Origin of the sequence: Polynucleobacter sp. UB-Piko-W3, from assembly GCF_018881635.1 — a bacterium.
GTDB lineage: Bacteria > Pseudomonadota > Gammaproteobacteria > Burkholderiales > Burkholderiaceae > Polynucleobacter.
In genome coordinates, this window is sequence record NZ_JACVPY010000002.1 from 141,821 (window position 1) to 199,491 (window position 57,671).

The window sequence follows — 57,671 nt, forward strand, 5'->3', positions numbered from 1 at the left end:
GAGTTTTATTATAAATAATTTCTTTATCTCAAAGAAAAATTAATTCGATTTATTTTTTACTATCTATCAATATAATGAGCAGATGTCAAATACCGATCTCAAAGTAAACGTCTGGCGAGGCTCCCAAGAGGGTGAGTTCGTTGAGTATTTGGTGCCACGAAACCCAAATCAAACGGTTCTGGATGTGGTTACCTATATTCAGAGAAAGCTTGATCCCACTTTAAGCTATCGCTTTGCCTGTCGTGTCGGAATGTGTGGTTCATGCGCAATGACCGTCAATGGAGTGGCTCGTTGGACTTGCCGTACTCACGTTTCTAAAATTGTGGAGGGGGATTCTTTAGAAATTGCCCCCCTGAATAACTTGCCTGTTATTAAAGATCTCGCTACCGATATGCGTGAATTTTTTAATAAGTGGAAGGGTGCTGTTGGATTCTTTAAAGGTGACAAAACACGTCACGATGATTTTACAAAAGTACAGCCAAATTCTGAGGAGCGTCAATTGGCAGACGCTGGTATCGAATGTATTGGTTGTGGTGTTTGCTATGCCTCATGCGAGGTAGTTCAATCTAGACCAAACTATCTCGGGCCCGCAGCTCTCAATCGTGCTTGGACTCTAACAAATGATGTGAGAGATGTTCAGCAGCTAGAGCGCATGAGAGCTGTAGCGGGTGATGCAGGTTGCCACGCTTGCCATTCACAAGGCTCTTGCACTGAGTTCTGTCCCAAGGCGATTGAGCCAACTGCAAGCATTGCTGGTCTCAAAAAGTTAGTCGCTAGAGCTGCTGCCCGAGGTAGCAAGTGGGGCAAGCTATGAGTAACAATGTTTTGCAGGCTAAGCTTTGGTATGCACAAAGAATTAGCGCCATGGTGCTTGGTATTTGTGTTGCGATTCATTTGGCGATTATTTTTTATGCCATCAGGGGCGGTCTTACTGCCCAAGAAATTTTAGGACGTACCCAAGGCAATGCGCTATTTGCTATTTTTTATGAAATTTTTGTCCTAGCCTGCTTTGTACATGCTCCAATTGGTATGGCCAATATATTGCAAGAGATCTTCCCAAACAGCGGATTAGCTAGACCTATCGCCTGGATTCTTGCTCTACTGATTTTGATTCTTGGTACTACCGCTGTTGTTGGTGTTTTTACAGGTGGTCAGATATGAGTTCCAGACCAAAATTAGATTACCGCGCCAAAACCCACTTATCTTATTTTGCGTATGCATGCCACCGCTTTTCTGGCTTGTTATTGGCATGCTTTATCCCGCTACACTTTCTGATGCTGTCTCAATCTCTAAGAGGTGCAGAAGGTTTTCAGAAATCCCTCACGCTCACGGATTTGTGGGTATTTAAGTTTGGTGAGTGGGCCTTGGTGATTTTGCTGGCCGTTCATTTGGCTGGCGGTATACGTCTTCTCATGATTGAGTTTGGCCCATGGAAGGGCTTGCGTAAAGGCTGGATACAGCTCTCTATTTTGTTCGCGATCGTTTGCGGGCTCCTATTTTTATATTTTGCTAGTTGATTGGGCTGATATGCAATTACAAATGAGTTTAGTGGAAGAGGCTTGTAAAGAGCTTTACATTCGCGCCTTAAAGGTACTGCCTGATGACATTAAGGCAGGTATAGATAAATTGAATAAAGCTGAGACAGATTCACGTGCTCAGGTGGTATTGAAGACCATGATTACGAATATCTCGGTTGCAGAGCGTGAAGATAATCTCCTATGCCAAGATACTGGCCTACCGATTTACAACGTGAAGATTGGTAGTAATGTGCAATTTGATGGCATGGCATTAAAGGCTGCTATTCGCAAAGGGTGCGAGCGCGCTACCAGAGAGTATCCCCTGCGATCTTCAGTAGTACATCCAATTACCCGTAAAAATAATCACACCTCGTGTGGTATTGATATGCCGGCAATTCATATTGATTTCTATGATGCTGCAGAGTCTATTGAAATTGAGATGGTTCCTAAAGGAAGTGGCTCAGAGAACAATTCCTTTTTAAAAATGGCAATTCCTGCTGACGGTATTAATGGCGTTAAAGCTTTTGTAATTGATAGTGTTGTCTCTGCTGGCGGCAAGACTTGCCCACCAACGATCGTTGGTGTTGGAGTTGGTGGAACGTCTGATCAATGCGTGGCTATGGCTAAACGTGCAGCGACTCGTGAGTTGGGTAGTGTATGTAGCGATGAAGAGGGTGCCAAGCTAGAGAAGGAGCTAAGTGCAGCTGTCAATCAGCTTGGAATCGGCCCACAAGGACTTGGTGGCGATGGAACAGCATTTGCGGTCCACGTAGAGCTGGCACATACGCATATCACCTTAAATCCTGTAGCTGTCAATATGCAATGCCATTCGGCTCGCAGAGCGCGTGCAACCTTTACGCCATCTGGCGTTACCTATGGATTCTAGGATAGCGAATATGGCCCATTACAACCTTGCAACACCTGTTACTGAAGAAGATATTCGTAAGCTTCGCATTAACGATACGGTGACTTTGCAAAACACCTTGTTTGGCATCCGCGATGCAACGCAAATTCAGATGTTCGATCATGGTCGTAAGACACATTTTGACTTGAATGGTCATGCAGTAATCCATACGGCGCCTAATGTTCGTAAAGTTGCAGTAAGTAAAGAGTTTCCTGCTGGTTATGAGCCTATTTGCATTGGCACTACCACTTCAGATCGTATGGAGCGTTTCACTCGCCCCTTGATGACACAGAATGGGGTTCGCATGATTGTCGGTAAGGGCGGTATGCGTGAAGATTCTGCACAAGCATTTAAGGATCTAGGTGGAGTATATCTAGCAATTATTGGTGGCACTGCAGCTCTTGAGACCACTTGGATAGAGCAAATTGAAGATGTCGATATGGACGATCTCAATCCAGAGTCACTCTGGCGTTTCAAGATTAAAGACTTCGGCCCATTGCTAGTTGCAATGGATAGCCATGGAGGAAGTATTTATCAGGAAGTGAAGAGTGATGTGGCGCTTAAAAAAGAAGCCGTATTAAAAAGTCTTGGAATTACTTCATGAGCGCTATCCCAACAATTAACACCGATATTCTCATTCTGGGCTCTGGAGGCGCAGGCCTTTTTGCCGCCTTACATGCACATCAAGAAAATCCTAACTTAGATATCACGATCGCAGTGAAAGGCTTATTAGGTAAGTCTGGCTGCACACGCATGGTCCAAGGTGGTTACAACGTAGCTTTGGCTGAGGGTGATTCTGTCGAGCGCCATTTTATGGACACGATTGAGGGTGGCAAATGGCTCTGCGATCAAGATTTAGCCTGGACGCTAGTCAACACTGCAGTTGAGCGGATTCATGAGCTAGAAAATGAGCTAGGATGCTTTTTTGATCGTAATCCTGATGGTACGGTTCATCAAAAAGCATTTGCTGGCCAAACATTTGATCGGACTGTTCATAAGGGTGACTTAACAGGCATCGAGATTATCAATCGTCTAGCGGAGCAAGTATGGGCCAGAGGTATTAATCGTCTTGAAGAGCATCGCGCTATTGAATTGATCCATAGCAAAGATGGAAAATCACTTGCAGGTGTCTTAATGCTCAATATGCAGACTGGCCAATTTGTATTGGTGCGTGCCAAAGCTGTCTTGCTAGCCACTGGTGGTGGCCCGACAATGTATAAATACCATACCCCTTCGGGAGATAAGAGTTGTGATGGCTTAGCAATGGCTCTGCGTGCTGGCCTCGTTTTGCGTGATATGGAGATGGTGCAATTTCATCCCACAGGACTATTAGCTGGCCCAGGCACTCGTATGACTGGCACAGTTATTGAAGAAGGCTTGCGTGGAGCTGGTGGTTATTTACTCAATGGCAATCAAGAGCGCTTTATGGGTAACTATGATCCGCGCAACGAACGTGCCACAAGGGATATTGTTTCTAGATCAATTAATTCTGAAATCCGTGCTGGGCGCGCAACTCCTAATGGCGGTGTTTATATTCAAATGAGTCATTTAGGTCCTGAGAACGTACGCAAACTATTTAAGGGTATGGTCGAGCGTTGTGCTGATAGTGGATTTGATTTAACTAGGGATTTAGTCGAGGTTGTGCCAACTGCCCACTACATGATGGGCGGCCTGGTCTTTAAGAAGGATTGCAGCACTGATCTCCCAGGACTGTTTGCTGCTGGTGAGGATACTGGTGGCGTACATGGCGCTAATCGCTTAGGCGGCAATGGTGTTGCCAACTCAACTGTATTTGGCGGCATCGCAGGAGAGTCAATGGCTCGTTGGGTTGCTTCACAACAACTAAGTGAGTGCAATATGGATGAGGTAGCAGCAAGCATTCATGAGCATGAAGCACCACTGAAAAAGATGCCTGGTGACATTGAGGCTATACGAGATGAACTCGCAGAGTGCATGTGGGATGATGTCGGTATTTCAAGAACTAAAGAAAGTTTATTTCGCGCACGTCAAACTTTGAAGCAGCTAGCTTCACAATTAAATCAAATGGGCGTTGGCGATATTCAGCGGGAATACAGTAATACTTGGCAAGATTGGATGAACTTACAAAACCTCATTTTGGTTAGTCAGTCCGTAACAGAGGCGGCTATTGCCAGAGAGAATTCTAGAGGGGCGCACTACCGTGAAGATTTCCCGGAGCCTGGATCGCTCGAAGACTCTTATTACACAGCTGTTCACCTTAATGACCAAGAGCTGAAGATTGAAAATCGCCCAGTGCAATTTACGATGATCAAGCCAGGACAAACAATCTTGGTTGAGGCTTAATTATTTTTGATCTCATTGACCCGATCCATTTTGGATTAGCGACCTTAATTATTTTTGGCGCCTATTTTATTTTTGGCATATCAGGATTTGGATCATCAATCATTGCCGTCCCACTGCTGGTGCAGATGTATCCATTGAAATCAGTAGTTCCAATGATGGTGATTATTGATATATGTGGCTCTTTATATGTCGGCAGAAAATCTTCTCAAGATGCTAATCTCAAAGAGCTTAAATGGCTCTTTCCATTCAGTCTAATCGGGATGATTTTAGGAATTGTGTTGTTGGTGAAGGCGCCAAGTGAGCCACTATTAATTGCATTAGGATGTTTCGCCTTAATTAATGGTCTCCGAGTCTTATGGCAAAGAAATTCAGAAATGGGTGATCCTATTAGTAAGTGGTGGGCCGCACCATTTGGCTTTCTTGGGGGTGCTTTTACTGCATTGTTTGCAACTGGTGGCCCAATTTATGTTTCCTATCTTAGCTTTCGCATTAAAGATCCAAGAGCCTTACGTGCAACGATGGTATTAACGATTTTTATGTTGACGTTTTTACGTCTGGCTTTCATGTTGGTAACTGGCCTCATTTTGAGTTGGTCAGTTATAGGCTTGGCGGTTTGTTTAATGCCTGCTACTTTCCTTGGTATTTGGTTAGGCACTCACGTGCATACTAAGTTAAGCGGCCCCGCTATCAGGATAACTTTTGCGGCGATTTTGATTTTTTCTGGAACGATGCTACTAATACGTCAAGTACTAGATTAGCTTTCCCAAGTTACGATCGCTTGATGTTTGGTGCTGCAAGCCCATCTATCAAAACATTGATACATGAAGGCAGTTTGCTAGTGATCGCTCGTTTAGCGGCCGGTAGAACTTCATTTGAGTCGTTAACAAATTCTCCATACCCGCCAAATGCAGCGCATACTTTTTCATAATGAGATGGCAGTAGCTCGCAGCCAATAGTTCTGTCTTGGCCATACTCGCGCACTTGAATTTGATACTCAGCATTCCAGCGAGCATCATTACCAACTACCACTAAAAATGGGAGCTTATAACGGACGGCAGTATCAATTTCAGCGCTATGAAAGCCGAATGTACCATCACCCATCACTGCAATAATTGGCGAATTTGGTTTGGCAACTCTCGCTGCGATTGCGAAGGGTAAGCCAGATCCAATAGATCCAGCTACGCCATTGATTACTCTGTTAGGTGCTTGCAGACAGGCTTGGGCCCACTGACCAATTTCACCGCCATCGCTAATGAGAACAGAATCAGGATGGCTGTCTAGAATTTCTTGTAGGGGAGCGAGGGCTTGAACGGGGTGAATAGTTCCCATTTTTGGCGGGAGCTCTTTCCAGACCTTAGGGCGAAATGCGACTGCATCCCAAACTATATTTTGCCAATCACTTGTTGCCACCTCTTGATCTTTATTTAGACTAATAATGGACTCCATGGCAACGGGAATATCTGCTTGAATAGTTTGCAATAGGCGATCTCCAACCGCTCTTTTGGCGCGTTCAATTTCATCCATATCGGGATCAATTTGTAGAAACTGACAGTCCTTTTGGATTCCAGGACTTTGGGCAAACTTTAGAGTGAAATCGATCTTTTTTCCAAGTAGTAGTATGCAATCAGCTTGATTTAATATTTCGGCGAAAGCGCCTAAGCTCGGATCGCCAATGCCCCGAGGGCTTTCCATTCCAATAACGGGAATACCAGTCGCTTTTTCAAGCGTCTTTAATTTAGCTTTACCTTCTTTTGATTGCATCAATGGGCCTGTCAATATGAGAGGCTTGCTTGATTTTTTCAATTGCTTGATGAGCTTTTCTAGGTCGGCGGCATTAATTGAAGATGACTCTGCTTTAAAGGATGAAGCAGTTGGCATCACTGCATTGATGGGGAGCGCAGATTCAAGTACATCAGTTGGTAGGCTGAGATGCACAGGACCAGGTCTTCCAGACTTGGCGATACGAATTGCTTTTGCAATATCCAATGCCACCTCTTCTGTCTTTTGACAGACCCACGAAGCTTTTGTTAAGGGGGCCGCAATAGCCGCCTGATCCATTTCTTGAAAGGCGCCTTTTCCGATCTGGCCAATCGGTGCATGGCCTGAAATAAGGACCACGGGCGATTCAGCCATCGCGGCCGTATAAAGTGCTGAAATCGCGTTAGCATGACCAGGACCGCCCGTTACCATTGCAATTCCAACCTCTCCTGTTAATCTAGCCCAGGAGTCTGCCATGTGCACTGCCGCAGCTTCATGTCGCGTGTGGATGAGGTCTATTTTTGAATCAAAAATAGCGTCATATACAGGCATGATGTGATTGCCAGAAAGAGTAAAAATTTTATTGATACCTGCAAATTCAAATGCCTCTATCAAGGCATGAGCCCCATTTTTATTTTTTGCATTCATTATTTTTTACAAATTCCTGACAAGATGGTGATATAGATACATGAAAAAACGCCACTCATCATAAGTGGCGTTTTTATTTATTGAGCACTAATATTTCTGCCCTTAATCACTTTCTCCCAAACGACTGATTCTGCTTTCACTTGGGCTTCAAATTCTTTCTGGTTGTTTACTACAGCAGTCAGGCCATTTAAATCAAGGCTAGCACGCAATGCTTCCGAATTTACGGCTTTAACAGTAGCATCGTAAATCTTTTCGGTAATCGTCTTTGGGGTATTTGCCGGAGCAACAAGTCCAAACCAACCAGTCGATTCAAATCCAGGAATGCCAGCTTCCGCTACCGTGGGCACATCAGGTAATTGTTTTGAACGTTTTAAGCTAGTGACAGCTAAAGGCTTTATTTGCCCATTTTTGGCAAACCCGGTTGCTGCAGTGAGATTGCCCACCATGAAGTCGATTTGGCCAGCAACTAAGTCATTGATAGCTGCTGATTCACCCTTATATGGCACATGGGTAGCGGGGATATTTGCTGAATAGGTAAAGTTCTCAGCTGCCATATGCACTTGGCTACCAATGCCTGCAGAACCAAAGTTAAGATCCTTAGTCTTGGCATAAGCAATAAATTCACCCAAGGTTTTGACTGGTAACTTAGTACTCACTGATACCAGCATTGGACCACTCGCCACATTAGTAATGTAAACAAAGTCTTTAGCGTAATTGACTGGCAATTTCTTATAAAGATTTGGGTTGACAGTGAGCATGCTTCCAGAGGCGAGCATGATGGTGTAACCATCTGCTGCAGATTGTGCTACAAACTCAGCGGCAATATTGCCACCAGCGCCTGGTTTATTTTCGACAATCACATTTTGTCCAAGATCTTTTGTGAGTTGTTGCGCTAATAGGCGGCCCAAAATATCTGTAGTACCACCTGCAGCAAATGGAATGATGAGCTTAATCGGTTTAGTTGGCCAATTCTGTGCATAGCTTAATGGCGATGCAAGTAAAAGTAATGCTCCTGTGATCAATGCAAATTGTTTACCGATACGTCCAATGAATTTCTTAAGCATTCTTTTGTTCCCCAATGTTAATTTGATTTTTGTATCTTATCCTTAATTTCATTCAAAAATATAACCAGTTTTTATAAAATGGTTATAAGCCTATTTCAAATCGGCATCTGCTTTATCGCTACTTAGGCTTATATTTTTCGAGATTGCAGTGCACCCTACTTTGAATCTTGCAGGATATCAAATTCATCTATATGATATAGATATGTCATCTATTTTGATCTCTGAGTTCATTACAAGTCAAGCCTTAGAAACCCTGCGCTCTAAGCACAAGGTTGTTTACGAGCCAGATCTTTATAAAGACCGCCCAGCTTTGATTGCTGCGTTGCAAAATATTGAGGGACTAATTGTTCGTAATCTCACTCAAGTAAATGAGGATATCCTGGCGGGTGCCCCAAACTTAAAGGTAGTAGGTCGACTGGGTGTTGGGCTTGAAAATATTGAGTTGCCTGCCTGCGCCAAACGAAACATTAAGGTGATTCCAGCAACTGGTGCGAATGCTGAGTCTGTTGCTGAGTATGTTGTTGGTGCTGCAGTTGCATTAACGAGAGGATTTATTCCAGCGACTGTTTCAACGCTGAAAGGTGAGTGGCCTCGCCCTCGTTTTTCTACTTATCATGAATTTTTAGGCAAGACCATTGGCATTGTTGGTTTTGGCAGTATTGGTAGGGTGGTGGCTAAGAAAGCAAATGCATTTGGCTTACACTGCCTTGCATATGATCCAATGCTGCCTGCTGGCTCCGTTGAGCTCGTTGGATTTTCAGTGCCATTACTCTCATTGAATGACCTTCTTGCTAAAAGCGACGTGGTTACCTTGCATCTTCCATTTTTGCCTGAAACAAAGAACCTGTTTAATGCAGCTACCTTAGATCAAATGAAAAATGGTGCCTCCCTCATTAATACTGCGCGGGGCGGCATCGTTGATGAGAAGGCTCTTGCTGAGCGTTTGCGCTCTGGGCGTTTGGGTGGGGCGGCAATGGATGTGTTTGAGAGTGAGCCAGCAAAAGATTTGAGTCACTTTGCAGGTATAGAGAATCTCATTCTGACTCCGCATGTAGCAGGCGTAACTCATGAAAGTAATGAGCGCGTTAGTCAAATGATTGCCGATGAAGTTAATCGGTTTTTTGGAGCATAAATGAATTTATCCTATCAACAGATGCTTGAGCTAGCCTCATCTGGTTTACGAGCAGCTGGTATTGGTGACAAAGCAGCTTATGAGACAGCACAATTTTTAGCACTTGCTGAGCTTGATGGATTGGCTTCCCATGGATTAGCGCGCGTATCGCAATATGCAGGACATGCTAAAAATGGACGCATCGAGTTAGCTCCCAAAATCAAAGTGCGCCCTTTTAAAGTATCGGCTGCATTGGTAGATGCTTGTGATGGGCTTGCATTTCCAGCGCTACGCTTCGCTACAGACCTATCTGTCAACTTAGCTTCCAAGACTGGAGTGGGTCTAGTCGCAGTAACGAATAGTCATCACTTTGGGGTTGCGGGGCACTTTACTGAAGCAGCAGCGCGCGCCGGATATATTTCATTGTTGTTTGGCAATACGCCCGCGGCGATGCCGATGGTTGGCGGTAGTAAAGCAATTTTTGGAACCAATCCTCTAGCTGCAGCATTTCCAATTGCTAACCGAGATCCTTTAGTAATTGATATGTCTCTGTCAGCAGTAGCCCGTGGCAAGTTATTGGTTGCTGCAAAGAAAGGCGAATCTATTCCAGAGGGATGGGCCTTAACAGCTGATGGTAAACCCACCACAGATCCTAATGAGGGGCTCAAAGGATTAATGGTTCCGCTAGGCGGAGATAAAGGCGCTTTGCTTGCCCTGATTGTTGAGTTACTAGTTGTCGGTTTATCAGGAAGTCGCTTCTCTTATGAAGCGGATTCGTTCTTTGATGCCAAAGGAAATCGCCCTCGAATTGGGCAGCTTCTGTTAACGATTGATCCAGGTCTGGCAGGAAGCCAAGTGTTTGCAAATAAGATGCTCGCACTCTTAAAAACCTTAGCATCCGATTCTGGAACCCGTGTTCCGGGACAAAGGCGTTTCAAACAGCGTGCATCAGGCTTTAAAGAGGGCGTCAACGTTTCTGATGTGGTTGTAGAAGAAATACAGACTGGTATTCGCCAGTCATGGGGTGTTTAGTAGTTAAACAAGATTGAAGAGGAGAAGGTAATGATCCATTTTGTCGTGCATGAGCCAGGAGATGGCGTAGGCGTGGTGGTGGTTGAAGGCGTAAAAGCTGGAGATGATTTGATTGGTTGGGTAATGGATGGAGATTTAACGCTCAACATGAAATCTGAGAGCGATATTCCAATTGGCCACAAAATTTCATTGAATGAATTTAAGGCGGGCGATACGGTGATGAAGTATGGCGTAGACATCGGCAAGGTTGTAGCTCCCATCAAAAAAGGGGAGCACCTCCATGTTCAAAACGTAAAAACGAAGCGCTGGTAATCCAGGCTTTTATTCACCCATTCATTTAGAAAGAAAACAAGATGATTAATTTGAAAGACGCGAGCTTCATGGGTTATCGCCGTGAAAATGGCCGCATGGGAATTCGTAATCACGTATTAATTTTGCCTTTAGATGATTTATCAAACGCAGCTTGCGAAGCTGTAGCAAATAACATCAAAGGAACTCAGGCTATCCCTCACTCTTATGGCCGTTTGCAGTTTGGTGCCGACCTAGATCTGCACTTCCGCACTTTGATTGGCACTGGTACTAATCCAAACGTAGCTGCTGTAGTAGTGATTGGTATTGAGCCGCAGTGGACCAAAATTGTGGTTGATGGCATCAAGGCGTCTGGTAAGCCAGCAGAAGGTTTCTGGATCGAGGGTAATGGCGATACCGCTACGATTGCCTCTGCTAGCAAAGCTGCATACCAAATGATGAAGCATGCCTCTAAGCAAAAGCGGGTCAAAGCACCTTTATCTGAGTTATGGGTATCTACAAAGTGCGGTGAGTCTGATACAACTTCTGGTTGCGGCGCAAACCCAACAGTAGGTGATGCCTTTGATAAGCTCTATGGCATTGGCTCCACCTTAGTATTTGGCGAAACTACCGAATTAACTGGTGGTGAGCACTTGGTGGAAGCACGTTGCCGTACCCCAGAGGTTAAAAAGAAGTTCCGTGAAATGTTTGATCGCTATCAAGACGTGATCGAACGTCATAAGACCAGCGACTTATCTGATTCGCAGCCAACCAAGGGCAATATTGCTGGTGGTTTGACCACGATTGAAGAAAAAGCGCTGGGCAATATTCAGAAAATTGGTAAGAAATGTATTGTCGATAGCGTTTTGGATAAAGGTGAAGAGCCTAAGATCCCAGGCTTGCACTTTATGGACTCTTCCTCAGCTGCCGCTGAGATGGTGACCTTGTGTGCTGCTGCGGGATTTGCAGCACACTTCTTCCCAACAGGCCAAGGTAACGTGATTGGTAATGCGATTCTTCCAGTGATCAAGATTTGCGCAAACCCAAAAACAGTACGCACCATGGGTGAGCACATTGACGTTGATGTATCTGGTCTTTTGCGTCGTGAAGAGAATATGGACCAGGCTGGTGATAAGTTGTTGGAGTGCCTCTTACGCACTGCTGACGGCGAATTAACGGCTTCTGAGATTCTCGGTCACCGTGAGTTCGTATTAACCCGTTTATACGAATCAGCGTAATTTTTAAAGCATGAGATCCCTGACTGCTTATGAAGAAGTAAAGCAAAAGATCACCGAAGATCTGGTCAGGGGTCGTTATCCGATGGGGCAGGCATTGCCTGCTGAAAAGGATTTATCAAAAGAATTAGATGTTTCTATAGGAACCCTGCGTAAAGCGGTGGACGAGTTGGTTGCCGAAGGTATTGTGGTTCGTCGCCAGGGCAGGGGAACCTATGTTGCTGAGCATGACCTTAAAAGATTGCTGTATTACTTTTTTCACGTTGTAAAACATGATGCAGATAAAAAGATAAATCCACGAGTCGAGTTAGTTTCCTTAACTTCAGCTCTTGCAAATAGAGAAGAGGCCGGCAAGCTACAAATTAAAGAGGGCGCATCAGTATGGCGTCTGGTTAATTGCCTTTATTTAGATGATAAATGCGTCATGATTGACCATATTACTTTGGATAAGAAGCGGTTTAAGAATTTAACTCGTATGGACTTTATTAATCGCGAGGGCAGTATCTATCAGTTATATCAAATGAAGTACGGTCAGACAGTGGTTCGCAGTAGTGAACGTTTGCGTGCTGGTTTGGCTGGCAAGCAATACTCTGAGTGGTTAGGGCTAAAGCCAGATTCACCAGTTCTGATTATCAGAAGGGTAGCGCTTGGTATTCAGGATGAGCCATTGGAATGGCGGGTCTCTACGCTCAACACCAATCAACATGAATACTTTAGTGAGTTAGTGGTTTAAGAATTTATGCTCACAACTGCTAAGCAGAACTTACCAGGTTTATTGGTTTGTTTGATCATCGCCATGTCTACCAGTTTTCTTTCTGAAAATTATGGTGGACCACAGCTCTTATATGCTTTGTTACTAGGCTTATCACTGCACTTTCTCTATCTGAATGAAGCTGTCAAGCCAGGAATAGACTTCTGTGCAAAAACGATTCTTCGTTTGGGTGTTGCTTTTCTAGGAATTCGGATTACTTTTGCTGATATTAGTGCGATTGGCATTAATACTGGCTTCATGGTGATCATGGCGGTTGCTGCAACGGTTTGCTTGGGCTTTTTGCTGGCAAAGTTTTTAAAGCTCTCGCCAGATTTTGGCTTGATAGCAGGTGGATCTGTTGGTATTTGCGGTGCTTCTGCTGCACTTGCAGTCGCCTCTGTATTGCCTAAGTCAAAAGAGAATGAGCAATTTACCTTATTAGTGGTGGTTGGGGTAACGGTGCTATCGACCATAGCAATGGTGACATATCCTTTCGCTTTGCAAATGCTCAATATTGGCGATCTTTCAGCCGGTATTTTTATAGGTGCCACTATTCATGATGTTGCTCAAGTGGTTGCCGCAGGAATGCTGTTTGGTTCCGAGGCGGGCGATGTCGCAACTGTGGTGAAGTTATTTCGCGTAGCGCTACTCCTACCCGTAGTTTTAGTGATCTCTATTTTCTTTGGTACGCAAAGAGCGACTAATCAATTAGGGTGGGGTAGCTTGCGCTTGATCCCAACATTTTTATTGGGCTTTGTTGCGCTTTCTATTGTGGCTTCAATGGAAATTTTACCCACTTCAATCACACATCAAATTGGTGGAATATCCCGTTGGATGTTGGTGATTGCAATTGCAGCTGCAGGATTGAAAACTAATTTTCAAGAACTGGCAAAGCTAGGTTGGCAGCCGGTATTTATGTTAATTGTTGAAACCCTCTTTATTGCTATTCTGGGGCTCATATTCATTATGTATGGCGCCTAGGGTTAACAGAAATATCAACTTTTATAGTTTGGCAGTATGCTTTAAAAAATAAGCTGAGTAACGCATATAACGGGGGCAAAATATTTATGTCTAAGAGGGATACATTTTCTAATCGCCGTCTTTTTTTAAAGTCATCGCTGGTTGCGGGGGCTGGGGTAAATGGCGTTATGGGCGCTAATTCCGCCTTTGCTAAAAATCAGGGCGATGGTTTTTTAGAGGTTGATCCTTGGACAAAAACTCAGGGATCAACCTTCGTAAATCCACCTTATGGCTTGCCATCGAAGTATGAAAAGAATGTTGTTCGATTACTTCCCTCTCCAGCGCCAACATTCTTAACGGGTTCAAGAACACCCTTGCAAAGCTTGCATGGAATTATTACCCCTAATGGTTTAGTTTTCGAGCGACATCATGCAGGAGTGCCCGATATTAATCCTGACCTGCATAAATTGGTGATTCATGGTTTGGTGGATCGCCCAATGATCTTTAGTATGGAAGATATTGTCCGCTTTCCATCGGAATCCCGAATTAATTTCTTAGAGTGCTCCGGTAACAGTGCTGCTGAACTCAAGAAGGCAAGCAATCAAACAGTTCAGCAAATTCATGGATTGGTATCCTGTTGCGAGTGGACTGGCGTGCGCTTATCTACAATTTTGCAAGAGTGTGGCGTGCAGCCCTCTGCAAAATGGGCCTTGGCTGAGGGTGCTGATGGAGCCGCAATGACGCGGAGCATTCCCATGAGCAAGATGATGGACGATGCTTTATTGGTGTATGCACAAAATGGTGAGATGTTGCGTGCTGAACAAGGCTATCCACTGCGTCTATTTTTGCCTGGTTATGAAGGCAATATGAGCATTAAGTGGTTGCGAAGAATTAAGTTAGGTACTGAGCCATGGCAAACTCGTGAAGAGACCTCTGCTTATACCGATCTGAGGGCAGATGGGAAGGCGTTGCAATTTACTTTCGCCATGGAGGTGAAATCAGTCATTACGCAGCCCTCAGGGATGATGAAACTCAAATCAAAAGGCTTTTATGAGATCTCCGGCTTCGCTTGGTCCGGTAATGGCAAGATTCGGCGCGTTGAGGTCTCGACTGATGGTGGTAAGTCATGGAGTGAGGCCGTGTTGCAGGAGCCTGTAATAGATAAATCCCTAGTTCGATTTCGTTTTCCTTGGATGTGGGATGGAGCGCCAGCAACACTGATGAGTAGGGCGGTTGATTCAAGTGGTGAAGTACAGCCTACGATGGATGCTGTTATCAAGGCTAAGAGCGTAAATACTTTCTATCACAATAACGCCATTCAACCATGGCATGTTGCTGCTAATGGGGAGGTGACTAATGGACGCTAATAGATATATCAACATTGCTCTACTTGTAGTTACCATTGGCATGCCATTAGGCTGTACTAGTAGTTACCAAGCACATAGCCCCATAGGCCTTGGCAAGCCGATTACTGAAAATCAGATTCAGGCATGGAATATTGACGTTGGTCCAAGTGGAGTAGGCTTACCACCCGGCTCAAGTACCGCAATTATTGGAGAAAAGTTATATCAGCAACAGTGCGCGTCCTGTCATGGAGACCAGGGGCAAGGCGGAGTAGCAAATCGTCTTGTGGGTGGCGGTTCATTGAATACAAATTCGCCCATAAAGACCGTGGGCAGTTTTTGGCCTTACTCAACTACTATTTTTGATTATGTGAAAAGGGCGATGCCACATCAAGCGCCGCAGTCCTTAACAGATGATCAAGTTTATGCCGCCACCGCCTATATTTTGTATCTTAATAAGATAATCCCAAAAGATGCGGTGATGGATGCTAAGACACTACCTTTGGTAAAAATGCCTAATAGGGATGGATTTATTCGTATCGAGCGTTGAGCAGTTGAAAAGACATTGATGATTTGAAGAGTCTTACGATCATTACTTCTCTACAAATGCTCTTTCAAAGACGTAATCACCCAACTGTCCAAGGCTCGGTGAAACTTTAAAGCCTTTGGCATCGAGCATCTCGGCAGTTTCTTTAAGCATGGATGGGCTGCCACAGATCATGGCTCGGTCTACTGCGGAATCTAGTGGCGGTAAGCCAATATCATTAAAGAGCTGACCAGATTCAATGGCAGTGGTTAGGCGGCCCGTATGTTTAAAGGCTTCGCGAGTAACCGTTGGGTAGTAGATTAGCTTTTCACGAATGATCTCACCGATGTATTCATCTTGAGTGAGTTCATTTTTGATGTATTCGCCATAAGCAAGTTCGCTTACTAAACGTACACCATGAATCAAAACTACCTTTTCAAACTTATCGTAAGTCTCTGGGTCACGAATGATGCTCATAAATGGTGCTAAGCCAGTACCAGTGCTAAAGAGATAAAGGTGCTTGCCAGGATTTAAGTCATCAATGACTAAGGTGCCAACGGACTTCTCGCTCACAAGGATGGGGTCGCCTACCTGAATTTTCTGCAAACGGGATGTGAGTGGACCATCTTGAACTTTAATACTCAAGAATTCCAAATGCTCTTCATAGTTTGGGCTAGCAACGCTATAGGCTCGTACGAGTGGCTTGCCTTCCACTTCAAGGCCAATCATTAAGAAGTGACCGCTACGGAATCGCAAGCCTTTATTGCGAGTAGTAGTAAAGCTAAAAAGAGTGTCATTCCAATGATGAACAGTGAGAACAGTTTCAGTGTTATATGCGGCCATAGGTGCTTATAAATAAAATGATTTGATTGAGCAATGCAATGATTAAAGTATTTCTGGCTTGCCTCTAATTACTCTTCTTCGCGACGTAGGTGCGGGAACAAAATCACATCTCGAATGTTTGGTGCATCGGTGAGAAGCATGACTAAACGGTCGATGCCAATACCACAACCACCCGTTGGAGGCATGCCATATTCCAAGGCGCGGATGAAATCATGGTCAAAATACATTGCTTCCTCGTCACCAGCCTCTTTTTGAGCTACTTGCTTGCGGAAACGATTAGCCTGATCTTCAGCATCGTTTAACTCTGAGAAGCCATTAGCTATTTCACGACCAGTGATGAATAGTTCAAAGCGCTCAGTAACTCCTGGGCGAGTATCCGATTCTCTAGCGAGTGGACTCACTTCGATTGGATAATCGATGATGTAAGTTGGATCCCAGAGATGTTCTTCAGCTACTAACTCAAATAGGGCGAGTTGAAGGGCCCCGATGCCAGCATTCTTTAGGGTTGGAGAGTCTGGATTCTCACCACCTTTTTTCAATTCAGCACGAATGAAATTAACATCCTCTAATTGGGCTGCTTGATAGCTCTTATTGGACTGTGGCCCATGCTTCAGAATTGCTTCAGTAATGGTTAAGCGTTGAAATGGCTTACTTAAATCGAGTTCACGGCCTTGGTGTGTCAATACTGCTGTGCCTTGCGCATCCATTGCTGCTGCACGAATCAAGCCTTCTGTGAAATCCATTAGCCAACGGTAATCGGTATAAGCCGCGTAGAACTCCATCATAGTGAACTCAGGATTGTGACGTGGGCTCACACCTTCGTTGCGGAAGTTGCGGTTGATTTCAAAGACACGTTCAAAGCCACCCACTACCAAACGTTTGAGATAAAGCTCGGGTGCAATACGCATGAACATCTGCATATCTAAAGCATTATGGTGAGTAATGAATGGTTTGGCTGTAGCACCACCTGGAATAGGGTGAAGCATCGGCGTTTCGACTTCCATAAAGTCTGCATCGAGCATATAGCGACGCAGAGACGCAATCGCATTGCTACGCGCTTTAAAGGTATTGCGACTTTCTGGATTAACGATCAAATCGACATAGCGCTGACGATATTTAGTCTCAAGATCAGAAAGACCGTGGAACTTATCTGGCAATGGGCGCAACGACTTGCTCAGTAAACGTAGATTGCTAGACTCAACCGAGAGCTCACCCTTATTGGTCTTAAAGAGATTGCCTTCAGCAGAAATAAAGTCACCCATATCCCAGTGTTTAAAGGCGCCATGGGTATCAGCACCACTCAGTTCATCGCTGATATAGAACTGAATTTGACCGCTGCGATCTTGGATGGTTGCAAAGCTGGCTTTACCCATCACGCGTTTAAGCACCATGCGACCCGCCACTTTGACATGCACTTTCTTAGCAGCAAGCTCTTCTTTAGTGAGGCTATCGTAATGGGTATGAAGATCAGCAGCCAAATGCGTTGGTACAAAATCATTTGGGAAAGCAACTCCACTTTCACGCAGCTTAGCGAGTTTTTCACGGCGCTCAGCAATGATATGGTTTTCATCAACTGCTTCAGTGGCGGGGGCTTGATTCGTTTTATCGTTCATATTGGTGGGTAATTAAACGCCTTGCTTCAGGCTGGCTTCAATAAAGGCATCAAGATCTCCATCTAATACTTTTTGGGTATTTGAGATCTCAACGTTAGTACGTAAATCTTTGATGCGGCTTTGATCCAAAACGTAAGAGCGGATTTGATGACCCCAGCCTACATCGGTTTTGTTCGCCTCTAACTTATCTTGTTCAACGCGACGCTTTTGCATTTCATGTTCGTACAAGCGCGATTTAAGCATGGTCATCGCTTCAGCGCGGTTGCGATGTTGGCTCCGATCATTCTGACACTGCACCACGATTCCGGTTGGTAAGTGTGTAAGGCGCACAGCGGAGTCAGTTTTATTAATATGCTGACCACCTGCACCAGAGGCGCGGTAGGTGTCGGTGCGAATATCGGCAGGATTGACTTCAATCTCAATGGAGTCATCAATCTCGGGATATACGTAGATTGAAGCGAAAGAGGTGTGTCGACCATTAGACGAGTCAAATGGTGATTTACGCACTAAACGATGCACACCGGTTTCAGAACGGAGATGGCCGTAGGCATACTCACCATCAACTTTGATAGTGGCGCTCTTGATGCCAGCAACATCACCATCAGATTCTTCCAAAATTTCTGTTTTGTAGCCCTTGCGTTCGCAATACTTGAGGTATTGACGATAGAGCATGCTAGCCCAGTCACAAGCTTCTGTGCCGCCTGCACCGGCTTGAATATCAATAAAGCAATTGCAAGAATCCATTTCATTGTGGAACATGCGACGGAACTCTAGGTCGCCAATGATCTTGCTATAACTCTCCACATCCTGCTCAATGGCAGAGATTGTTTCAAAGTCACTTTCCTCTTTAGCCATATCAAATAACTCCAGAGCACTGGTGATATTCGTATTTAAATTAGTTAGAGTGTCAACCACGCCATCGAGTAATTTCTTCTCCTTACCTAGCGCTTGCGCCTTTTTTTGATCATCCCAAATGGTGGGATCTTCTAGGATTGAGTTAACTTCGGTAAGGCGACGTGACTTTACTTCGAAGTCAAAGATACCCCCGAAGAGCTTGCTCACGGGTGAGCAGGTCGGACAAGGTATTTGAGATAGTATTGAGTTGTTCAGCTTCCATCCCCTAATTATAAGTGGGTTATTGGGCTTGCCCCTTAGGTTCCGGCACTCTCATCTTGGGCCTCAATCATGAGTTGGACGCGGGCTTGCCCTTGATAGCGATCGGTCACTAAGCGATAGGCTAATTTGGCTTTGGCTGGCAGGCTTTGGGTACGGTTGAACCAAACGGCCGATAAGGGCTTGTTGGTAGCAGCTGCCCCGAGTGGGCGCAGCATCAAGCGGAGGTGTTTTTCTTTCATGAGGCTTTGCTGGGCAATCTCAAATTCCCCATAAAAGACCGGCTGCGGAAATCCTTGGCCCCAGATCTCTTGAGCCAGTAGATCGCCAATTTCAGGGGTGAATTCTGAGGGCTGTAGAGATCCATCGTGGGGGTGCCGGCGCTCCAGGATTTCATCGGTTAACAAGTTACTTGCCACTTTCTGAAAACAGGCATCGAACTTTTCAAAATCACTCTTGCGAATCGTTAAACCCGCAGCCATCGCATGACCACCAAATTTCAGAATAAGATCGGGTTCACGTTTGGAAACAATATCTAAAGCATCACGTAAATGAAAGCCTGTCAATGATCTGCCGGAGCCACGTAGCTCTTCACCTGTAGCGCCATCGGCGGGAGCAAAAACAATCGCAGGGCGATTAAAGCGTTCTTTTAAGCGCGATGCGACAATCCCGACAACACCTTGATGCCATTCTGGATTCCACAGGCAGATGCTAGTACGCTGCGCCATTGTTCTAGCTAATTGATCTTCTGCAAGATGGGCAAGAGCTGCTTCTTGCATACCAGTTTCAATCACGCGACGCTCACGATTAATGCGATCGAGTTCTTGGGCAAGTGTCATTGCTTCATCGGCGTTATTCGTTAGGAGTAAGCGAATACCCAAAGTCATATCCGCTAAGCGCCCAGCGGCATTGAGGCGCGGGCCGATAGCAAAACCTAAATCAAAGGTATTTGCCTTACGTGGATCTCGACTTGCTGCTTGAAACAAGGCCTGTATTCCAGGTTGGGATATTCCAGTCTGAATACGTTTCAAGCCATTGGAAACCAGTACACGATTATTGCGATCAAGCTGGGCTACATCAGCAACAGTGCCTAGCGCAACGAGATCTAATAAGTTCTCAATCTTAGGTTGAGTCTCATTGGTAAATTTTCCGCGCTTACGTAGTTCTGCGCGTAGTGCTACCAATAGATAGAACATCACACCAACGCCTGCAAGTGCCTTACTGGGGAAGGTGCAGCCTGGTTGATTGGGATTAACAATAGCAGTTGCTTTGGGAAGGCGATCACCAGGTAGATGATGATCGGTAACGATTACTTCCATACCCAGTTCACGAGCACGATCTACGCCAGCTTCACTCGCAATACCGTTATCAACCGTAATGAGATATTTCGGTTTTGGGGTTTGCTGAGCAGCAAGTTCAACTACTTCAGGAGTGAGACCATAGCCCATCGTAAAGCGATTGGGAACTAAAAAGTGAATGGGAGTCTGGGGACCTCCCAGCAATCGCAATCCCCGTAAGCCCACAGCACAAGCAGTAGCACCATCGCAGTCATAGTCTGCAACAATCAACATCGGCTCTTTGCGCTCTAAGATATCTGCTAACAAAGCTGCCGTGCTGATGCAATTCTTGAGCTCAGTTGGCGAGAGTAATTGCTTTAAGTCGAGTGAGAGTTCTTCAGGGGACTGTAGACCTCGTGCAGCATACAGCCTAGCGAGCAATGGATGAAGACCACTTTGTTCAAACCAGGTAGCAGTGCGTTCAGAAAAAGGACGCTGAGAAAAAAGACTCATGAGGAAATGATTTCTTTCCAAGTAAGAGGCTCTGCTTTTTTCCAGAAAGCCCAAGATTTTCTATCAAGGTCTTTAGCTGTGAAGACTCGCTCGCGAGCTTTCCCTTTTGGAAAATCAATGAGCAGGACTTCATCTAATTCTTTATTACTCAGTGCGGTGCTTAATGTCGGCCATACCGATTCAGGGTTATCTAGCCAGGCAAAAGATCCTGCCGTTGGACTATTGAGTATTGTTGAATGAGAGATATTCAAGAACTTGGCCAATCCAGCCAATAAGGGGTGTGAGCCATACAGATGATTCGATTGCAAAATTATCTGCGGTGCTTGTACATCGCTCAATTTACCAATGCCGCTAATCCATAAGGAGTTGATGCTTGGCATGCCACGTTGCTCGCGTTCTTCGTTCACTGGGTGAATATGCCACAGCATCTGAATTTCATTTTGAAGTTTGCGCCAACGCTTTGCCATACCCTCTTGATTAGTATCGCGTGGCATCCACCAGTCAATATTGCGGCCATGTGCTTGATCGATGCTATAGCTCTCTAAGCTTGTAAATGGACCTGCTGGAACGAACCAGTAATACTGCCCATGGAGCAGAATTGAACTTTGAAAATCTTCTTCAATAAAGGGGAGGGCAGCCTTCAGAAGTTCGGTGGATTCAGTTTGTGTCAAATCGATCTGGTTTTGCCCCATCAAAATGAGGTGATCACGCGTAGCATGAAGATGCACTGGTTGTAGGCAGGCGATGACTTCAGACGGGCTTACGACTTGAGATGTTTGTCCTAAAAGTAGAACTGGAGCTAGCGGTACAAGCTTTCCTAGTAAAAAACGTTCATGAGGCAGCCCCTGAACTGGACGATCACCCATTGCCTGCTCTTCCTTGGAGTCAAGGGCATCCTCACCTGGCAATAGGAGGGTAAAGCGCCGTAGAGCGTTCTGAGCGCTTAGGGAGGATGTGGGGTTTGCAGTCATTTCCCTGATTTTATGTGGCATTTAAGTATTCCATCGGTTTGTCTTGGTAATTCACTAAACTGTGGCTATGTTGAGACTTCCTATCGAGTTAGAAATTGGCCTGCGCTACACCCGCTCCAAGCGTCGTAAGACGGTGGGTAAGCGTGATGGCTTCCTGTCTTTCATTTCTGGGATTTCTACCGCTGGTATCGCCCTAGGCGTTGCCTCCCTCATCGTGGTCCTCTCTGTCATGAATGGTTTCCAAAAGGAAGTTCGTGACCGTATGCTATCCGTGCTCTCCCATGTAGAAATTACAGCACCAGAAGGATTGGCGAACTGGGAGCCGCTTGCTCTGAAGGTTGCTACACAACCCCATGTAGTAGGTGTTGCGCCAATGGTTAGCTCTCAAGGTTTGCTTAGCCGTGAAAATATTATGCGCGGCGTCTCTATCCGAGGTATCTTGCCTAGTGAAGAAGGAAAGGTTTCTGATCTGCCAAAACAATTTGTTGCTGGCAGTATTGATGATCTCAAGCCGGGAAGTTTTGGTGTTGTCCTAGGCGCTCAACTTGCAGCCCTTGTTGGCGCGCATGTTGGCGATCGCGTCAATCTTATTGTTCCTGAGAGTGATTTAACACCGGCTGGTGCAATGCCAAGAATGCGTACATTACAAGTCGTTGGCATTGTCGATAGTGGACATTACGAGTACGACAGCTCCTTAGCGATCATGCATTGGAAAGATGCAGCCGCCTTGTTGCGCCTTCGTGATCCCTCTGGCTTGCGTGTGAAGATAGATGATATGCAGCGTGCACCTGAGATAGCCAATCAATTAGCTGCTGTAGTACCCCAAGCAATGTGGGTAACTGATTGGTCACGTTCAAATCGCAATTGGTTTGCTGCAGTTCAAACTGAAAAGAAGATGATGTTCATCATTCTGACTTTGATTATTGCGGTAGCAGCATTTAATCTCGTATCTACTTTAGTAATGACTGTTAATGAGAAGCAGGCTGACATTGCCATTTTGAGAACGATGGGTGCGAGCCCTGGTTTGATTCAAAGAATATTTTTAATTCAAGGGCTGGCAATTGGTATCCTTGGTTCCTTGGCGGGCGTTGGCTTAGGTTTGTTGATTGCGCTCAATATTGATGTCATTGTTCCTGCCATAGAAGCGATCTTCCGAGTGCGCTTCTTGCCACGCGAGATCTACTTTATTAGTGAATTACCTTCGGATGTCAGATTAAGTGATGTAGTCACTGTAGGTTTGATGGCATTTGGCCTATCGGTGTTAGCTACCCTCTATCCAAGTAGACGTGCTGCCAAAGTACAGCCTGCGGAGGCCTTGCGATATGAATGAGACTATGAGTAATCAAGAGAATGTAGTTCTGATGGCTCGGGGTTTAGCGAAGACCTACGGTCAGGGCCCTACAGCGGTAGAAGTGCTTAAGGCGATTGATTTAGACGTCACCCCTTCAGAGAAGGTGGCCATTGTTGGCTCATCTGGTTCTGGCAAAAGTACCTTATTACATCTCTTAGGTGGCCTAGATACCCCAAGCGCAGGCTCAGTCGTTCTTACAGGCTCAAATTTAAATCAGCTATCTATCAAAAAATTAGATCAATTGCGCAATCAAAGCCTGGGCTTTATTTATCAGTTCCATCATCTTTTAGATGAATTTAGTGCGGTTGAGAACGTCGCCTTGCCATTGCGTATTCGTGGCTTGGATAATGATGCTTCCATGGAACGTGCTAGCAAGATGCTTAAAGCGGTTGGTTTAGCTGCACGTGAGCTACATACGCCCGGTGAGCTCTCTGGTGGAGAGCGCCAACGTGTAGCAGTTGCAAGGGCTCTAGTAGGCAATCCTGCATGTGTATTGGCGGACGAACCAACTGGTAACTTAGATACCGAAACTGCTGATGGTGTATTTGATTTGATGTTAGAAATCGCTCGCGATCAGGGTACTGCCTTTGTGATCGTGACGCATGATCCAATTCGTGCCAAACGTTGTGATCGTATTTTGCATTTAGAGCGCGGAGTATTAAAGACTTTTTCTCAATGATCATGGGAACAACGCTTCCCATGTGGATCGATACCCATTGTCATCTAGATGCACCTGAGTTTGAGCGTACCTTGCCCGAAGTCATTCAGACTGCCTTAGATAAAAATGTCCAGGCAATTCTATTACCTGCCGTCAAAGCAGGTGATTGCCAGCATGTTCGTGAACTTGCCAAAGAATATAGTCAATTAATTCCAGGCTTAGTCTATACACTCGGCATTCATCCTTTGTATACCAATCAAGCGCAAGAAGCTGATATTAATATTCTTGAGCAAGAGATTACTTTATCTCTTTCTGACCGCAGATTTGTTGGTATCGGCGAGATAGGACTGGATTATTTTGTGGAAGGCTTAGATCCACATAAGCAAGAATATTTTTTTAATGCGCAGTTAGATTTAGCGCAAAATTTTCAGCTGCCAGTCATTTTGCATGTGCGTCGATCTCAAGATGCCATTCTGAAGTCTCTTAGACGCCGCAAACTTCCAGGGGGAATTGCACATGCATTTAATGGTAGTTTTCAGCAGGCAGAGCAGTTTATTGAATTGGGTTTTAAGTTAGGATTTGGTGGCGCCGCTACTTATGAGCGTGCACTACAAATTCGTAGGCTTTTAACTGAGTTACCACTCGATAGTATCGTCACAGAAACTGATTCTCCTGATATTCCACCGGCATGGTTGAGGGAAGAGGGAATTGCATTTAACGAGCCTGCCTTTGTGACTCGGATTGCTAAGGAATTGGCCACTATTCGTGGTATTACTGATTCTGAATTTGCTGATGCTGTTTGGCGTAATGCTATGCAGGTATTGCCGCGTTGGTCAGCGCTCTATTCTTATAAAGTAATTTCTGACGGATCGATTGGCAAAGTTTGAACGACCACTATTGCGATGCAATAATTTTTCCATTAGATAAAAAGTAGGCACTTAAAGTTGTCTTTCTTTTCTTCATCAGTAAAAGTAAGGGGAACTACTAACAATTCAATAAAAGAGGCTTTAGGTCTCTTCTAGTTGGTTTATATTAATTAGCAAATGATTCTCCTTGGGGGTGTAGATGAATGCTCTGATGCCAAAGTTGCAATTACCTAAAGCGATTACTGGGCCCGCCGCATGGAATGGCCAGGAGTTGCAAAAGGATACGTCCTGGATACTAGAGTGGACTCAAGATGAAATTCGCGAGCTTATAGAGGCGGGGAGTTATTTTTTATCACTGAATAAGCCCTTAGAGCAGATTTCTCCAAAATACTTCCCATTGGCTTCTTTATCCAAAAAGATAAAAGAATTTTCAAATGAATTACTGTTTGGACGCGGTTTTTTGTTGATCAGAGGATTGCCGGTTGATCAGCTAGACCTTAAATTGTCTGCCACCATTTATCTTGGCATTGGCTCTCATATTGGAAGTTTGCGTAGCAGTAATGCAAAGGGGCATTTGTTGGGGCATGTGAAAGATCAAGGGGTTGATATTAAGAATAAAGATGTCCGTTTTTATCAAACCAATAAAAAATTAGACTTTCATACCGACTCTGCAGATTTGGTGGCCTTGCTTTGTCTTCAAAAAGCTAAGTCAGGAGGAGAATCCTATATTGCCAGTTCTATTAGCTTATATAACGAAGTTGCACTGAGGCGCCCAGATCTAGTAGAGGCGTTATTTATGCCCTATCCAACCGATAGAAGAGGTGAGATTCCAGATGGCTATGAGCCCTGGTATAGCATGCCCATTTTTACTTGGTTCGAAGATCAGTTAACTTGCACCTATATACGTCAATATATTGACTCAGCTCAAAATAACTTTCCAGATGCTCCAAGACTAAAGCGTGAGCAGGTTGATGTGATGGACTTAATGGATGAAATATTGGCCGAGAGAAAAGTTGTATTGTCTATGGAGTTTGAGCCTGGCGATATTCAAATATTAAATAACCATCTAATACTTCATTCAAGAAGTGATTTTGAAAATTGGCCTGAGCCTGAACGTCATCGTCATTTACTGAGGTTATGGATTGCTCCCAATAATGCTCGGTCACTTCCTGAGTACTATATTCCGCGTTGGGGGTCAACGACAAAGGGTGATCGCGGTGGAATTATTGTTCCAGGTACTCAACTCAGTGTTGAGCTTAATTCGCTTTAAAAAACTTAAAATCTACTTTGGGTGTGATGATATGTTCAATGATCTGCGTAGGATAATAAATAATGCTGTGAGTCTGAAGTTTGCATCTTGTGGACTCATTTTTGTAGCTTTAAATTCTGTCTCAGTGGGTCTTAGTGCTCAAGGCTACCCGTCTAAACCAATTACTTTAATTGCCCCCTATACTGCGGGCGGAGATAGCGATTTTTCTGGTAGAAACTTGGCATCAGTTGCGACCAAGTTGATGAACCAACCTTTGATTGTTCAAAATATTGTCGGCGCATCAGGAACCATTGGTTCACTGAAGGTTCGGAATAGCCCGCCCGATGGCTATACCTTATTGATCTCCCGAGTTGGCTCTCAGGCTATTGTGCCTGCGCTCGATAGTAAAACTCCTTATAAGTGGAATGATTTTACTTTTATCAGTTTGTTGGATTTAAATCCTATGGTGTGTGTTGTTAAAAGCGATTCACCTTATAAAAATATGAGGGATCTACTCGGGGCCCTTCGATCCGATCCAGGTAAGCTCAACTATGCAACTGCTGGCCCAGGCACTTCTCAGCATTTATCGGTTGAGATCTTACTAAATGCAGCTAACTTACCTTCTTCAGCAGCTGCAATGATTCCTTATAAGAGCGCTGGGGAAAGTAGCGCTGCCTTACTCGGAAATCAAGTCGATTTTGTTTGCAACACGATGACCACCTTGGCTGGCCAAATTAAAGGTGGGAGTATGCGCGGCTTAATGGTATCTACACCAGACAGGTTGAAAGATTTCCCTGATATCCCTTCTAGTCGTGAGTTGGGATTAAATCAATTCGAGCAGGCAACAGGGTGGAGTGGTTTATTTGGTCCGCCGGGTTTGCCTCAAGATGTAGTAGATAAGTGGGTTGAAGTTCTGAAGAAAGTAGCTCAAGATCCCGCATGGGAGAATGCTAATAAAACAGCGGGTGCGATAGCCGCTATTCGGTCTCCAGCTGAAACCGACCAATTTGTGAAGCAACAAGTTCTTCTTTACGAAAGACTCGGCACCAATTTGGGTTTACGTAAATAGCTTTCTGGCTTACAGGCAACCGGTGGGCCGGGAGAAATTGGCTGCGCAGTAATTCTATTGCTGTTTTAGTCATCTCTCTGCGCTGGCAATTCACGCTTAAGCAAGCCTCTTAAGCTCTTGCGCTTAGCGATTACGGCGTTCATCGCCGGGGGATCATTCCTATTCTTTTTGCCAAAGTTACCCCTGTATTGGATGTCAGTATGTTTTCTGCTTGGAATGATTTTTTTATTCCTCGCCTATATTGGAAAACCACAAAGTCATTTTCGTAAATTAGCAATTTTTGCTTTCGTATTCGTGCTGGGCTTTGCTTGGAATGCCCGCTATGCTGAGAATCGATTACACAATATCCTTTCTCCAGAAATGGAAGGTAAAGAATTAACAATAGAAGGGCGAGTAGCTGCGCTTCCTCAAGGAAATTCAGGGGGTGCTAAGTTTGCATTTGAAGTAGATGACGTAACAGGTGCACTTCCTTGGCGAATCTATTTAAGTTGGCAGCCTGCCTGGAGAAGCCCGCAAGCAATCCCTGAGATTGTTCCGGGACAACGCTGGAAGCTAAAAGTAAAACTCAAGCGTCCTTATGGATCTCTCAATCCCTATACCTTTGATTTTGAGCGGTGGTCCTTTCATCAGGACTTTGGGGCAAGTGGCTCAGTGCGATCAGGAGAATTACTCTCAGCTAGAGATATCGGTCTCACAGACTTTGAGCTGCGCATAGAATTAGCGCGCTGGGAGTTACGTAAAAAAATTCAATCTATGTTGCCGGCAGATGCTCGCTATGCAGGCGTGATGATTGCCCTGGTAATGGGTGATCAAAATGCGATTGAACAGGATGACTGGCGGATATTTAATGCTACTGGTATTGGCCATTTGATTTCTATATCAGGGCTACATGTGACGATGTTGGCTGGCGTTGGCGCATCTATCGTAGCCTTTATTTGGCGACGCCGATTTTGGCCTCTATTAATTCCTGTTGGCAAGGTTGCTGCAATCGCTGGATTTCTGACGGCATTTATTTATGCTTGGTTGGCGGGCTTTCAGATACCTGCGCAAAGAACGATGTATATGGTTGGTGTAGTGGCATATGCACTATGGTCTGGCAGAAACCCGAGATCTTTTGATATTTGGTGGTGGGCATTAGCTTTTGTTCTACTGATTGATCCAATGGCACCTTACACCCCGGGCTTTTGGTTGTCGTTTGGTGCGGTTGCTGCCATTCTATTTGCGATGGGAAATTCATCAGGCCTACTCGGCATACCTACTGGCAAAGAATTAGAAGTTCATTGGATTTATCGCATAACTCAAGCCTTACGTGAAGCCTGTCGAGTACAAGCAGTTGTCACGATTGCATTACTCCCATTCACTTTGTATTGGTTCTATCAAGTATCTGTAGTCTCCCCCTTAGCGAATGCCTTTGCAATTCCCTTAGTGAGTTATGTTGTGACACCCTTAGCTATAGCTGGAGCATTGTTACCAGAATTTATTGGTAGGTGGCTTATATTGCTAGCCCATATGGCAATGGAGTGGCTAGCAATTGCGCTTGATTGGATGGCTAGTTGGAATTGGTCGGTAGTATGGGCACCTCAGCCAGAGTGGTGGGTCTTATCTCTATCTGGCATTGGAATTATTTATGCCATACGCCCAGGCAGTTTGATCGATGATTGGAAAATACGTGCTTTAGCTTTAGCTCTATCCATCCCTTTATTCATTCCGCTTCTTAGCCTCTCTATCTCCAATCCTACTGCTTTAGCTGAGGGCGAATTCAGGGCAACCGTTCTGGATATTGGCCAGGGTACGGCAGTCTTACTTGAGACAGCAAATAAGAAATTACTCTATGACACTGGACCCATTCAAGGGAAGAAGGATGATGCGGGGCAGCGCGTGATTCTGCCTTATTTGCGTGGCAGGGGTATTGATCAAATAGATCGCATGGTGATTAGTCACAGTGATAGCGATCATGTGGGCGGCGCTGCTACCTTACTAAAGCAAATTCAGTTTGATTCTATGATGGGTTCATTGCCTAGTAATAATCTTTTGCTCCAAAATCTTCAGGCTAGAAAAGTTCTAAGCATCCCTTGTCGGTTCGGGCAGCGTTGGATTTGGGATCGCGTTGAGTTCACAGTGTGGCACCCAAGCGAAGATACACTTTTTGAGGATCAATATTCTAGGAAGCCAAATGAAATGAGTTGCGTATTGGAGGTTCGTAACCAAAATGCTTCTTTCTGGTTAACTGGTGATGTAGAAAAGCAAGCTGAGGCTGAGATGGTGGAGCGGCTTAATTACTCAAGACTTGCAGAGATGGGCGATAAGCAACTCATTTTCATGGCACCACACCATGGTAGTAAAACCTCTTCATCCCTCGACTTGCTCAAGAGCTTGAAGCCTTATCAGGCTTTTGCACAAAATGGCTACCGTAATCGCTATGGCCATCCACACCCTACTGTGAGTGCGCGATACCAAGATTTAAATATTCCGTTTTATCAAACGCCCATCACGGGCGCTCAAATCTGGACATTTAAAAACCATACTCAGCCTTCGACACAATTTTGGCGGCATGATATAAATCGTCTATGGCATCGGAGTATTAAGGAATAATCCTTAAGCCCCCAGTGAATTTAGTAAAAAGGTGAGGAATATGAATAAGCTATTTGCATTAGCTTCTTTAGTAGTCGTTACGGCAGTCGGTTGCGCTGGTGCTGATGTTCGCCCAATTGTTGATATGAAGGGTGTTAATGAGGCCGCTTATGAGAAGGATTTGCAAGAGTGTCAGGCATACGCCAAAGAGCAGTCTGGCATGGGTGAGACTGCCGCAAAAGGTGCTGGTGCAGGAGCTGTAGTTGGCGGCTTACTTGGGCTTGTTGCGGGCGGCAATAAGACAGGTATCGTTCAAGCAGCTGGTGCTGGTGCAGTACTTGGTGGAGCTGGCGGTGCATTTAGCGGCAATCAAGCTCAAGAGGCTGTTGTTAAGCGCTGTTTAAGTGGCAGAGGTTATCGGGTTCTGAATTAAAACCCTTTAATATAGGGCGGGGCTATAGTCGCTTAATAGTATGATTTCCGGACTTAAGGGGATTTAGATATGTACAGAATTGTTGCTTTACTCATAGTTAGCCTTAGCTTAATAGCATGCAAAAGTAACGATAGAGTTGTTAGTGCTTGGGAAATTAACGATGTCTATCGTTCCACTATCATTAGTTCCAATCCCAGTAATGGCGGAAAGATATATCAAGGCCCTCCGATCAATACGATGGATGCTGCCAATACTTTTGAAATGTTTAGTCTGCGAGCAGAGAAAAGTGCTCAGGGTGTTAAATCATACGAACTCCTTGTTCATCTGACTTACTTTGCTCCATGGCGTTATTACGAATCAGCTAACTTGCTAAATAAACCTGCGAGTACTTTTAAAGTGTTATCGCGAGAAGCTGGTATCTGTGAATCTCAAGGTTGCGTATTTAAAGAATTGATGGCTATTCAGTTGACCGATGCTTTTTTACGGGAACAAATGAATAAGGGATTTCAGGTCACCATTTCTTCAAAAACTGGGGTGAGTAGTGATTTATTTGTGCCAGCTCAGTATCTTCAGGGTTACCTGAAGGCAGTTGATGGGCCAAAGAACTAGTTACTTAAGTGCTTTGTGATTGGTTGCAATGAAAACGATACTTATTGTCAAAGCGCTTTCAATGTCTTGAAGGTTTCTAGATTAGGATCTACTATTTTCGCAAGAGCCTCAGAAAATGGCGGGAAAGTACTTGCAAAATGAGCTGCATCGAATCGCTTCATTGATCACTTTTGAAAGCGACGTTGCTTAATACTATTGATGTCCAAGAGCTCTATTTCATGATGTCTGGGATTATTGTTTTTCCCCCAGGCATCCTCAACAAAATCCCTTCACCCCTCTAGAGCTTAGCCAAAATGGACTAAACAATACGGCTATGGGTGTTGTTTTAATCTGAGGTCTATCATTTGTCGGCTGGATGTGGGTTCTGTGCTCGGCGTTCTGCTTGAGATTCTATTGTGATTCGCATCTCTTCCTCTGTCGCCCTCAATTTGCGACCCAAGTGCTCTATCAAGGTTTGAACTGTTGCACCCTCTCCAAGCAAAGCGATCTGATCTTGTACCCAAGTGTCGGGACAGTCATCGAGAACCTGCTGCTACCAGTCTGTACGAGAACGAACAGCTTACAGCCCCAGAAAAGCAAAAAGGCTTTTAAGCCAATTGACCTAAAAGCCTTCTACTGTTTGGTTGCGGGGGCAGGATTTGAACCTACGACCTTCGGGTTATGAGCCCGACGAGCTGCCAGACTGCTCCACCCCGCGTCTGAGTCTTATATTCTAGCATTTTTTGGGGGTCCCTGTCGAGATTTCCTGCAATTGGTGCATAAAAAAGCGGATTTTAAGTAATTAGCTCAGCATTTCACGAGTTCATATAAGGAGTAACATATTGCCACGCAACATTACTAAAAGGCCTTGAAATGTCCATTAGCAATCCCGAGTTTTCTAGTTCTGACTTATTAAAGCCAGTTGATCTGCATGATGATCACGATAGTCATAAAAAGGGCTTGGGTACGATGATGCTTGCTGCCATTGGCGTGGTCTTTGGCGACATTGGTACCAGCCCACTCTATGCTCTCAAAGAGTGTTTTGATCCAGAACACGGCATTGCTTTTTCTCCAGAGGCGCTCTTTGGTGTGATCGCTATGATGATCTGGTCTTTAATTCTCGTAGTGACTGTGAAGTATGTGATCTTTGTGATGCGTGCAGATAATAAAGGCGAGGGCGGTGTGTTATCGCTGATGGCTTTAGCTCTTAGGACCTTTAAGAGCGACTCGAAGACCTATTACTGCTTGATGATTTTAGGAATGCTGGGATCTTGTATGTTGCTTGGTGAATCTGTGATTACACCTGCGATCTCGGTGCTATCTGCAGTAGAAGGTATTGAGATCGCAATGCCAAGTTTGCATAAGTTCATTTTGCCAATTTCTTTGGCCATTCTCGTTGCACTCTTTTGTATTCAAAAATATGGCACTGCTGCAGTGGGTAAACTTTTCGGCCCAATTACGCTGGTATGGTTTATTGTGCTGGCTATTTTAGGGGTAATCAATATAGGCGCCGCGCCAGAAATTATCGGTGCACTCAACCCCGCATATGCTGCACAATTTGTCATCAATCATCCCACCACCGCCTACATTGTGATGGGCGGTGTTGTATTGGTAGTCACAGGTGTTGAAGCGCTATATCTAGATATGGGTCATTTTGGTAGGAACCCCGTGCGCTATGCTTGGCTCTTGATCGTATTACCAAGCTTGTTAATTAATTATTTGGGTCAGGGAGCATTGTTGTTATCAAATCCCCAGGCCGTATCAAATCCATTTTATTTAATGGTTCCAGAGTGGGCATTATGGCCAGTGGTAGGGTTGGCAACAGCGGCGACCGTGATTGCTTCCCAAGCGGTGATTTCCGGAGCCTACTCTCTTGTAAGCCAAGCAATTTTGCTGGGCTTTATGCCGCGGATGACGATTATGCACACCTCAGATTCTGAGCAAGGACAAATTTATGTTCCAGTAGTGAACTGGGCGCTACTGTTTATGGTGGTGGTTACCATTATCGAATTTAGAGCATCTGTTAACTTGGCAGCCGCGTATGGTATTTCAGTCACATCAACCATGATGATTACGGCTGTACTACTTGCAGTAGTGATGTATCGCGAATGGAAAATGAACATCTTGCTCGTGATAGCTTTAACTACAGTGTTCTTTGCATTAGATTTCGCATTTTGGACAGCCAATTTAATCAAGATTAAAGATGGTGGTTGGTACCCACTATTTTTAGGCTTCTTAATTTTTACTTGCCTCATTACTTGGTACCGTGGCCGTAAACTTTTGCGTGATAAATTGGTTGCAGGCTCAATTCATTTACAGGAATTTATAACTGGTTTATTAGCTCACCCGCCTCACCGCGTAGAGGGAACGGCGATCTTTTTGACTGCACACATTGATTACGTGCCAGTCGCAATGTTGCATAACTTGAAGCACAATCGTGTGATGCATGAGCGTATCTTTTTTGTGAAGCTTAGTACTTGGGATGTGCCTTACGTTAATGATGATGAGCGTCTTAGCATCAAAGATTTGGGAGGCAATATATTTCTAGTAAGAGCAGTTCATGGGTTTAAAGAATCGCCCGACATTAGTAATGTTTTGTCATTATTAAGTGAACAGAAAAATATTGAATTTAATTTAATGGATACCTCTTTCTTTGTTGCGCGCGACACGATTGTCCCCTCTGCCAATCCTGGCATGGCTCTGTGGAGAGAAAAACTCTTTGGTTGGATGATGCAAAATGCTGCGAAGCCCTCAGACTTCTTCAAGATCCCTACTAACCGTTTAGTTGAATTGGGCGCGAAGGTGGAAATTTGAGTAGTCAAACTATTCGTTCAACAATATTCCTCGGAATTTTTGTTGTAGCCTGCTCTTTCAGTAGCTTAGTCTTAGCGACTCCTGCTGAAGAGGCTGAGCTTGCCCAGCTCGATAAGATTGAACAAGAGCTTGAATTGCAGCGCGAGTGGGCGAAGTATCGCTGGGGCAAGGCTCAATCCGACTGCTATCAACAGTATTGGGTGAATTACTGTATTGGTAGCGCTAGAACGCAATACCGAAAAGAGATAGACCCTATCACCGAACAAGAGATTGCACTTCATGAGGTGCAGCGAAAATTACGTAAGAGTTTAAAAGATCAAGAAGATATTAAGCGTGCTGCTGAGCGTGCTTCGCCTATAAAAGCTGCTGAGCGTGCAGATAATCAGCGAGAGTTTGAAGAAAAGCAAAAAGCAGCTGCAGTCAGAGCAGCAGATTTAGAGCAGCGTCGTAAAGATGCCCCTAAGCGTGCACAAGAAAATAAATCTGGCACACAGCTGGATTGATCACTAATTCAACATTATTTAATTTAATTACTAGGTAACTCTTGGCCAAAGTCAAAACGGTTTACATCTGCCAATCTTGCGGCGGCAGCTCTGCAAAGTGGCAGGGGCAGTGCCCATCCTGTCAGGAGTGGAACACATTAGAAGAGGGCGTACCTGAGAGCACAGCAAATTCCCGTTTTCAGGGCTTAGCACAATCTTTACCTAGGCAAAAGTTATCTGCAATTACTGCAGAAGATTTACCAAGATTTAGTACTGGCGTTGAAGAATTTGATCGTGTCTTGGGCGGTGGCTTAGTTCCAGGTGGCGTGGTTCTCTTGGGCGGTGACCCCGGAATTGGTAAATCGACATTACTATTGCAAGCCTTGGCGGAGATGAGTTCTGCTGGCATGAATGTACTCTACAGTAGTGGTGAAGAATCAGCAGCCCAAATTGCCTTACGGGCAAAACGAATTGCACTCAATGCACCACAGCTAGAGGTCTTAGCAGAAATTCAGTTAGAGAAACTGATTTCAATTATGGACACTGTTAAGCCACAAGTATTGGTGGTGGACTCTATTCAAACCTTGTACTCCGATGTGCTGAGCTCTGCTCCCGGATCGGTAGCGCAAGTACGAGAGTGTGCTGCGCAATTAACTAGGGCCGCTAAATCCAGTGGTATCTGTGTATTGATGGTAGGCCATGTTACTAAAGATGGTCACCTTGCCGGACCTAGGGTCTTAGAGCATATTGTGGATACTGTTTTGTATTTTGAAGGTGACACCCATTCTTCATTCCGCTTAGTACGCTCGATTAAGAATCGCTTTGGTGCTGTAAATGAACTAGGTGTGTTCGCGATGACCGAAAAGGGTTTACGTGGCGTTACCAATCCTTCGGCAATTTTCTTATCGCAGCATGAACAAATGGTTCCCGGTGCTTGTGTACTGGTCACCCAAGAAGGCAGCCGTCCTCTATTAGTAGAAATCCAGGCCTTAGTAGATACCGCACATGTTCCTAACCCACGACGTTTGGCTGTTGGTCTAGAGCAAGCACGTTTGGCAATGCTCCTAGCAGTTCTTCACCGTCATGCAGGTATTGCTTGCTTTGATCAAGATGTGTTCTTAAATGCGGTGGGCGGAGTCAAAATCTCTGAGCCTGCGGCTGACTTGGCAGTGCTCTTGGCAATTCAATCATCGATTCGCAATCGTGCGCTACCTAAAGAGCTTATCGTATTTGGTGAGGTTGGTTTGGCGGGTGAAATTCGTCCATGCCCACGTGGCCAAGAGCGCTTAAAAGAGGCGGCAAAGTTAGGCTTTACAGTGGCCATTATTCCGAAAGCGAATATGCCTAAGACAAAGATTCCGGGATTAACAACCATTCCGGTTGAGCGAATTGATCAGGCAATTGCTGCAGCAGCAGAATTAAGCTGATAAATTTCTAACGCAGGTCTTCTGCTTGTATCAGAAGGACCTGTTCTTCGCCAGCAGACACTTCCATCCAGATCACCGGAATTTGAGGAAAAGCCTTTTTAAAGTTCTCATACTCATTGCCAATCTCAATCAGAATGGCGCCACGCTCAGATAAGTAATCAGGTGCATGCGCAATAATTCTTCTAATTAAATCCATGCCATCCTTCCCGCCTGCTAATGCCAGGACTGGCTCAGCATGATATTCAACGGGAAGCATATTCATTGAATGGGCATTTACATATGGCGGGTTGCAAATGATCAGGTCAAATACGTTATCTTCATTAGGCTCTGGCAACGCATCCCATAAATCACCTTCCAATAGCTCCACCTGAGAGCCCAAGCTATGGCGATCGACATTCCGCGCGGCTACAGATAAGGCGGGCATGCTGATATCGCAAGCGCTAACATGAATATCAGGACAAGACAGTGCTAAGAGAATTGCCAGCGAGCCATTACCAGTGCATAAGTCAAGCGCTTTACCGTCTGCAGGTAACCACGGCTCTAGAGAGCCATCAACAATCAGCTCTGCAATCCATGAGCGGGGAACAATACTTTGCTCGCTACAGAAAAAAGGGATACCCATCAGCCAGGCTTCACCCAGGATATAGGCAAGTGGTTTACGGGTAGAAATTCTTTCATCAGCAATCAGGACAGCTTTTTTCTCTTGCTCTGCTGTAATAGGATCCTCTAAATGATCAAGCGCTTCAGTTGGGCTTAAATTGATCTGTTTGCTTACCAGCCAAAGCGCTTCGCTTTGCGCATCAATTGCGCCATGCCCGTAATGTAAGTTTGCTGCTGCCAGTTTTTGTGCAACTTGATTGATGCACTGATTGATTGTTAGCGATTGCAAAGGCTCAGGGTCCATGATGAATCAAATTCAACTGAAAAGAAATTGATACGCAATTAAGCAATGAGTTGCTCAAGTGTTTTGCGATAAATATTTTTGAGTGGCTCGACATCATCAACGATGACGCACTCATTGATTTTGTGGCTAGTCGCATTGAGGGGGCCAAACTCTACAACCTCTTTACAAATCTTCGCAATGAATCGTCCATCACTAGTACCGCCAGTAGTCGATAGCTCCGTATCTACTTTAGTTTCTGCTTTGATGGCCTGACGCAATGCGCTAGCTAGGTCACCATCTCCCGTAATAAAGGGACTGCCACCCAATACCCAATCAATTTCGAAATCAAGGCCAGCGTTATTCAAAATCTTCTCAAGACGCTCACGTAATTGCTCTGGCTTACTCTCAGTAGAGAAGCGGAAATTGAAGTCCATTGTTAATTCACCAGGAATCACATTATTTGCACCAGTGCCTGCGTGAATATTGGAGATCTGAAAGCTAGTAGGCTGAAAATATTGATTGCCTTTATCCCACTCGGTTTCTACTAAGGCAGAGATGGCGGGTGCCGATAAGTGAATCGGATTCTTGCCTAGATGCGGGTAAGCAATATGAGCCTGAATGCCTTTAATTTTGAGCTTGCCAGATAAAGAGCCACGACGACCATTTTTAATTATGTCGCCAAGTTGCTCAACAGAAGTAGGCTCACCGATCACACAATAGTCTAGGTGTTGCCCTTGTTTTTGCAAACGCTCACACATAATGACAGTGCCATCATTCGCAGGACCTTCTTCATCACTGGTGATTAAGAAAGCAATAGAGCCTTGATGATCAGGGTGTGTAGTAACAAATTCTTCGGTTGCCACTACAAAACCTGCAAGAGAGGTTTTCATGTCCGCTGCGCCACGACCATAGAGCATGCCATCACGAATTGTGGGAGTAAATGGATTGCTATCCCACTTTTCCAATGGTCCGGTTGGCACAACATCCGTATGACCAGCAAACATCAATACTTTGCCTTGGTCGCCAGATTTACCTTTTTTAATTGCCCAGAGATTAGTTACTTGAAAGTTCTCAGGACCACTCACAACACTCTCAGTATGAAAACCAAGAGCTTGTAAGCGATGAGCGATTAATTCCTGGCAACCACCATCAGCCGGGGTGACGGAATGGCAAGCAATCAGAGCTTCTGTCAGCTCAAGGGTGGCGCTCATTAAATTTAGTCGCGGAGCAATTCGTTGATAGCAGTTTTCGCTCTGGTTTGTGCGTCCACCTTCTTCACGATGACGGCAGCATATAAGCTGTATTTGCCGCAAGCAGAAGGCAGAGATCCAGGAACAACTACAGAGCCTGCAGGAACGCGGCCATAGTGAACTTCACCCGTTTCACGGTCATAAATCTTGGTACTTTGACCCAGGTAGACGCCCATGGAAAGAACGGAGTTCTCTTCGATAACTACGCCTTCAACTACTTCGGAGCGGGCGCCGATAAAACAGTTATCTTCAATAATGACTGGACCAGCCTGGATGGGCTCTAAAACACCACCGATGCCGACGCCACCGGAAAGGTGAACATTTTTACCAATTTGAGCGCAAGAACCTACAGTTGCCCAGGTATCCACCATGGTGCCTTCACCAACATAAGCGCCAATATTGACGTAGGAAGGCATTAGAACTGCATTTTTGCCAATAAATGAGCCGCGACGGGCTATTGCGGGGGGAACAACTCGAAAGCCACCAGCAGCAAAATCGGCTGCAGTGTAGTCCTGAAATTTGCTAGGTACTTTGTCATAGAACTGGGTATAGCCACCAGCACCCATAGGGACGTTGTCCTCTAGGCGAAAAGAGAGCAAAACAGCCTTTTTAACCCACTGATTGACATCCCATTTGCCAACGCTACGGCGTTCAGCAACGCGAATAGTGCCAGCATTCAGGCCCTCTAAGACCGCATTTACGGCATTACGGACATCCCCTGGAGCGGTATCTGGGGAGAGGTTTGCGCGGTTTTCCCAGGCTTGTTCAATGATGTTTTGTGGTGATTGGCTCATGCTTTTTAGTTAACTATCAGATTGTTAAGGGGTTTTGTCCCTGGAGGTCGATTTATCATTATATCGATGGGCAGAAAACGCGTCTAAGTAGTCCCAAGCTTGCTATCATCTTCCCACTTCAGCTTTAATTAATTACCCCCTTATTTAACCCCCTTTTTCCCTGCAAAGTACGCCGTGCAACTGAAATCCATCAAACTTTCCGGCTTTAAGTCTTTCGTTGACCCAACCCATTTTGAAATGCCTGGCCAATTAATTGGCGTTGTAGGGCCTAACGGTTGCGGAAAGTCGAACATTATTGACGCTGTCCGCTGGGTTTTAGGAGAATCTCGCGCTAGTGAACTGCGTGGCGAATCGATGCAGGACGTCATTTTTAATGGCTCTGGTTTGCGAAAGCCATCTGGCCGTGCCAGCGTGGAATTGATTTTTGATAATTCTGAGGGGCGCGCTCAAGGTCAGTGGAGTGCTTTTACAGAACTCGGAATCAAACGCGTTTTGACTCGTGATGGCAACTCTAGTTACTACGTTAACAATCAAGTCGTTCGTCGTAAAGATATTCAAGATATATTCTTGGGCACTGGTATGGGTCCAAGAGGTTACGCCATTATTGGTCAAGGAACCATTAATCGAATTCTAGAAGCAAAGCCTGAAGAATTGCGTGTCTTCTTGGAAGAAGCTGCTGGTGTTTCTAAATACAAAGAGCGTCGTAAAGAAACGGCATCACGCTTAGAAGATACTGTAGAAAATTTAACTCGTGTTGAAGATATTTTGCGTGAGCTCGATCAGCAATTAACGCGTTTGGAAAAACAAGCTACAGTTGCTGAGCGTCACGCAGAGCTCTCAACACAAATGAAATCACAGCAGCAGTTGCTGTGGTTTGTACGTCAAACTGAGGCTGGTAAAGAGCAAGAGCGTCATGCTAACAGTATTCGCGATACTCAGGTTAGTTTGGAAGAGCAAACTGCTAAGTTGCGCCATTCTGAGGCTGAATTAGAAACCATGCGTACCCAACAGTATGCATTGCAAGATAAGGTTTCTCAGGCTCAAGGTGATTTGTATCAAACCAACTCTGATGTGAGTCAGGTCGAGTCCCAGATTCACTATGTGCAAGAAGCACGTCAACGTTTGCAGCAACAAACTATCGATTTACAGGCGCAGTTACAACGTTGGACTATTCAAGAGACTGATGCTGCACAAGCGCAACGTACTACCGAACATGAGTTATCTCTTGCAACAGAAAAAGAGCAAACCCTCTTGGCGGATCTGAATGGTTTACAAGCACAGATGCCAGGGCGTGAAGAGGCTTATCAAACATCTACTCGCGACCTCAATAATGCGCGCGAAAGTTTGGCATCCATCGAGCAGCGTTTAGCAAGTTTGGGTGAGCGTATTCGTGCGATGTCTGCACAATCGGATGAGCTTAAAGGGCGCGAGACTCGTCTCACTAGCGAATTAGATGGCATGCGCAGACCCGATGCAGAGGCTTTGCAAACCTCGATTGATCGCCAGGTCATGGCGCAGCGTAAGGTTGATGAGGCTAAGCAGAGCGCGGCTGATACGCAACAACGCGTTCCAGCTGCTGACGAGGCACGGAATGCCGCACAGCAAAAGGTCCAGATTGCAAATCAGGATCTTGCGCAAACTGAAGCGAAGTTAACGGCACTGACTGCTTTGCAAGCTAGCGTTCAAGCGCAAGGTAAGATTGGACCATGGTTAGAGAGTAAGGGTCTTAAGGAGAGCAAACGTCTCTGGCAAGAGTTGAAGGTTGAAAGTGGCTGGGAAGCTGCTTTGGAATCCGTATTGCGTGAACGCTTGGCTGCAGTAACAGCAAAGAGTATTCAAGAAACATTAGCTTTAGCTAATGATGCTCCCCCAAGCCGTTTAGCGATTTTGCTCACTGAAGAAATAACCCCTGCGCATACCAATGTGCCTGCCGATTTCACACCACTACTGACGCGCGTGCAAAGTGCTGGCGCAGCAAGGCTGACTTCTGTATTGCAAGAATGGTTAGACAATATTTATATTGCTAGCAGCCTAGAAGATGCTTTGCATCGTCGCGAGAAATTACCCGCTGGCGGTGCTTTTGTTACTCAGCAAGGCCACTTAGTGAGCCGTGTCAGTGTTCAACTCTATGCTGCAGACTCTGAGCAAGCCGGTATGTTGGCGCGCGCTCAAGAGATGGAAAGTCTTGAGAAGCAATTACGCGCTCAAAAACTCATGCAAAGTGAGTTGCAAAGCGAATTGGATCAGTGTGTTGCAAATTATCAAGCTGCACACCAAGCAGCAGAGCAGGCCCGCATCAATGCTGAGCATACTGTGCAAGAAGCGCATGGTTTCGAAGTGGAAAGAATGCAGCTCACCCAAGCTGAAGAGCAATACAGCCAGCGTGCCGCGCAAGTTCAAAGCGAGTTGTCAGAATTGCATCAGCAGATGGAGCAATTAGGTACGAATCAGGCTCAATCAAGCGTGGAGTTAACCCAATCAGAACTTTCTAAACAGGGACTGCAAGATTCTCTCCAGGCAGCCCAAGAAAAATTAGAGCTGACCACTCAAGAGCGTGATCACTTACGTGAATCTCTTCGTGCTGCTGAGATGGCAGCTCAAGAAGCGGCATTTACAACTCGCTCATTGCAGCAACGTATTACTGATTTGCAACGTGATCAAAGTACAGCGCGTACCCAGATCATGGAGATCCAAGATAAACATGACTTAGCCACGCAAGAGCTAGCAACTTTAAGTGATGAAGAAGCGCAAGATAAATTGCAAGGCTTGTTGTTGGCCCGGAGTGCACGTGAGGCTTCCCTTGCGAATGCACGTACTGAACAAGATGCTTTATTGCATCAACTGCGTGAAGCTGATGAAGCCCGTATGCAAATAGAGCGTGGCTTACAGCCAATGCGTGACAAAGTAGTTGATTTACAGTTACGTGAACAAGCTGCCCGCTTGAACTTCGAGCAATTTGCAACATTATTAGCGGATGCTGAAGCTGATCTCATTGCCTTGGAGGCAAATTTCAACTCAGACTTGAAAGTGGGCGCATTACAAACGGAAGTGAATCGCTTGAATACTGAAATTCAATCCTTGGGCCCAGTGAATATGGCTGCTCTTGATGAGTTAGCTAGCTCACGTGAGCGTAAGCAGTTCTTAGATGCCCAATCTGCAGACTTGAATGAAGCAATGCAGACTTTGACAGATGCGATTGCGAAGATTGATGCTGAAACTCGCGACCTCTTGCAGGGTACTTTTGATCAAGTCAATATCCATTTTGGAAAATTGTTCCCAGAGCTCTTTGGTGGTGGTCATGCTGAACTAGTGATGACTGGCGAAGAAATTTTGGATTCAGGTGTTCAGGTTATGGCGCAACCTCCAGGTAAGAAAAACAGCTCTATTCATCTACTCTCTGGCGGTGAAAAAGCATTGACTGCAATTGCTTTAGTTTTCTCACTCTTCCTCCTCAATCCTGCCCCATTCTGCTTGCTAGACGAAGTGGATGCTCCATTGGATGATGCGAATACTTTGCGCTATGCAAAGATGGTATCCAAAATGTCAGAAAAGACACAGTTTGTGTTCATCTCACATAATAAGATCACCATGGAAATTGCTCATCAACTGATTGGTGTCACCATGCAAGAGCAGGGTGTATCCAGAATTGTGGCAGTAGATATCTCATCTGCTGTATCGATCGTGGAGGCCGCCTAAGTGTACGTAGAACAAATCATGACGAGTTTAGGTTTGTCCGATTTGCAATTTGCATTAGCTTTCATTGGCTTACTAATTTTGATATTAGTAGTCATTCTTAATTTTAAATACGCACGTGCTCGTCGCCAAGCAAAAGAGCAAGTTCAATTGAGCGATGATCACTTTGGTCGCGATTCTAGCTTTACCGCTGGTTTTGCTGATCCACAGATAGTTCGCGCCGAGCCAAGTTTTACACCTATTCCAACAGCGCTTTCTAGTGCACAGAAATTTACTATTGATCCCCGCATTGATTGCGTCATCACACTTCGTTTTGATCAGCCTATTGCTGGATCAGAGATTTTAGAAGAGATTCATGAGTGGATTGAAGCTCAATTAGCAGCTAGCTCTAGATGGGTATGTGAAGGTCTCAATGCTGCCCAAGGGACCACAGAGGGCTGGGAAGTCCTCAAACCTGGATCGACCTATTCAGAGTTGCAGTTAGCAATCCAATTGGCAAGCCGCCGTGGTGCTATCGGAGTATTGGAGTTATCTGATTTTTGCTCACGTGCACAAGCACTTGCGGAGACTTTGGGCTCTCAAATTGATATGCCTAGTGTGACCACAATGCTGGAAAGCGCCAAAGAGCTAGATGTGATGGCCGCTGATAGCGATATCCAACTGAGCATTAATGTTTTATTTGATGAACCATGCCCATGGGGTAACTTTGACGCCCTGATGCGTCGGTGTGGTTTTAAATTAGCTCGTAACGGCAGGCAATTTGAGTTCTTTAGTAATGGGTCGCTTGTCTTTAATAGCGCTGATTTAGATCCCAATTCACCTGTATCACAATTGACCTTATTGCTTGAAGTTCCATTAGTCTCACGAGAAGAACGTGCCTTCGAAAGAATGTTTGGCGAGGCCGTTAAGCTTGCTCAGGCTGCACATGGCCGTATAGTAGACGACAATGGTATTAACTTGAGTGAGGCTGCGGTAGTGAGTATTCGTCAGCATCTTGATCTTCTTTACGTCAATCTAGAAAAGTCTGGAGTTCCCGCTGGATCTTCTACGGCCAGCAGACTCTTTAGCTAGGGAATTACCTTGTCGTCTAATAGTCCGACAAATTTAGCGGAGCGCTATGCATTCTTGCAGGCAGAGCTTGCCCGCTTAGAGCATGCCTATTACGTGCTTGATAACCCACTTCTGCCCGATATTGAGTATGACCGCCTCTATCGTGAGCTATTGAATATCGAGGCTGCTCATCCCGAATGGATTACTTCAGAATCACTATCGCAAAGGGTAGGCGGCACCGCGCTAAAAGAGTTTGATTCTGTAACTCATGAAGTGCCGATGCTCTCTCTGAATAATGCGTTTGAAGAAGCTGAACTGGCCGCCTTTGATCGTCGTTGTCGTGAAGGCTTAAATCTAGATCACGTTGCTTATGCTGGTGAGCTCAAGTTTGATGGCTTGGCTATCTCGCTGCGTTATGAAAATGGCTCTCTAGTAACTGCTGCCACACGTGGTGATGGCGCCAGTGGCGAAGATGTCACAGCAAACATTAAAACCATTCGCGCCATTCCTCTGAAACTCACTGGTAAGAATATCCCGAAAGTATTAGAAGTTCGTGGTGAAGTCTTTATGTATCTTAAGGACTTCGAGAAGATGAATCGAAAGGCAGCAGAGTTGGGGGAGAAAGAGTTTGCTAACCCCCGAAATGCAGCGGCCGGTAGCTTGCGTCAATTGGATTCGAAGATCACCGCAAAAAGACCACTCTCTTTCTTTGCTTATGGCTTGGGAGTAATAGAGCCTCAATCTTGGCTTCCAAAAACTCATGAAGAGTTACTCAACGCCTATGTAGGGCTGGGATTACCTGTCTGTTCAGAGCGCAGAGTACTGAACTCGGTGCAAGACATCCTTCATTTTTACAATGAGATTGGTGAAAAACGAGACTCTCTCCCATACGATATCGATGGCGTAGTCTATAAAGTCAATTCGTTTGCAGAGCAAACTAAGCTCGGTTTTGTATCTAGAGCCCCTCGATTTGCATTGGCTCACAAGTACCCAGCACAAGAAGCGATCACTACTGTCTTAGGGATTGATGTTCAGGTGGGACGCACAGGTGCAATTACTCCAGTCGCTAGATTGGCGCCAGTCGAAGTGGGTGGGGTAACGGTGACCAACGCCACGCTTCATAACGAGGATGAAGTAAAGCGTAAGGATGTGCGTATTGGAGATACCGTTTCTGTACGCAGGGCAGGCGATGTGATTCCAGAAGTCGTTTCAGTCATTAAAGATCGCAGGCCTACCAACACAATAGAGTTTGTCATGCCAAGCAAGTGCCCAGTATGTGATTCACATATTGAGCGTTTGGCTGATGAGGCGGTGGCTCGCTGTAGTGGTGGTTTATTTTGTGGGGCGCAACGCAAACAAGCATTAATTCACTTTGCCCATAGAAGGGCGCTCGACATCGAAGGGCTAGGCGAGAAGATTGTGGATCAATTGGTTGATCAAAATCTGGTGAGGACCCCAGCAGATCTCTATAGATTGGGGTTTACTGCTCTAGCCAATCTTGAACGCATGGGTGATAAGTCTGCAGATAATCTGATTGCGGCAATTAACCAGTCCAGAAACACTACCTTAGCCAGATTCATCTTCGCTTTGGGTATTCGTCATGTGGGCGAGACCACAGCAAAAGATTTAGCGAATCACTATCAGTCCATGCATGCCGTAATGGATGCTGGTACGGAAGACTTGCTCACAGTGAAAGATGTTGGGCCAGTAGTGGCTGACTCCATCACCAGCTTTATGCAAGAAGCGCATAACCGTGAGGTCATTGAACAGCTTCTAGCCTCAGGAATGCAGCTTGCTGTAGAAGAAAAAGTGATTAGCGCAGCAGTAGCGGGTAAGACCTTTGTTCTGACGGGTACTTTTCCCACTTTGACAAGAGATGAGGCAAAAGATCTATTGGAAAAAGCTGGCGCTAAAGTGGCTGGTTCAGTTTCTAAGAAAACGGACTACGTTGTTGCTGGTACTGACGCAGGAAGTAAGCTCACCAAAGCAGAAGAACTGGGCGTAGCGGTGATTGACGAGGCTGCAATGCTCCATTTATTGAAATAAGATGCTTTCTCCTATGAATTCATTACATCAAAACTTTTCTCTAAAGGCTCAATCCTGGGATAGCTTGGGGCCAATTTCTGATCAAGAAAAGCAAGTTCGGATTGATTTAGCAACAGCCTATCAACTAGCGCATCTCAAAAATTGGGATGACGGAATCTATACCCATATATCAGCAGCGATCCCAGCCGAAGAAGGTGCTTATTTGCTCAATCAGTTCGGACTACGCTTTAATGAAGTCACTCCGCAGAATTTGGTGAAGGTCAATATTGAAGGCAAGATATTGTCTGGTGATGGCCCAGTCAATCAATCGGGTTTTGCAATTCATGGAGCAGTACATGCAGCAAGGTCAGATGCGCATTGTGTATTCCATTTGCATGCAGATTCTGTGATTGCTGTATCAGCCCAGAAGCAAGGGCTATTACCGATTTCACAACATGCCTTGCGTTTCTATCAAGATATGGGCTACCACCCATATCAGGGCTTAGCCCTTTCATCGCAAGAGCAGACTGCATTGATTGCAAACTTAGGCAATAAAAAGGCCGTACTTTTGCATAATCATGGCAGCATTGTTTGTGGGACATCTATTCAGCAGGCATTTTATTTAATGGATGTACTGGATAAGGCCTGCAATATCCAGCTGCTAGCTGGGTCTCATGGGGAACTGGTTAGTCCACCCGCAGCCATCTGTGAATTAACCTACGAGCAGCTTTGTAGTGATGGTGATCAGGAGGGTCAGCTAGAATGGCCCGCATATCAACGTGTATTTATGAATCATTAATCGGAGGTAAAGATGCCAGTCATTCAAGTTCAATTATTTGAAGGTCGTACAGAGGACGTCAAGCGTGAGTATGCAAAAGCCATTACTGAGGCTGCTGTCAAAATTATGGGTTGCTCTGCTGAGTCTGTAGATGTGATCTATCAAGACATTAAAAAATCAGATTGGGCTACTGCAGGTAAGCTATGGAGTGATTAGTTCCAACTTGTATTCATCCAATCCCCATGCATTGGGGATTTTTTTATTCAATGTGATCTGGGGGAAGGCCTTTCCACCACTCCCCCTTAAATTGACCCTGTAACCAGTCAATACATTGACTCACTTTAGTGGGTACATGTTTAGGCGAAGAAAATACTGCATGCATTTCTTGGCTTGGCAGTAACCAGTCTTCCATTACTGGTTGTAACACTTGATCTTGAATTGATTGATGGGCAACGTAGCAGGGTAGCGCCGCTAAGCCCATTCCTGCTCTAGCTGCCGCGAGAATGGAAGAAAGGTTATTCGAAATAAATGGCCCCCTCACTTCAACAACTTCAGTTTGATTTTGGGGATTCGTAAAGCTCCAGCGATGATCGCTTTGCGCTGTTGTATAGATCAGGGCACGATGCTTTTTGATATCTTCTGGCACTTTAGGTGCTGGATGTTCTTGAAGATATTTGGGATTGGCAACCAAGATCCAAGGATTCATGCCGATGAATCGCGAGCCTAATGAGGAGTCAGGCAGATTCCTCATTCGGATTGCTAAATCTACTCCTTGCTCAACTAGGTTGATGTAGCGATCATCCATACTCAAATCTACTTCTAGCTCAGGATGGTGCGACATAAATTCTAGGATGGAGGGCGTTAGTACCCGGCGCCCAAAAGCAACTGAAGAGCTGATCGTTAATTTGCCACGAACTTTGGATTGCATTAATGAGGCGAGATCGTCAGCCTCGTTAATTTCTTGAGAAATGATTTTGCATTTTTCGTAGTAGAGCTTGCCAATTTCAGTTGCCGTAACTCCACGTGTGCTGCGATGCAGCAATAGAGTTCCTAAACGTTTTTCCAGGCTAGCTACAAATTTCGTTGCCGTTGGCTGGGTAATACCCAAGTCCTCAGCGGCCTTGCTAAAGGAGCCTGTTTCAACAATGCGGATAAATAGAGATATGCCTTGGACGCGATCCATAGTGCTGTTTAAGGGTTTTGATGCGCTATTTTTACACTATTCCATGGTGGAATACTAGATATAGATTTGCTGATCTTCCCAAAAAGGGCAAATTTCACCATCATTGCGCCTACAACAACATTGGGAGGCAAATCATGGCAAAAATGAAGGCAGCAATGGCAGCGGTTTTGGTGATGGAAAAAGAGGGCATTACTACTGCCTTCGGAGTACCTGGTGCTGCAATTAATCCGCTCTATGCGCAACTTCGTGAACGTCAGTCGATTACCCATATTTTGGCGCGCCACGTAGAAGGTGCATCACATATGGCCGAAGGCTATACCCGTGCGAAGGCTGGCAATATCGGCGTCTGTATTGGTACATCTGGCCCTGCTGGAACCGATATGATCACCGGCTTATATTCAGCGAGCGCTGATTCCATTCCGATTCTTTGCATCACAGGCCAAGCGCCACGCGCACGTTTGTACAAAGAAGATTTCCAAGCTGTTGATATCGAAAGTATTGCTAAGCCTGTAACTAAATGGGCTGTTACCGTTCGTGAGCCAGGGTTAGTGCCACGCGTATTTCAACAGGCATTTCACATCATGCGCTCTGGACGTCCAGGGCCAGTGTTGATCGATTTGCCAATTGATGTTCAGATGGCTGAGATTGAGTTTGATATCGATACTTATGAGCCATTAGCGGTTTACAAACCTACACCAAGCCGTAAGCAAATCGAAAAAGCGATGGAAATGTTAATGACTGCTGAGAAGCCATTGATTGTGGCTGGCGGCGGAATTATCAATGCAGATGCTTCTAAGCTATTAGTAGAGTTTGCTGAGTTGATGAACATTCCAGTTATTCCAACCTTGATGGGTTGGGGATCAATCCCGGATGACCATCCATTAATGGCTGGTATGGTCGGCTTGCAAACTGCGCATCGCTACGGCAATGCAACCATGTTAGCTAGCGACTTTGTATTAGGCATTGGTAACCGTTGGGCGAATCGCCACACTGGTTCAGTTGATGTTTACACCAAAGGTCGTAAGTTTATTCACGTGGATATTGAGCCCACCCAAATTGGTCGCGTATTTACGCCTGATTATGGAATTGTTTCCGATGCCAAAGCAGCTCTTGAGTTATTTGTTGAAGTTGCTAAAGATTGGAAGGCAAAAGGCAAACTTAATAATTACGGTGATTGGGTAAGTCGTTGCCAAGAGCGTAAGAAGCTCATGTTGCGTAAGACTGATTTTGATAACATTCCAGTTAAACCACAACGTGTTTATCAGGAAATGAATACTGCATTTGGTCGCGATACTATTTATGTGACCACCATTGGTTTATCGCAAATTGCAGGCGGACAGTTCTTGCATGTGTATGGCGATCGCCAGTGGATTAACTGCGGACAAGCTGGCCCATTAGGTTGGACTATTCCTGCTGCTCTGGGTGTATTGGCTGCTGATCCCACTCGTACCGTCGTCGGCTTATCAGGTGATTACGACTTCCAGTTCTTAATTGAAGAGTTGGCTGTAGGTGCGCAATTTAAATTACCTTTAGTAATGGTGCTGGTAAATAACAGTTACCTTGGCTTAATTCGTCAGGCGCAACGTGGATTCGATATGGACTACTGTGTACAGTTAGCCTTTGACAATATTAATGTGGACGATACAACCCTTAAAGGCTATGGCGTTGATCACGGTAAAGTAGTTGAAGGTTTAGGCTGCAAATTACTGCGTGTGAGCGATCCTGCCAAGATTAATGGTGCTTTAGTTGAAGCGCAGAAGATGGCTAAACACTTCATGGTGCCAGTAGTAGTTGAGGTGATCATGGAGAAGGTAACCAATATTGCGATGGGTATGGAGATTGACAATATCAATGAATTTGAAGAAGTTGATTGCCGTCACCCAGCTGGTCGTGAGGGCCTACAAATGGCCGGTCTCTTAGACTAAGCATTCATGTAGTTTGCATTACCGGAGCCCAGATTAAAACCTGGGCTCTTTCTTTTTGTGGGTGATTAAGCCCCCAAAGCCTCAAGCAACTCTGTCTCTAACTGGATCTGTAATTTAGGATTCTTACCTAAGTTAGCAGCATCGAGTAGTAATACATCTTCCACTCTTTCGCCAAGTGTATTGATGCGTGCGGTATGAATCGATACCTGATGTTTGGCTAGAACTCTAGAGATTGTGTAGAGCAAGCCGGTACGGTCACTGGCAGATAGCGCGAGTGTGTAATATCTGCCGCGATCATCTGGAACCATATGAACGCGTGGTTGAATCGGGAAGGTGCGTGACTGCCTGGAGAGGCGACCCATGCTTGGGTTAGGCAAGGGGTCTGCATTGGTTAGGGCAGCGGTCAACTCAAACTCAACTAGTTGAATGATGTCTCGATAGCTACCGCCCTCATCTACCAAGGTGCTGCCAGATATTTGGAAGGTATCTAAAGCATAACCATGACGTGTTGTATGAATGCGGGCATCCCAAATTGAGAAACCATGTCGTTCAAAGTAGGCGCAGATTCTAGCAAAGAGGTCTTCTTGGTCTTTCACGTAGACAGCAACTTGTAATCCTTCGCCAATCGGCGAGAGTCTGGCACTAACGATCGCTTTATCGCTGTTGACCTTGTTATACAGATGTCGTGTGAGCCAAGCAATATCTGATGAATCCTGTCTTAAGAAGAACGCGACATCTAGTTGCTTCCAGAGCTCTTCATAGGACTCATCATCAATGCCATAGAGACGCAATTTAGCTCTAGACTCTTCTTGATGTTGGGCTAGCTCTGAAGATGCATCAGGTTTAGCTCCACCCAAGACTCTGAGTGTGGCGCGATAAAGGTCTTCTAAGAGCTTACCTTTCCAGGCATTCCAGACCTTAGGACTGGTACCACGCACGTCAGCTACGGTTAATAAGTAAAGTGCAGTCAGGTGGCGTTCATCACCTACTTTTTTGGCAAATGCTCTGACGACATCTGGGTCAGTAATGTCTTGCTTCTGAGCTGTCTGGCTCATATTCAGGTGTTCGGCAACTAGCCACACTACGAGCTCAGTATCTTTTTTATCTAAACCATGTTCTTTAGCAAACTTACGGACATCAGCTCTACCAAGCTCTGAGTGATCGCCGCCGCGGCCTTTGGCAATGTCATGGAACAGGGCGGCTATTACTAATAACCATGGCTTTTCAAAGTGAGCAATGAGGCCACTGCAGAAAGGAAATTCATGGGTATGCTCGATTACCATGAAACGACGTACATTGCGAAGGACCATCAGAATATGTTGATCCACTGTATAGACATGAAATAAGTCATGTTGCATCTGTCCAACAATTCTTCTAAAGGCGGGCAGGTAGCGACCTAAGACGCTAGTGCGATTCATGAGCTGAAATGCGCGAGTAACACCATCAGGTTGTTTCAGTAGCTCCATAAAAAGCGCTTTATTAACTGGGGCTGCGCGCCATTTACTATCCATTTTTTGACGAGCGTTATACAAGGCTCTAAAAATAGTCGCAGAGAGACTCTTCACATTGGATGTTTGAGCAAATACCAAAAAGGTTCGCAGAATTTGCTCAGGATGTTTTTGGTAAAGCTGCGGATCAGTAATATCCAGAACCCCTTGTCGCTCAATGAAATACTCATTCCCTTCACCAGGAATGGTATGAGTTGTTTTCGACTCTTGTGGAAATAGGAGCGCTTCAATGTTTTGTAAAAGCACATCATTGAGTTGATTGACCGCTTTTGCAGCCCAGTAGTAGCGACGCATAATCGCTTCACTGGCTAGTCGAGAAGATTCTTCTTCAATACCCATGGACTTGGCTAAGGCGGTCTGTAAATCAAAGACAATCACATCTTGCCTTCGCCCTGCCAGTAAATGGAGGTTTGCCCGCAGCGTCTCTAAAAAACGCTGATTGCGGTTCAGTTCGGTGAGCTCACGTTGGGTTAATAAGCCTGCTTCATTTAAGTCCTTAAAAGTATCGCCTAGTAATGCTGCTTTACTAACCCACGAAATGATTTGTAGATCTCGCAATCCACCGGGACTCTCTTTGCAGTTGGGCTCTAGCGAATAGGGCGTGTCCTGATATTTATAGTGCCGCTGAATTTGCTCTGCCAGCTTTGCCTGGAAGAAGGCCTTGGGATCCATGGCGGCTTCAAACGCCTTTGTGAATTCTTTTAACAGCGATCTTTTACCGCAGATGAATCGCGCCTCAAGTAAAGAAGTGCGTACAGTGATATCTTGCTCGGACTCCGAAGTGCATTCAGCAACTGTCCTTACTGAAGAGGCAATCTCTAGACCAGCATCCCAGCAGCTAGCAACATATTGCTCAACCTTCTTCGATAAGGATTGGGCCAACTCAGTATTTGTGGGAAGTAATATGAGGATATCAATATCAGAGTAAGGGAATAGTGAGCTTCTACCGTACCCCCCAACTGCAAGCAAAGTAGCGTCATTATTTAAACCACAATCGCTCCAAAACTGAGTGAGAAGCTGATCTGTGACTTTGCTTAACTGCTTTGTTAGTTTGCCAACAGCTTGAGTTTTTTTAAACTCCGTGTAGGCAGTATCTCGTGCAGTGCGCAGACTTGCAGCATCGGTAATTTGATTTGTCTCTTGCTGCAAATCGCTCATAGATTTAAGCGCTAGCTAGCGATGGTCTAAAAGAAAGACCTTTGACGCAATCAGGCGCAGGATTGCTACCTTCAGACCAGGTTAAGACCTCAACACCAGTTTGTGTAACTAGAAGGGTGTGTTCCCACTGTGCGGACAGGCTGCGATCTTTTGTTTTGACTGTCCACTGATCTGGCATCGTGCGAATATCACGACGGCCAGCATTAATCATCGGTTCGATTGTGAAAGTCATGCCAGCAACGAGTTTTTCACCCGTACCAGGTTTTCCATAGTGAAGAATTTGCGGATCTTGATGAAATACTTTGCCGATGCCATGACCACAATACTCACGCACTACTGAGTAGCCAGATTTTTCTGCATGAGTTTGGATCACATGACCAATATCACCGAGTGATGCTCCGGGTTTAACCTCTGCAATACCGAGCCACATACATTCAAAAGTAATTTGGGTAAGACGTTTTGCCATGACAGAAACTTCACCCACCATGAACATTCGACTGGTGTCGCCGTAATAGCCATCGGGAGTAATCACCGTGATATCTAAATTAACAACATCACCACTCTTTAAAACTTTGTCACCCGGGATGCCATGACAAATTACATCATTGACTGAGGTGCAAATAGAGGCTGGAAATGGTGGGTAGCCAGGAGGCTGGTAGTTGAGTGGTGCGGGAATGGTCTTTTGGACATCGCGCATGTACTCATGGCAAATTCGGTCTAATTCTCCGGTGGTCACTCCAGCTTTGACATGGGGCGCCACATGATCCAAAACTTCGCTAGCCAAGCGTCCAGCTTCGCGCATTCCAAGGATGTCTTTTTCTGCAGTAAATACACTATTCATTCCTTGATTATCAACGACTTGGATAGTTTTGACTCGGCGAGATTGCTTAAAATTTAGGCAAGTGCCTACTTTGGAAGGTCTCTAGCGCTACTTTTATGCCTCTTTACCTTGTCTGATGCTGGGCTAGGGCTAGCTAGAGCATTGATATTTAAGCTATAATTTTGGTCTCAGGTCTTTTTTGGACTTGAAATCGCAAGTTGAGCCTTCCAGGGTGGCGTTTTTTAGCGCAGCTAGGACTCAACTTTAGAACCAACCCTTAGGAGAAGTTATGTCAGTAACGATGCGTCAAATGCTGGAAGCCGGTTGCCATTTTGGTCACCAAACGCGCTTCTGGTCCCCAAAGATGGCCCCATTTATTTTCGGTCATCGCAACAAAATCCACATCATTAACTTGGAAAAAACATTGCCAATGTTTCAGGACGCCCTGAAATTTGCAAAACAAGTTTCTGCTAATCGTGGCACGATTTTATTTGTTGGTACTAAGCGTCAATCACGCGAGATCATTGCTGAAGAAGCAACTCGTGCTGGTATGCCTTATATCGATAGCCGTTGGTTGGGCGGTACTCTCACCAATTTCAAAACAGTTAAAGGCTCCCTCAAGCGCTTGAAAGACATGGAAGTTGCTAAAGAAGCAGGCGACTGGGAAAAGCTTTCTAAGAAAGAAGCCTTGACTAATGACCGTGATCTCGACAAATTGCAAAAAGCACTTGGCGGTATCAAAGATTTGAACGGTGTTCCTGACGCTATTTTTGTAGTGGACGTCGGTTATCACAAGATTGCGATAACTGAAGCTAACAAGCTTGGCATTCCAGTCATTGCTGTTGTAGATACCAACCACTCGCCAGAAGGTATTGATTACATCATTCCTGGTAACGATGACTCTAGTAAAGCGGTAACCCTTTACACGCGCGGCATTGCCGATGCAATCTTAGATGGTCGTGCAAATGCAGTTCAGGAAGTATTGACTGCCATTAAAGAGGGTGAAGAAGAATTTGTTGAAGAAGGGAAAGCTGAATAATGGCCGCCATCACAGCTGCAATGGTTGGCGAGTTACGCGCCAAGACTGATGCTCCAATGATGGAGTGCAAAAAGGCTTTAACCGAGGCTGATGGTGATATGGCACGTGCAGAAGAAATTCTGCGTGTAAAGCTGGGTAGTAAAGCTGGTAAAGCTGCTTCTCGTGTCACTGCTGAAGGTATTGTTGCTTCATTCATCAACGGTAATAACGGTGCCTTACTTGAAGTGAACTGCGAAACCGATTTCGTTTCTAAGAATGACGATTTCTTGGCATTTACAAACGATTGCGTCAAGTTGGTTTCTGAAAAGAACCCAGCTGACGTTGCTGCTTTATTGGCATTGCCACTCAACGGTAAGACGGTTGATGAAGTTCGTAGCGCATTGATCGGTAAGATCGGTGAAAACATCATGCCGCGTCGCTTTAAGCGTTTTGCTGGAAGCAGTAAGTTGGTCTCCTATCTCCATGGCACCCGCATTGGTGTAATGGTTGAGTTCGAAGGTGACGAAACTGCCGCTAAGGATGTAGCAATGCATATTGCTGCAATGAAGCCTGTGGCTCTATCTACGGCCGATGTTCCTGCTGAATCTATTGCGATTGAGCGTAGCGTTGCTGTACAGAAGGCTGCTGAATCTGGCAAACCACCAGAAATCGTCGAGAAGATGGTTGAAGGTTCTATTCAGAAGTACCTCAAAGAGGTTTCTTTGTTAAACCAAACTTTCGTGAAGAACGACAAGCAAACTGTTGAGCAAATGCTCAAGGCTGCAAATACAACAATCAAGGGTTTCACCATGTTTGTTGTAGGTGAGGGCATTGAGAAGCGTCAAGACGACTTTGCGGCTGAAGTTGCTGCTCAGGTAGCTGCTGCCTCTAAAGCGACTGCTTAATTAGCCATCTTGGGGCATTCCCCAGTTGGTCGGTAATACCCAAAAGGGCATAGAAACTCAGGTTTCTATGCCCTTTTGTTTGATCTTTCCCAAGCCCTTTATAATTTAGCCAAGATATTAAAAAGTGCTTAAAGATCAATAAGCTAAGTAAGTAAATTACTTGGCAAATTACGGAAAAATAAAAATATGCCAGCCTATAAACGCGTCCTCCTCAAACTATCTGGTGAAGCCCTTATGGGTGATGATGCTTTTGGTATCAACCCAGTAACCATTGATTCCATGGTTGCAGAAATAGCTCAAGTGGTCAGTAGCGGCATTGAGCTGGCTATTGTGATTGGCGGGGGCAATATTTTCCGAGGTGTTGCTGGTGGTGCTGCTGGTATGGATCGGGCTACTGCAGATTACATGGGTATGTTGGCCACCATGATGAATTCCCTCGCATTACAAGATGCTTTGCGTCAAAAAGGTGTTGAAGCGCGAGTGCAATCAGCCCTTCGAATGGATCAAGTGGTTGAGCCTTACATTCGTCCGCGTGCAATTCGTGCGATGAGTGAAGGTAAGGTAGTGATCTTTGCGGCCGGTACAGGCAATCCATTCTTTACAACCGATACAGCAGCTGCTCTGCGCGGTGCTGAGATGGGTGTCGATGTCATGCTGAAGGCGACCAAGGTCGACGGCATTTATAGTGCTGATCCCGTCAAAGATCCAACGGCAACTTTATATAAGACCATTACATTTGATGAAGCAATCATTAAAAACTTGCAAGTCATGGATGCCACTGCATTTGCTTTATGCCGTGACCGTAAATTACCGATCAAAGTATTTTCGATTCTCAAGCCAGGTGCACTCATGCGCGTAGTAAATGGTGAATCTGAGGGTACTTTGGTACACGCTTAATAGGAGGCCTGATGTCTGCAGCAGAAATTAAATCCACCACCGATCAAAAGATGCAAAAGTCTCTTGAGTCTTTGAAAAGTAGTTTGGCAAAGATTCGCTCTGGACGTGCTAATCCTGGAATTTTGGAGCACATTCAGGTGGATTACTACGGTAATCCAACGCCATTGAGTCAAGTTGCCAGCTTAGGCTTAGCTGATGCCCGCACTATTAACGTTCAGCCATTTGAAAAGACCATGGTTGCTGCCATTGAAAAGGCGATTCGTGATTCTGATTTAGGCTTAAACCCAGCATCACAAGGCACCGTGATCCGTGTGCCAATGCCTGCTCTGACTGAAGAGCGCCGTCGTGAGTACACCAAGGTTGTGAAGAGTGAGGGCGAAGATACCAAGATTGCTGTCCGTAATTTACGCCGTGATGCCAATGAGCATTTAAAGCGCTTAACTAAAGATAAAGAAATTTCTGAGGATGATGAGCGTCGTGCTACTGAGGATATTCAGAAGATGACAGACAAGGCTGTGATCGATATTGACAAAATTGTTTCTGAAAAAGAAAAAGAGATCATGACGGTTTAAGAGCCCGATTGAATTTAATTCTGTCATGACCCAACACCTCAGTTCAACCCAAGATATTCCAGAGTTCAGTACGATTCCTCGCCATGTGACAATCATCATGGATGGTAACGGTCGTTGGGCCGGCAAACGCATGATGCCTCGTGTAGCGGGGCACTCTGAGGGTTTGTCTGCGGTTCGTAAGATTGTTCAAGAGTGTCACCGCAGCGGTGTTCAATACCTGACTATTTTTGCGTTTAGTTCTGAGAACTGGCGTCGCCCTCCAGAAGAAGTCGGTTTTTTGATGAAACTATTTCTTAAATCCCTGAAAGGTGAGATCGCTCGCCTTGTAGAAAATGATATTTGTTTGCGCGTGATTGGTGATTTGAGTCGTTTTGATCCAGCCATCCAAGAAATGGTTCGGTTTTCCGAAGAAAAGACTGCTGGGTGTAAAGCGATTACCTTAACCGTTGCTGCGAACTATGGTGGCCGCTGGGATATCTTGCAAGCCATGCGCCGTTGCCTAGAAGTTAATCCTAATCTGAAGCCAGAGCAAGTGACCGAGGAGCTGCTTGCGCCCCATCTTTCAATGGCCTACGCTCCAGAGCCAGATTTATTTATTCGTACCGGTGGCGAGCAGCGTGTGAGCAACTTCTTGTTGTGGCAGCTGGCTTATACAGAGCTGTATTTCACGGATGTTTTATGGCCTGAGTTTGATGAGCTTGAGCTGCGTAAGGCGTTTCATTGGTTTAGTCAGCGTGAGCGCCGCTTTGGTCGCACTAGCGCTCAGCTTGCATCGCAAGCCTTGAGTGACGCAGTCTGATTCTTTTAGTAGATCACCCATGCTAAAAACCCGAGTGATTACTGCCCTTGTTCTACTAGCAGTACTCTTACCCATCCTATTTCTACTGCCAGCTATTTATATCGGCGCATTCTTCTTGGCAGCCTTATTAGCCGCCGCATGGGAATGGAGCACCTTACTGGCTCCGCAAGCTAGGCGGGCTGCTTGGCTCTATGCATTATTTTGCTTGGCCATCATTTTATTTCTGTTAGGCATGCAAAACGCATCTTGGCAATTTGCATTACTGCTCTTATCGGTCATTTTTTGGTTCTTTGTGGCGCCATTTATTTTGGCAAAAGGCATCAACCTTTCTTTACAAAAATTACGCCCATTTTATGTGGTACTCGGTTTAATTTTATTTCCGGCAACTTGGTTTTCACTAGTCTTCTTGCGGGAACTCGGCTTGGTATTTTTGTTAACCAGTATCGCTTTGGTTTGGGTTGCTGATATTGGCGCTTACTTTATTGGTAAGGCATTTGGTAAGCGCAAGTTGGCTATCCAAATCAGTCCCGGTAAGTCGATTGAGGGTGCTATTGGCGGTCTTGTACTTTCTTATGGCTATGCATTGCTCTGCGTGATCTATTTGCCTTTTGAATCTACTCTATTTGGAGCTTGGGCGATTCGTTTTGGCTGGGTAGCAATGTTTTTGATGGTGACGGTCTTAGTGGCCTTCAGTATCTTTGGCGATCTATTTGAGTCTCAGTTAAAGCGTTTGGCTGGAGTAAAAGATAGTAGTCATTTGTTGCCTGGGCATGGTGGCGTTCTTGATCGCGTTGATGCATTGATTCCAACAATGCCAATTGCAGCACTACTAGCAGGATTTGTGTGATGACAATAAAGCGTGTCGCCATTTTGGGCTCGACAGGGTCTATCGGTGTTAATACGCTGGATGTCATCCGCGCCCATCCAGATCGATTTAAGGTAGCCGCTCTTACGGCCGGCAAGCAAATTGATCGATTGGCGCAGCAGTGCGCGGAATTTAAGCCTGCTATTGCGGTTGTTGCAGATGCTGATGGTGCTACTCGCCTCATGCAAATATTACTTGACCAAAAAATCAATACGCAAGTGCTTTATGGTCCTCAGGCGCTTGTAAGCGCT

52 protein-coding genes and 1 tRNA gene (1 of these 53 cut by a window edge) are annotated in these 57,671 nt (G+C 45.3%); 39 read left to right on the forward strand and 14 right to left on the reverse strand.

The window, feature by feature from the left end:
* The first annotated feature begins 82 nt into the window (after window positions 1–82).
* From ICN31_RS01015 to ICN31_RS01045, 7 genes are read left to right on the forward strand one after another with little or no spacing between them, the layout of a single operon-like run.
* Window positions 83–814, forward strand: coding sequence for a succinate dehydrogenase/fumarate reductase iron-sulfur subunit (locus ICN31_RS01015; RefSeq protein ID WP_216257746.1), 732 nt, complete (start codon window positions 83–85; stop codon window positions 812–814).
* Window positions 811–1,161 (forward strand): succinate dehydrogenase, encoded by a 351-nt coding sequence (locus tag ICN31_RS01020; RefSeq protein ID WP_216257748.1) that lies wholly within the window; start codon window positions 811–813, stop codon window positions 1,159–1,161. The genes ICN31_RS01015 and ICN31_RS01020 overlap by 4 nt, the downstream gene beginning before the upstream one ends.
* The gene (gene sdhC, locus ICN31_RS01025; protein WP_216257750.1) at window positions 1,158–1,517 is read left to right on the forward strand and encodes a succinate dehydrogenase, cytochrome b556 subunit; all 360 of its coding nucleotides are present in this window, start codon (window positions 1,158–1,160) and stop codon (window positions 1,515–1,517) included. The genes ICN31_RS01020 and sdhC overlap by 4 nt, the downstream gene beginning before the upstream one ends.
* A gap of 10 nt (window positions 1,518–1,527) precedes the next feature.
* Window positions 1,528–2,403 (forward strand): fumarate hydratase, encoded by an 876-nt coding sequence (locus ICN31_RS01030; RefSeq protein ID WP_216260655.1) that lies wholly within the window; start codon window positions 1,528–1,530, stop codon window positions 2,401–2,403.
* Window positions 2,404–2,413: 10 nt separating this feature from the next.
* Window positions 2,414–3,025 carry a fumarate hydratase C-terminal domain-containing protein gene (locus tag ICN31_RS01035; RefSeq protein WP_216257752.1) on the forward strand — a complete coding sequence of 204 codons (612 nt, stop codon included), beginning with the start codon at window positions 2,414–2,416 and terminating at the stop codon, window positions 3,023–3,025.
* Window positions 3,022–4,743 carry an L-aspartate oxidase gene (locus ICN31_RS01040; protein WP_216257755.1) on the forward strand — a complete coding sequence of 574 codons (1,722 nt, stop codon included), beginning with the start codon at window positions 3,022–3,024 and terminating at the stop codon, window positions 4,741–4,743. Before ICN31_RS01035 ends, ICN31_RS01040 begins: the two co-directional genes overlap by 4 nt.
* Before the next feature lie 50 nt (window positions 4,744–4,793).
* Complete coding sequence (locus ICN31_RS01045; protein WP_370624318.1) at window positions 4,794–5,501, forward strand: sulfite exporter TauE/SafE family protein; 708 nt, start codon at window positions 4,794–4,796, stop codon at window positions 5,499–5,501.
* Between the two features lie 10 nt (window positions 5,502–5,511).
* Here the strand turns inward: ICN31_RS01045 and ICN31_RS01050 are convergent, their stop codons facing one another.
* Together ICN31_RS01050 and ICN31_RS01055 are read right to left on the reverse strand one after the other, a co-directional pair.
* Window positions 5,512–7,149: a thiamine pyrophosphate-binding protein gene (locus tag ICN31_RS01050; protein WP_216257758.1), complete on the reverse strand. Its 1,638-nt coding sequence runs from the start codon at window positions 7,147–7,149 to the stop codon at window positions 5,512–5,514.
* 77 nt (window positions 7,150–7,226) lie between these two features.
* Window positions 7,227–8,213, reverse strand: coding sequence for a tripartite tricarboxylate transporter substrate binding protein (locus ICN31_RS01055; RefSeq protein ID WP_216257759.1), 987 nt, complete (start codon window positions 8,211–8,213; stop codon window positions 7,227–7,229).
* 202 nt (window positions 8,214–8,415) lie between these two features.
* On the opposite strand from ICN31_RS01055, the gene ICN31_RS01060 reads away from it, so the two are divergent.
* From ICN31_RS01060 to ICN31_RS01095, 8 genes are all read left to right on the forward strand, one after another.
* A complete protein-coding gene (locus tag ICN31_RS01060; RefSeq protein ID WP_216257761.1) occupies window positions 8,416–9,345 on the forward strand; it encodes a hydroxyacid dehydrogenase in 930 nt (309 codons plus the stop codon).
* Entirely contained in the window at window positions 9,346–10,356 is a 1,011-nt protein-coding gene (locus ICN31_RS01065; protein ID WP_216257763.1) for an Ldh family oxidoreductase, read from the forward strand.
* Between the two features lie 30 nt (window positions 10,357–10,386).
* On the forward strand, window positions 10,387–10,668 hold the full coding sequence (locus ICN31_RS01070) for a flagellar biosynthesis protein FlgA (RefSeq protein ID WP_216257765.1): 282 nt from the start codon (window positions 10,387–10,389) through the stop codon (window positions 10,666–10,668).
* A gap of 41 nt (window positions 10,669–10,709) precedes the next feature.
* Window positions 10,710–11,882 carry a UxaA family hydrolase gene (locus ICN31_RS01075; RefSeq protein WP_088524549.1) on the forward strand — a complete coding sequence of 391 codons (1,173 nt, stop codon included), beginning with the start codon at window positions 10,710–10,712 and terminating at the stop codon, window positions 11,880–11,882.
* A gap of 10 nt (window positions 11,883–11,892) precedes the next feature.
* On the forward strand, window positions 11,893–12,612 hold the full coding sequence (locus tag ICN31_RS01080) for a GntR family transcriptional regulator (protein WP_216257767.1): 720 nt from the start codon (window positions 11,893–11,895) through the stop codon (window positions 12,610–12,612).
* Window positions 12,613–12,618: 6 nt separating this feature from the next.
* Window positions 12,619–13,611: a YeiH family protein gene (locus tag ICN31_RS01085; RefSeq protein ID WP_216257768.1), complete on the forward strand. Its 993-nt coding sequence runs from the start codon at window positions 12,619–12,621 to the stop codon at window positions 13,609–13,611.
* A gap of 86 nt (window positions 13,612–13,697) precedes the next feature.
* Window positions 13,698–14,957, forward strand: coding sequence for a sulfite dehydrogenase (gene soxC / locus ICN31_RS01090; protein WP_216257770.1), 1,260 nt, complete (start codon window positions 13,698–13,700; stop codon window positions 14,955–14,957).
* Entirely contained in the window at window positions 14,947–15,483 is a 537-nt protein-coding gene (locus tag ICN31_RS01095) for a c-type cytochrome (RefSeq protein ID WP_216257772.1), read from the forward strand. The genes soxC and ICN31_RS01095 overlap by 11 nt, the downstream gene beginning before the upstream one ends.
* Window positions 15,484–15,525: 42 nt before the next feature.
* Here ICN31_RS01095 and ICN31_RS01100 read toward each other — a convergent pair whose 3' ends face one another.
* The 5 genes from ICN31_RS01100 to ICN31_RS01120 form a co-directional block, all read right to left on the reverse strand.
* Window positions 15,526–16,302: a ferredoxin--NADP reductase gene (locus ICN31_RS01100; RefSeq protein ID WP_216257775.1), complete on the reverse strand. Its 777-nt coding sequence runs from the start codon at window positions 16,300–16,302 to the stop codon at window positions 15,526–15,528.
* Between the two features lie 68 nt (window positions 16,303–16,370).
* On the reverse strand, window positions 16,371–17,915 hold the full coding sequence (gene lysS / locus ICN31_RS01105; RefSeq protein ID WP_216257777.1) for a lysine--tRNA ligase: 1,545 nt from the start codon (window positions 17,913–17,915) through the stop codon (window positions 16,371–16,373).
* Between the two features lie 12 nt (window positions 17,916–17,927).
* Window positions 17,928–19,032, reverse strand: a protein-coding gene (prfB, locus tag ICN31_RS01110; RefSeq protein WP_216257780.1) for a peptide chain release factor 2 whose coding sequence is annotated in 2 segments (ribosomal slippage) — window positions 17,928–18,950 and window positions 18,952–19,032 — 1,104 coding nt in all. Because the reading frame shifts where the segments join, the coding sequence is not laid out codon by codon here.
* Window positions 19,033–19,066: 34 nt separating this feature from the next.
* Window positions 19,067–20,818, reverse strand: coding sequence for a single-stranded-DNA-specific exonuclease RecJ (gene recJ, locus ICN31_RS01115; protein WP_216257782.1), 1,752 nt, complete (start codon window positions 20,816–20,818; stop codon window positions 19,067–19,069).
* Window positions 20,815–21,789 (reverse strand): hypothetical protein, encoded by a 975-nt coding sequence (locus ICN31_RS01120; RefSeq protein WP_255530858.1) that lies wholly within the window; start codon window positions 21,787–21,789, stop codon window positions 20,815–20,817. The genes recJ and ICN31_RS01120 overlap by 4 nt, the downstream gene beginning before the upstream one ends.
* Window positions 21,790–21,856: 67 nt before the next feature.
* Here ICN31_RS01120 and ICN31_RS01125 point away from each other — a divergent pair, with 67 nt between their 5' ends.
* The 8 genes from ICN31_RS01125 to ICN31_RS01160 all read left to right on the forward strand — a co-directional run bounded on the left by ICN31_RS01125 (window position 21,857) and on the right by ICN31_RS01160 (window position 30,595).
* The gene (locus ICN31_RS01125) at window positions 21,857–23,119 is read left to right on the forward strand and encodes a lipoprotein-releasing ABC transporter permease subunit (RefSeq protein ID WP_216257786.1); all 1,263 of its coding nucleotides are present in this window, start codon (window positions 21,857–21,859) and stop codon (window positions 23,117–23,119) included.
* A complete protein-coding gene (locus ICN31_RS01130) occupies window positions 23,112–23,819 on the forward strand; it encodes an ABC transporter ATP-binding protein (RefSeq protein ID WP_216257787.1) in 708 nt (235 codons plus the stop codon). The genes ICN31_RS01125 and ICN31_RS01130 overlap by 8 nt, the downstream gene beginning before the upstream one ends.
* Before the next feature lie 20 nt (window positions 23,820–23,839).
* Complete coding sequence (locus ICN31_RS01135; protein WP_216260660.1) at window positions 23,840–24,685, forward strand: TatD family hydrolase; 846 nt, start codon at window positions 23,840–23,842, stop codon at window positions 24,683–24,685.
* A 178-nt stretch (window positions 24,686–24,863) separates the two neighbouring features.
* Window positions 24,864–25,934 (forward strand): TauD/TfdA family dioxygenase, encoded by a 1,071-nt coding sequence (locus tag ICN31_RS01140; RefSeq protein ID WP_216257789.1) that lies wholly within the window; start codon window positions 24,864–24,866, stop codon window positions 25,932–25,934.
* 67 nt (window positions 25,935–26,001) lie between these two features.
* Entirely contained in the window at window positions 26,002–26,982 is a 981-nt protein-coding gene (locus tag ICN31_RS01145) for a tripartite tricarboxylate transporter substrate binding protein (protein WP_216257791.1), read from the forward strand.
* A 168-nt stretch (window positions 26,983–27,150) separates the two neighbouring features.
* Window positions 27,151–29,574: a DNA internalization-related competence protein ComEC/Rec2 gene (locus ICN31_RS01150; protein ID WP_255530860.1), complete on the forward strand. Its 2,424-nt coding sequence runs from the start codon at window positions 27,151–27,153 to the stop codon at window positions 29,572–29,574.
* A gap of 40 nt (window positions 29,575–29,614) precedes the next feature.
* Entirely contained in the window at window positions 29,615–29,986 is a 372-nt protein-coding gene (locus ICN31_RS01155) for a glycine zipper family protein (protein ID WP_216257795.1), read from the forward strand.
* A 69-nt stretch (window positions 29,987–30,055) separates the two neighbouring features.
* Complete coding sequence (locus tag ICN31_RS01160) at window positions 30,056–30,595, forward strand: hypothetical protein (RefSeq protein WP_216257797.1); 540 nt, start codon at window positions 30,056–30,058, stop codon at window positions 30,593–30,595.
* Between the two features lie 620 nt (window positions 30,596–31,215).
* Here the strand turns inward: ICN31_RS01160 and ICN31_RS01165 are convergent.
* A tRNA-Met gene (locus ICN31_RS01165) sits at window positions 31,216–31,292 on the reverse strand.
* Between the two features lie 155 nt (window positions 31,293–31,447).
* On the opposite strand from ICN31_RS01165, the gene ICN31_RS01170 reads away from it, so the two are divergent.
* The 3 genes from ICN31_RS01170 to radA are packed head-to-tail and all read left to right on the forward strand — an operon-like array spanning window position 31,448 to window position 35,297.
* Window positions 31,448–33,388, forward strand: a complete 1,941-nt coding sequence (locus ICN31_RS01170; protein ID WP_216257798.1) for a potassium transporter Kup — start codon at window positions 31,448–31,450, stop codon at window positions 33,386–33,388.
* Window positions 33,385–33,891, forward strand: coding sequence for a hypothetical protein (locus ICN31_RS01175; RefSeq protein WP_216257800.1), 507 nt, complete (start codon window positions 33,385–33,387; stop codon window positions 33,889–33,891). Before ICN31_RS01170 ends, ICN31_RS01175 begins: the two co-directional genes overlap by 4 nt.
* Window positions 33,892–33,932: 41 nt before the next feature.
* A complete protein-coding gene (gene radA, locus ICN31_RS01180) occupies window positions 33,933–35,297 on the forward strand; it encodes a DNA repair protein RadA (protein WP_216257802.1) in 1,365 nt (454 codons plus the stop codon).
* 7 nt (window positions 35,298–35,304) lie between these two features.
* Here radA and prmB read toward each other — a convergent pair whose 3' ends face one another.
* Genes prmB through dapD form a run of 3 tightly spaced genes read right to left on the reverse strand, consistent with a single transcriptional unit; the run spans window position 35,305 to window position 38,224 of the window.
* Window positions 35,305–36,201, reverse strand: a complete 897-nt coding sequence (gene prmB, locus ICN31_RS01185; RefSeq protein WP_216257804.1) for a 50S ribosomal protein L3 N(5)-glutamine methyltransferase — start codon at window positions 36,199–36,201, stop codon at window positions 35,305–35,307.
* A 38-nt stretch (window positions 36,202–36,239) separates the two neighbouring features.
* Window positions 36,240–37,391, reverse strand: a complete 1,152-nt coding sequence (gene dapE, locus ICN31_RS01190; RefSeq protein ID WP_216257806.1) for a succinyl-diaminopimelate desuccinylase — start codon at window positions 37,389–37,391, stop codon at window positions 36,240–36,242.
* Between the two features lie 5 nt (window positions 37,392–37,396).
* Entirely contained in the window at window positions 37,397–38,224 is an 828-nt protein-coding gene (dapD, locus tag ICN31_RS01195; RefSeq protein WP_088524567.1) for a 2,3,4,5-tetrahydropyridine-2,6-dicarboxylate N-succinyltransferase, read from the reverse strand.
* 174 nt (window positions 38,225–38,398) lie between these two features.
* On the opposite strand from dapD, the gene smc reads away from it, so the two are divergent.
* From smc to ICN31_RS01220, 5 genes are read left to right on the forward strand one after another with little or no spacing between them, the layout of a single operon-like run.
* Window positions 38,399–41,920 (forward strand): chromosome segregation protein SMC, encoded by a 3,522-nt coding sequence (smc, locus tag ICN31_RS01200; protein ID WP_216257809.1) that lies wholly within the window; start codon window positions 38,399–38,401, stop codon window positions 41,918–41,920.
* Window positions 41,921–42,988: a cell division protein ZipA C-terminal FtsZ-binding domain-containing protein gene (locus ICN31_RS01205; protein WP_370624251.1), complete on the forward strand. Its 1,068-nt coding sequence runs from the start codon at window positions 41,921–41,923 to the stop codon at window positions 42,986–42,988.
* 9 nt (window positions 42,989–42,997) lie between these two features.
* Window positions 42,998–45,013 carry an NAD-dependent DNA ligase LigA gene (gene ligA, locus ICN31_RS01210; RefSeq protein WP_216257811.1) on the forward strand — a complete coding sequence of 672 codons (2,016 nt, stop codon included), beginning with the start codon at window positions 42,998–43,000 and terminating at the stop codon, window positions 45,011–45,013.
* Window positions 45,014–45,026: 13 nt separating this feature from the next.
* Window positions 45,027–45,791, forward strand: a complete 765-nt coding sequence (locus ICN31_RS01215) for a class II aldolase/adducin family protein (RefSeq protein WP_216257813.1) — start codon at window positions 45,027–45,029, stop codon at window positions 45,789–45,791.
* 12 nt (window positions 45,792–45,803) lie between these two features.
* The gene (locus ICN31_RS01220; protein WP_088524572.1) at window positions 45,804–45,986 is read left to right on the forward strand and encodes a 4-oxalocrotonate tautomerase; all 183 of its coding nucleotides are present in this window, start codon (window positions 45,804–45,806) and stop codon (window positions 45,984–45,986) included.
* A 43-nt stretch (window positions 45,987–46,029) separates the two neighbouring features.
* On the opposite strand, the gene ICN31_RS01225 is transcribed toward ICN31_RS01220, so the two are convergent.
* Window positions 46,030–46,953 carry a LysR family transcriptional regulator gene (locus ICN31_RS01225; protein WP_216257816.1) on the reverse strand — a complete coding sequence of 308 codons (924 nt, stop codon included), beginning with the start codon at window positions 46,951–46,953 and terminating at the stop codon, window positions 46,030–46,032.
* Window positions 46,954–47,087: 134 nt separating this feature from the next.
* Here ICN31_RS01225 and gcl point away from each other — a divergent pair, with 134 nt between their 5' ends.
* On the forward strand, window positions 47,088–48,878 hold the full coding sequence (gcl, locus tag ICN31_RS01230; protein WP_216257818.1) for a glyoxylate carboligase: 1,791 nt from the start codon (window positions 47,088–47,090) through the stop codon (window positions 48,876–48,878).
* A 65-nt stretch (window positions 48,879–48,943) separates the two neighbouring features.
* Here the strand turns inward: gcl and ICN31_RS01235 are convergent, their stop codons facing one another.
* Both ICN31_RS01235 and map read right to left on the reverse strand, forming a co-directional pair.
* Window positions 48,944–51,544: a [protein-PII] uridylyltransferase gene (locus ICN31_RS01235; protein WP_216257820.1), complete on the reverse strand. Its 2,601-nt coding sequence runs from the start codon at window positions 51,542–51,544 to the stop codon at window positions 48,944–48,946.
* A gap of 4 nt (window positions 51,545–51,548) precedes the next feature.
* The gene (map, locus tag ICN31_RS01240; protein ID WP_216257822.1) at window positions 51,549–52,385 is read right to left on the reverse strand and encodes a type I methionyl aminopeptidase; all 837 of its coding nucleotides are present in this window, start codon (window positions 52,383–52,385) and stop codon (window positions 51,549–51,551) included.
* Window positions 52,386–52,653: 268 nt separating this feature from the next.
* Between map and rpsB the strand changes: the two genes are divergently transcribed.
* The 7 genes from rpsB to ispC form a co-directional block, all read left to right on the forward strand.
* Window positions 52,654–53,403, forward strand: a complete 750-nt coding sequence (gene rpsB, locus ICN31_RS01245; protein WP_216257824.1) for a 30S ribosomal protein S2 — start codon at window positions 52,654–52,656, stop codon at window positions 53,401–53,403.
* The gene (gene tsf, locus ICN31_RS01250; protein WP_216257827.1) at window positions 53,403–54,287 is read left to right on the forward strand and encodes a translation elongation factor Ts; all 885 of its coding nucleotides are present in this window, start codon (window positions 53,403–53,405) and stop codon (window positions 54,285–54,287) included. Before rpsB ends, tsf begins: the two co-directional genes overlap by 1 nt.
* A 186-nt stretch (window positions 54,288–54,473) precedes the next feature.
* A complete protein-coding gene (gene pyrH / locus ICN31_RS01255) occupies window positions 54,474–55,184 on the forward strand; it encodes a UMP kinase (protein ID WP_088524579.1) in 711 nt (236 codons plus the stop codon).
* Window positions 55,185–55,195: 11 nt separating this feature from the next.
* Complete coding sequence (gene frr / locus ICN31_RS01260; protein ID WP_216257828.1) at window positions 55,196–55,756, forward strand: ribosome recycling factor; 561 nt, start codon at window positions 55,196–55,198, stop codon at window positions 55,754–55,756.
* Window positions 55,757–55,781: 25 nt separating this feature from the next.
* Window positions 55,782–56,555: a polyprenyl diphosphate synthase gene (gene uppS, locus ICN31_RS01265; protein ID WP_216257830.1), complete on the forward strand. Its 774-nt coding sequence runs from the start codon at window positions 55,782–55,784 to the stop codon at window positions 56,553–56,555.
* Between the two features lie 19 nt (window positions 56,556–56,574).
* Window positions 56,575–57,402 carry a phosphatidate cytidylyltransferase gene (locus ICN31_RS01270; protein WP_216257832.1) on the forward strand — a complete coding sequence of 276 codons (828 nt, stop codon included), beginning with the start codon at window positions 56,575–56,577 and terminating at the stop codon, window positions 57,400–57,402.
* A 5-nt stretch (window positions 57,403–57,407) separates the two neighbouring features.
* Window positions 57,408–57,671 carry the beginning of a 1-deoxy-D-xylulose-5-phosphate reductoisomerase gene (ispC, locus tag ICN31_RS01275; RefSeq protein ID WP_216260663.1) on the forward strand. The gene runs 921 nt beyond the window's last position, so the window shows 264 of its 1,185 coding nt (coding positions 1–264); the start codon lies at window positions 57,408–57,410; its stop codon lies off the right edge, out of view.

Excerpts from the sequence above, each read along its gene's own strand:
- ICN31_RS01015 (WP_216257746.1), top strand. The coding sequence starts at position 83 with ATGTCAAATACCGATCTCAAAGTAAACGTCTGGCGAGGCTCCCAAGAG.
- ICN31_RS01020 (WP_216257748.1), top strand. The coding sequence starts at position 811 with ATGAGTAACAATGTTTTGCAGGCTAAGCTTTGGTATGCACAAAGAATT.
- sdhC (WP_216257750.1), top strand. The coding sequence starts at position 1,158 with ATGAGTTCCAGACCAAAATTAGATTACCGCGCCAAAACCCACTTATCT.
- ICN31_RS01030 (WP_216260655.1), top strand. The coding sequence starts at position 1,528 with ATGCAATTACAAATGAGTTTAGTGGAAGAGGCTTGTAAAGAGCTTTAC.
- ICN31_RS01035 (WP_216257752.1), top strand. The coding sequence starts at position 2,414 with ATGGCCCATTACAACCTTGCAACACCTGTTACTGAAGAAGATATTCGT.
- ICN31_RS01040 (WP_216257755.1), top strand. The coding sequence starts at position 3,022 with ATGAGCGCTATCCCAACAATTAACACCGATATTCTCATTCTGGGCTCT.
- ICN31_RS01050 (WP_216257758.1), bottom strand. The coding sequence starts at position 7,149 with ATGAATGCAAAAAATAAAAATGGGGCTCATGCCTTGATAGAGGCATTT.
- ICN31_RS01055 (WP_216257759.1), bottom strand. The coding sequence starts at position 8,213 with ATGCTTAAGAAATTCATTGGACGTATCGGTAAACAATTTGCATTGATC.
- ICN31_RS01060 (WP_216257761.1), top strand. The coding sequence starts at position 8,416 with ATGTCATCTATTTTGATCTCTGAGTTCATTACAAGTCAAGCCTTAGAA.
- ICN31_RS01065 (WP_216257763.1), top strand. The coding sequence starts at position 9,346 with ATGAATTTATCCTATCAACAGATGCTTGAGCTAGCCTCATCTGGTTTA.
- ICN31_RS01070 (WP_216257765.1), top strand. The coding sequence starts at position 10,387 with ATGATCCATTTTGTCGTGCATGAGCCAGGAGATGGCGTAGGCGTGGTG.
- ICN31_RS01075 (WP_088524549.1), top strand. The coding sequence starts at position 10,710 with ATGATTAATTTGAAAGACGCGAGCTTCATGGGTTATCGCCGTGAAAAT.
- ICN31_RS01080 (WP_216257767.1), top strand. The coding sequence starts at position 11,893 with ATGAGATCCCTGACTGCTTATGAAGAAGTAAAGCAAAAGATCACCGAA.
- ICN31_RS01085 (WP_216257768.1), top strand. The coding sequence starts at position 12,619 with ATGCTCACAACTGCTAAGCAGAACTTACCAGGTTTATTGGTTTGTTTG.
- soxC (WP_216257770.1), top strand. The coding sequence starts at position 13,698 with ATGTCTAAGAGGGATACATTTTCTAATCGCCGTCTTTTTTTAAAGTCA.
- ICN31_RS01095 (WP_216257772.1), top strand. The coding sequence starts at position 14,947 with ATGGACGCTAATAGATATATCAACATTGCTCTACTTGTAGTTACCATT.
- ICN31_RS01100 (WP_216257775.1), bottom strand. The coding sequence starts at position 16,302 with ATGGCCGCATATAACACTGAAACTGTTCTCACTGTTCATCATTGGAAT.
- lysS (WP_216257777.1), bottom strand. The coding sequence starts at position 17,915 with ATGAACGATAAAACGAATCAAGCCCCCGCCACTGAAGCAGTTGATGAA.
- recJ (WP_216257782.1), bottom strand. The coding sequence starts at position 20,818 with ATGAGTCTTTTTTCTCAGCGTCCTTTTTCTGAACGCACTGCTACCTGG.
- ICN31_RS01120 (WP_255530858.1), bottom strand. The coding sequence starts at position 21,789 with ATGACTGCAAACCCCACATCCTCCCTAAGCGCTCAGAACGCTCTACGG.
- ICN31_RS01125 (WP_216257786.1), top strand. The coding sequence starts at position 21,857 with ATGTTGAGACTTCCTATCGAGTTAGAAATTGGCCTGCGCTACACCCGC.
- ICN31_RS01130 (WP_216257787.1), top strand. The coding sequence starts at position 23,112 with ATGAATGAGACTATGAGTAATCAAGAGAATGTAGTTCTGATGGCTCGG.
- ICN31_RS01135 (WP_216260660.1), top strand. The coding sequence starts at position 23,840 with ATGTGGATCGATACCCATTGTCATCTAGATGCACCTGAGTTTGAGCGT.
- ICN31_RS01140 (WP_216257789.1), top strand. The coding sequence starts at position 24,864 with ATGAATGCTCTGATGCCAAAGTTGCAATTACCTAAAGCGATTACTGGG.
- ICN31_RS01155 (WP_216257795.1), top strand. The coding sequence starts at position 29,615 with ATGAATAAGCTATTTGCATTAGCTTCTTTAGTAGTCGTTACGGCAGTC.
- ICN31_RS01160 (WP_216257797.1), top strand. The coding sequence starts at position 30,056 with ATGTACAGAATTGTTGCTTTACTCATAGTTAGCCTTAGCTTAATAGCA.
- ICN31_RS01170 (WP_216257798.1), top strand. The coding sequence starts at position 31,448 with ATGTCCATTAGCAATCCCGAGTTTTCTAGTTCTGACTTATTAAAGCCA.
- prmB (WP_216257804.1), bottom strand. The coding sequence starts at position 36,201 with ATGGACCCTGAGCCTTTGCAATCGCTAACAATCAATCAGTGCATCAAT.
- dapE (WP_216257806.1), bottom strand. The coding sequence starts at position 37,391 with ATGAGCGCCACCCTTGAGCTGACAGAAGCTCTGATTGCTTGCCATTCC.
- dapD (WP_088524567.1), bottom strand. The coding sequence starts at position 38,224 with ATGAGCCAATCACCACAAAACATCATTGAACAAGCCTGGGAAAACCGC.
- ICN31_RS01215 (WP_216257813.1), top strand. The coding sequence starts at position 45,027 with ATGAATTCATTACATCAAAACTTTTCTCTAAAGGCTCAATCCTGGGAT.
- ICN31_RS01220 (WP_088524572.1), top strand. The coding sequence starts at position 45,804 with ATGCCAGTCATTCAAGTTCAATTATTTGAAGGTCGTACAGAGGACGTC.
- ICN31_RS01225 (WP_216257816.1), bottom strand. The coding sequence starts at position 46,953 with ATGGATCGCGTCCAAGGCATATCTCTATTTATCCGCATTGTTGAAACA.
- gcl (WP_216257818.1), top strand. The coding sequence starts at position 47,088 with ATGGCAAAAATGAAGGCAGCAATGGCAGCGGTTTTGGTGATGGAAAAA.
- ICN31_RS01235 (WP_216257820.1), bottom strand. The coding sequence starts at position 51,544 with ATGAGCGATTTGCAGCAAGAGACAAATCAAATTACCGATGCTGCAAGT.
- map (WP_216257822.1), bottom strand. The coding sequence starts at position 52,385 with ATGAATAGTGTATTTACTGCAGAAAAAGACATCCTTGGAATGCGCGAA.
- rpsB (WP_216257824.1), top strand. The coding sequence starts at position 52,654 with ATGTCAGTAACGATGCGTCAAATGCTGGAAGCCGGTTGCCATTTTGGT.
- tsf (WP_216257827.1), top strand. The coding sequence starts at position 53,403 with ATGGCCGCCATCACAGCTGCAATGGTTGGCGAGTTACGCGCCAAGACT.
- pyrH (WP_088524579.1), top strand. The coding sequence starts at position 54,474 with ATGCCAGCCTATAAACGCGTCCTCCTCAAACTATCTGGTGAAGCCCTT.
- frr (WP_216257828.1), top strand. The coding sequence starts at position 55,196 with ATGTCTGCAGCAGAAATTAAATCCACCACCGATCAAAAGATGCAAAAG.
- uppS (WP_216257830.1), top strand. The coding sequence starts at position 55,782 with ATGACCCAACACCTCAGTTCAACCCAAGATATTCCAGAGTTCAGTACG.
- ICN31_RS01270 (WP_216257832.1), top strand. The coding sequence starts at position 56,575 with ATGCTAAAAACCCGAGTGATTACTGCCCTTGTTCTACTAGCAGTACTC.